55 protein-coding genes, 2 tRNA genes and 1 pseudogene (1 of these 58 cut by a window edge) are annotated in these 56035 nt (G+C 62.4%); 18 read left to right on the top strand and 40 right to left on the bottom strand.

The features are described from left to right. Positions 1 to 810, bottom strand: the 5' portion of a protein-coding gene (locus tag HGI47_RS17635) for a magnesium and cobalt transport protein CorA (RefSeq protein WP_168854085.1). It extends 165 nt beyond the left edge of the window; the window shows 810 of its 975 coding nt (coding positions 1-810); its start codon is at positions 808 to 810; its stop codon lies beyond the left edge, outside the window. Positions 811 to 897: 87 nt separating this feature from the next. Between HGI47_RS17635 and HGI47_RS17630 the strand changes: the two genes are divergently transcribed. The 4 genes from HGI47_RS17630 to HGI47_RS17615 all read left to right on the top strand — a co-directional run bounded on the left by HGI47_RS17630 (position 898) and on the right by HGI47_RS17615 (position 4476). After that, on the top strand, positions 898 to 2436 hold the full coding sequence (locus tag HGI47_RS17630) for a flavin-containing monooxygenase (protein WP_370521783.1): 1539 nt from the start codon (positions 898 to 900) through the stop codon (positions 2434 to 2436). A 40-nt stretch (positions 2437 to 2476) separates the two neighbouring features. Then, positions 2477 to 3238, top strand: coding sequence for a molybdopterin-binding protein (locus tag HGI47_RS17625; RefSeq protein WP_168854084.1), 762 nt, complete (start codon positions 2477 to 2479; stop codon positions 3236 to 3238). 4 nt (positions 3239 to 3242) lie between these two features. Further along, complete coding sequence (locus HGI47_RS17620; RefSeq protein WP_168854083.1) at positions 3243 to 3941, top strand: peptidylprolyl isomerase; 699 nt, start codon at positions 3243 to 3245, stop codon at positions 3939 to 3941. Positions 3942 to 4008: 67 nt separating this feature from the next. Then, on the top strand, positions 4009 to 4476 hold the full coding sequence (locus tag HGI47_RS17615; RefSeq protein WP_168854043.1) for a hypothetical protein: 468 nt from the start codon (positions 4009 to 4011) through the stop codon (positions 4474 to 4476). On the opposite strand, the gene HGI47_RS17610 is transcribed toward HGI47_RS17615, so the two are convergent. The 5 genes from HGI47_RS17610 to secE all read right to left on the bottom strand — a co-directional run bounded on the left by HGI47_RS17610 (position 4460) and on the right by secE (position 6791). Beyond that, the gene (locus HGI47_RS17610; protein WP_168854082.1) at positions 4460 to 4639 is read right to left on the bottom strand and encodes a hypothetical protein; all 180 of its coding nucleotides are present in this window, start codon (positions 4637 to 4639) and stop codon (positions 4460 to 4462) included. The two genes, HGI47_RS17615 and HGI47_RS17610, sit on opposite strands and share 17 nt — an antisense overlap. A 90-nt stretch (positions 4640 to 4729) precedes the next feature. Then, positions 4730 to 5431 (bottom strand): 50S ribosomal protein L1, encoded by a 702-nt coding sequence (gene rplA / locus HGI47_RS17605; RefSeq protein WP_168854081.1) that lies wholly within the window; start codon positions 5429 to 5431, stop codon positions 4730 to 4732. A gap of 4 nt (positions 5432 to 5435) precedes the next feature. Further along, positions 5436 to 5867 (bottom strand): 50S ribosomal protein L11, encoded by a 432-nt coding sequence (gene rplK, locus HGI47_RS17600; RefSeq protein WP_168854080.1) that lies wholly within the window; start codon positions 5865 to 5867, stop codon positions 5436 to 5438. A gap of 157 nt (positions 5868 to 6024) precedes the next feature. After that, entirely contained in the window at positions 6025 to 6564 is a 540-nt protein-coding gene (nusG, locus tag HGI47_RS17595) for a transcription termination/antitermination protein NusG (RefSeq protein ID WP_168854079.1), read from the bottom strand. 32 nt (positions 6565 to 6596) lie between these two features. Then, positions 6597 to 6791, bottom strand: a complete 195-nt coding sequence (secE, locus tag HGI47_RS17590) for a preprotein translocase subunit SecE (RefSeq protein ID WP_168854078.1) — start codon at positions 6789 to 6791, stop codon at positions 6597 to 6599. 284 nt (positions 6792 to 7075) lie between these two features. On the opposite strand from secE, the gene HGI47_RS17585 reads away from it, so the two are divergent. Then, positions 7076 to 7630 carry a hypothetical protein gene (locus HGI47_RS17585; RefSeq protein WP_168854077.1) on the top strand — a complete coding sequence of 185 codons (555 nt, stop codon included), beginning with the start codon at positions 7076 to 7078 and terminating at the stop codon, positions 7628 to 7630. 180 nt (positions 7631 to 7810) lie between these two features. On the opposite strand, the gene HGI47_RS17580 is transcribed toward HGI47_RS17585, so the two are convergent. Both HGI47_RS17580 and HGI47_RS17575 read right to left on the bottom strand, forming a co-directional pair. Continuing rightward, on the bottom strand, positions 7811 to 8416 hold the full coding sequence (locus tag HGI47_RS17580) for a response regulator transcription factor (protein ID WP_168854076.1): 606 nt from the start codon (positions 8414 to 8416) through the stop codon (positions 7811 to 7813). 209 nt (positions 8417 to 8625) lie between these two features. Next, positions 8626 to 8701 (bottom strand) — tRNA-Trp (locus HGI47_RS17575). Between the two features lie 67 nt (positions 8702 to 8768). Between HGI47_RS17575 and aat the strand changes: the two genes are divergently transcribed. Beyond that, positions 8769 to 9545 carry a leucyl/phenylalanyl-tRNA--protein transferase gene (aat, locus tag HGI47_RS17570; protein WP_168854075.1) on the top strand — a complete coding sequence of 259 codons (777 nt, stop codon included), beginning with the start codon at positions 8769 to 8771 and terminating at the stop codon, positions 9543 to 9545. Between the two features lie 35 nt (positions 9546 to 9580). Here the strand turns inward: aat and HGI47_RS22720 are convergent. The 4 genes and pseudogenes from HGI47_RS22720 to HGI47_RS17550 form a co-directional block, all read right to left on the bottom strand. Next, a pseudogene (locus HGI47_RS22720) lies at positions 9581 to 9883 on the bottom strand (DUF2155 domain-containing protein); the annotation flags it as partial. 113 nt (positions 9884 to 9996) lie between these two features. Continuing rightward, entirely contained in the window at positions 9997 to 10410 is a 414-nt protein-coding gene (locus tag HGI47_RS17560; protein WP_168854074.1) for an NADH:ubiquinone oxidoreductase subunit NDUFA12, read from the bottom strand. 78 nt (positions 10411 to 10488) lie between these two features. Continuing rightward, complete coding sequence (locus HGI47_RS17555) at positions 10489 to 10989, bottom strand: DUF192 domain-containing protein (RefSeq protein WP_168854073.1); 501 nt, start codon at positions 10987 to 10989, stop codon at positions 10489 to 10491. Continuing rightward, entirely contained in the window at positions 10973 to 11542 is a 570-nt protein-coding gene (locus tag HGI47_RS17550) for a regulatory protein RecX (RefSeq protein WP_240950262.1), read from the bottom strand. Before HGI47_RS17550 ends, HGI47_RS17555 begins: the two co-directional genes overlap by 17 nt. 196 nt (positions 11543 to 11738) lie before the next feature. Between HGI47_RS17550 and HGI47_RS17545 the strand changes: the two genes are divergently transcribed. The 3 genes from HGI47_RS17545 to HGI47_RS17535 all read left to right on the top strand — a co-directional run bounded on the left by HGI47_RS17545 (position 11739) and on the right by HGI47_RS17535 (position 15879). After that, on the top strand, positions 11739 to 13496 hold the full coding sequence (locus HGI47_RS17545; protein WP_168854072.1) for a fatty acyl-AMP ligase: 1758 nt from the start codon (positions 11739 to 11741) through the stop codon (positions 13494 to 13496). A gap of 91 nt (positions 13497 to 13587) precedes the next feature. After that, positions 13588 to 13857, top strand: coding sequence for a hypothetical protein (locus HGI47_RS17540; RefSeq protein WP_168854071.1), 270 nt, complete (start codon positions 13588 to 13590; stop codon positions 13855 to 13857). Positions 13858 to 13941: 84 nt separating this feature from the next. Further along, a complete protein-coding gene (locus HGI47_RS17535; RefSeq protein WP_168854070.1) occupies positions 13942 to 15879 on the top strand; it encodes an alkyl/aryl-sulfatase in 1938 nt (645 codons plus the stop codon). On the opposite strand, the gene HGI47_RS17530 is transcribed toward HGI47_RS17535, so the two are convergent. The 6 genes from HGI47_RS17530 to HGI47_RS17505 form a co-directional block, all read right to left on the bottom strand. After that, complete coding sequence (locus HGI47_RS17530) at positions 15876 to 16259, bottom strand: cytochrome c family protein (protein WP_168854069.1); 384 nt, start codon at positions 16257 to 16259, stop codon at positions 15876 to 15878. The two genes, HGI47_RS17535 and HGI47_RS17530, sit on opposite strands and share 4 nt — an antisense overlap. 242 nt (positions 16260 to 16501) lie before the next feature. Continuing rightward, positions 16502 to 18523 (bottom strand): acetyl/propionyl/methylcrotonyl-CoA carboxylase subunit alpha, encoded by a 2022-nt coding sequence (locus HGI47_RS17525; RefSeq protein ID WP_168854068.1) that lies wholly within the window; start codon positions 18521 to 18523, stop codon positions 16502 to 16504. A gap of 20 nt (positions 18524 to 18543) precedes the next feature. Further along, the gene (gene scpA / locus HGI47_RS17520) at positions 18544 to 20670 is read right to left on the bottom strand and encodes a methylmalonyl-CoA mutase (RefSeq protein ID WP_168854067.1); all 2127 of its coding nucleotides are present in this window, start codon (positions 20668 to 20670) and stop codon (positions 18544 to 18546) included. A gap of 114 nt (positions 20671 to 20784) precedes the next feature. Further along, positions 20785 to 21225: a methylmalonyl-CoA epimerase gene (gene mce / locus HGI47_RS17515; RefSeq protein WP_168854066.1), complete on the bottom strand. Its 441-nt coding sequence runs from the start codon at positions 21223 to 21225 to the stop codon at positions 20785 to 20787. Positions 21226 to 21227: 2 nt separating this feature from the next. Then, positions 21228 to 22406, bottom strand: coding sequence for an acetyl-CoA C-acyltransferase family protein (locus HGI47_RS17510; RefSeq protein ID WP_168854065.1), 1179 nt, complete (start codon positions 22404 to 22406; stop codon positions 21228 to 21230). Positions 22407 to 22433: 27 nt separating this feature from the next. Continuing rightward, on the bottom strand, positions 22434 to 23960 hold the full coding sequence (locus tag HGI47_RS17505; RefSeq protein ID WP_168854064.1) for an acyl-CoA carboxylase subunit beta: 1527 nt from the start codon (positions 23958 to 23960) through the stop codon (positions 22434 to 22436). Positions 23961 to 24175: 215 nt separating this feature from the next. Between HGI47_RS17505 and HGI47_RS17500 the strand changes: the two genes are divergently transcribed. Further along, positions 24176 to 25585: a short-chain fatty acyl-CoA regulator family protein gene (locus HGI47_RS17500; RefSeq protein WP_168854063.1), complete on the top strand. Its 1410-nt coding sequence runs from the start codon at positions 24176 to 24178 to the stop codon at positions 25583 to 25585. Positions 25586 to 25590: 5 nt separating this feature from the next. Here HGI47_RS17500 and HGI47_RS17495 read toward each other — a convergent pair whose 3' ends face one another. From HGI47_RS17495 to HGI47_RS17475, 5 genes are all read right to left on the bottom strand, one after another. Then, complete coding sequence (locus tag HGI47_RS17495; protein WP_168854062.1) at positions 25591 to 25881, bottom strand: hypothetical protein; 291 nt, start codon at positions 25879 to 25881, stop codon at positions 25591 to 25593. Between the two features lie 168 nt (positions 25882 to 26049). Continuing rightward, positions 26050 to 26430 carry a VOC family protein gene (locus HGI47_RS17490; protein WP_168854061.1) on the bottom strand — a complete coding sequence of 127 codons (381 nt, stop codon included), beginning with the start codon at positions 26428 to 26430 and terminating at the stop codon, positions 26050 to 26052. A 77-nt stretch (positions 26431 to 26507) separates the two neighbouring features. Next, positions 26508 to 27656, bottom strand: coding sequence for a dipeptidase (locus HGI47_RS17485; protein WP_240950261.1), 1149 nt, complete (start codon positions 27654 to 27656; stop codon positions 26508 to 26510). A gap of 141 nt (positions 27657 to 27797) precedes the next feature. Further along, on the bottom strand, positions 27798 to 29135 hold the full coding sequence (locus HGI47_RS17480; RefSeq protein ID WP_206066266.1) for an MFS transporter: 1338 nt from the start codon (positions 29133 to 29135) through the stop codon (positions 27798 to 27800). Between the two features lie 63 nt (positions 29136 to 29198). Next, positions 29199 to 29672, bottom strand: coding sequence for a MarR family winged helix-turn-helix transcriptional regulator (locus HGI47_RS17475; RefSeq protein ID WP_168854059.1), 474 nt, complete (start codon positions 29670 to 29672; stop codon positions 29199 to 29201). 68 nt (positions 29673 to 29740) lie between these two features. Between HGI47_RS17475 and HGI47_RS17470 the strand changes: the two genes are divergently transcribed. From HGI47_RS17470 to HGI47_RS17460, 3 genes are read left to right on the top strand one after another with little or no spacing between them, the layout of a single operon-like run. Next, on the top strand, positions 29741 to 31225 hold the full coding sequence (locus HGI47_RS17470; RefSeq protein ID WP_168854058.1) for a carotenoid oxygenase family protein: 1485 nt from the start codon (positions 29741 to 29743) through the stop codon (positions 31223 to 31225). Beyond that, a complete protein-coding gene (locus tag HGI47_RS17465) occupies positions 31222 to 32337 on the top strand; it encodes an NAD(P)-dependent alcohol dehydrogenase (RefSeq protein WP_168854057.1) in 1116 nt (371 codons plus the stop codon). Before HGI47_RS17470 ends, HGI47_RS17465 begins: the two co-directional genes overlap by 4 nt. Beyond that, positions 32334 to 32795, top strand: a complete 462-nt coding sequence (locus tag HGI47_RS17460; RefSeq protein ID WP_168854056.1) for a DUF3237 domain-containing protein — start codon at positions 32334 to 32336, stop codon at positions 32793 to 32795. The genes HGI47_RS17465 and HGI47_RS17460 overlap by 4 nt, the downstream gene beginning before the upstream one ends. A 119-nt stretch (positions 32796 to 32914) precedes the next feature. Here the strand turns inward: HGI47_RS17460 and HGI47_RS17455 are convergent, their stop codons facing one another. The 6 genes from HGI47_RS17455 to HGI47_RS17430 all read right to left on the bottom strand — a co-directional run bounded on the left by HGI47_RS17455 (position 32915) and on the right by HGI47_RS17430 (position 40087). Further along, positions 32915 to 34510, bottom strand: a complete 1596-nt coding sequence (locus HGI47_RS17455; protein WP_168854055.1) for an MFS transporter — start codon at positions 34508 to 34510, stop codon at positions 32915 to 32917. Positions 34511 to 34532: 22 nt separating this feature from the next. Next, positions 34533 to 35588, bottom strand: coding sequence for an amidohydrolase family protein (locus HGI47_RS17450; protein ID WP_168854054.1), 1056 nt, complete (start codon positions 35586 to 35588; stop codon positions 34533 to 34535). 37 nt (positions 35589 to 35625) lie between these two features. Next, entirely contained in the window at positions 35626 to 36300 is a 675-nt protein-coding gene (locus HGI47_RS17445; protein ID WP_168854053.1) for a DUF2490 domain-containing protein, read from the bottom strand. Positions 36301 to 36401: 101 nt separating this feature from the next. Next, complete coding sequence (locus HGI47_RS17440; RefSeq protein WP_168854052.1) at positions 36402 to 37832, bottom strand: NAD-dependent succinate-semialdehyde dehydrogenase; 1431 nt, start codon at positions 37830 to 37832, stop codon at positions 36402 to 36404. A gap of 62 nt (positions 37833 to 37894) precedes the next feature. After that, positions 37895 to 38635 (bottom strand): nuclear transport factor 2 family protein, encoded by a 741-nt coding sequence (locus HGI47_RS17435; protein ID WP_168854051.1) that lies wholly within the window; start codon positions 38633 to 38635, stop codon positions 37895 to 37897. 60 nt (positions 38636 to 38695) lie between these two features. Beyond that, the gene (locus tag HGI47_RS17430) at positions 38696 to 40087 is read right to left on the bottom strand and encodes an MFS transporter (RefSeq protein ID WP_168854050.1); all 1392 of its coding nucleotides are present in this window, start codon (positions 40085 to 40087) and stop codon (positions 38696 to 38698) included. 163 nt (positions 40088 to 40250) lie between these two features. Here HGI47_RS17430 and HGI47_RS17425 point away from each other — a divergent pair, with 163 nt between their 5' ends. Beyond that, positions 40251 to 41171 (top strand): SDR family NAD(P)-dependent oxidoreductase, encoded by a 921-nt coding sequence (locus HGI47_RS17425; protein WP_168854049.1) that lies wholly within the window; start codon positions 40251 to 40253, stop codon positions 41169 to 41171. Next, positions 41168 to 42088 (top strand): SDR family NAD(P)-dependent oxidoreductase, encoded by a 921-nt coding sequence (locus HGI47_RS17420; protein ID WP_168854048.1) that lies wholly within the window; start codon positions 41168 to 41170, stop codon positions 42086 to 42088. Before HGI47_RS17425 ends, HGI47_RS17420 begins: the two co-directional genes overlap by 4 nt. Positions 42089 to 42148: 60 nt before the next feature. Here the strand turns inward: HGI47_RS17420 and HGI47_RS17415 are convergent, their stop codons facing one another. Both HGI47_RS17415 and HGI47_RS17410 read right to left on the bottom strand, forming a co-directional pair. After that, positions 42149 to 43318 (bottom strand): amino acid aminotransferase, encoded by a 1170-nt coding sequence (locus HGI47_RS17415; RefSeq protein ID WP_168854047.1) that lies wholly within the window; start codon positions 43316 to 43318, stop codon positions 42149 to 42151. 129 nt (positions 43319 to 43447) lie between these two features. Then, positions 43448 to 44245: a DUF1134 domain-containing protein gene (locus HGI47_RS17410; RefSeq protein ID WP_168854046.1), complete on the bottom strand. Its 798-nt coding sequence runs from the start codon at positions 44243 to 44245 to the stop codon at positions 43448 to 43450. A gap of 241 nt (positions 44246 to 44486) precedes the next feature. Between HGI47_RS17410 and HGI47_RS17405 the strand changes: the two genes are divergently transcribed. Then, positions 44487 to 44579: transfer RNA gene (locus tag HGI47_RS17405), tRNA-Ser, on the top strand. Positions 44580 to 44737: 158 nt separating this feature from the next. Further along, positions 44738 to 46024 carry an integrase arm-type DNA-binding domain-containing protein gene (locus HGI47_RS17400; protein ID WP_125956706.1) on the top strand — a complete coding sequence of 429 codons (1287 nt, stop codon included), beginning with the start codon at positions 44738 to 44740 and terminating at the stop codon, positions 46022 to 46024. A gap of 13 nt (positions 46025 to 46037) precedes the next feature. Here the strand turns inward: HGI47_RS17400 and mobF are convergent, their stop codons facing one another. From mobF to HGI47_RS17355, 9 genes are all read right to left on the bottom strand, one after another. Continuing rightward, a complete protein-coding gene (mobF, locus tag HGI47_RS17395) occupies positions 46038 to 48959 on the bottom strand; it encodes a MobF family relaxase (RefSeq protein ID WP_168854045.1) in 2922 nt (973 codons plus the stop codon). A 3-nt stretch (positions 48960 to 48962) separates the two neighbouring features. Further along, the gene (locus HGI47_RS17390) at positions 48963 to 49268 is read right to left on the bottom strand and encodes a hypothetical protein (RefSeq protein WP_125956710.1); all 306 of its coding nucleotides are present in this window, start codon (positions 49266 to 49268) and stop codon (positions 48963 to 48965) included. 573 nt (positions 49269 to 49841) lie between these two features. Then, positions 49842 to 50210, bottom strand: coding sequence for a single-stranded DNA-binding protein (locus HGI47_RS17385; RefSeq protein ID WP_125956713.1), 369 nt, complete (start codon positions 50208 to 50210; stop codon positions 49842 to 49844). Positions 50211 to 50645: 435 nt separating this feature from the next. Then, the gene (locus HGI47_RS17380; protein WP_125956715.1) at positions 50646 to 51203 is read right to left on the bottom strand and encodes a phosphohydrolase; all 558 of its coding nucleotides are present in this window, start codon (positions 51201 to 51203) and stop codon (positions 50646 to 50648) included. Between the two features lie 61 nt (positions 51204 to 51264). After that, on the bottom strand, positions 51265 to 52416 hold the full coding sequence (locus tag HGI47_RS17375; RefSeq protein ID WP_168854044.1) for an L-dopachrome tautomerase-related protein: 1152 nt from the start codon (positions 52414 to 52416) through the stop codon (positions 51265 to 51267). Next, complete coding sequence (locus HGI47_RS17370; protein WP_199558168.1) at positions 52413 to 53519, bottom strand: NADH:flavin oxidoreductase/NADH oxidase; 1107 nt, start codon at positions 53517 to 53519, stop codon at positions 52413 to 52415. The genes HGI47_RS17375 and HGI47_RS17370 overlap by 4 nt, the downstream gene beginning before the upstream one ends. Then, on the bottom strand, positions 53519 to 53974 hold the full coding sequence (locus HGI47_RS17365) for a VOC family protein (RefSeq protein WP_206066265.1): 456 nt from the start codon (positions 53972 to 53974) through the stop codon (positions 53519 to 53521). The genes HGI47_RS17370 and HGI47_RS17365 overlap by 1 nt, the downstream gene beginning before the upstream one ends. A 2-nt stretch (positions 53975 to 53976) precedes the next feature. Beyond that, positions 53977 to 54672, bottom strand: coding sequence for a type 1 glutamine amidotransferase domain-containing protein (locus tag HGI47_RS17360; protein WP_125956725.1), 696 nt, complete (start codon positions 54670 to 54672; stop codon positions 53977 to 53979). 2 nt (positions 54673 to 54674) lie between these two features. After that, on the bottom strand, positions 54675 to 54785 hold the full coding sequence (locus tag HGI47_RS17355) for a twin-arginine translocation signal domain-containing protein (RefSeq protein WP_125956727.1): 111 nt from the start codon (positions 54783 to 54785) through the stop codon (positions 54675 to 54677). 96 nt (positions 54786 to 54881) lie between these two features. On the opposite strand from HGI47_RS17355, the gene HGI47_RS17350 reads away from it, so the two are divergent. Beyond that, positions 54882 to 55760, top strand: coding sequence for a LysR family transcriptional regulator (locus HGI47_RS17350; protein ID WP_125956729.1), 879 nt, complete (start codon positions 54882 to 54884; stop codon positions 55758 to 55760). Positions 55761 to 56035: the final 275 nt, after the last annotated feature.

Here is a 56035-nt window from a genome sequence, read left to right as displayed (position 1 = left end):
CCAAGCGGCCAGTGCGCGGGTCATCTCGCCTTGCCGGTGCTGTTCGAGCAGGCTGGCGGTTTCGACAATGGCAGCCAGCGTTTCCTTCAGGCTTTGCATTCGCGCCATTGTCCGGCGGACGTGATCGAGCACATCGCGAAACCAAATGCGCGCTTCGGGATCGATGCAGGGCAAATCGGCCTCGACCAGCCGTTCGCACATTTCCTCCATCGGGCCGATCACCCGTTCGAACCGACGAAGCTGGCGACGCAGGCGAAAGATGCGGCGGATCACGGCCTGTTCGGGGAACACGTCAATTGCGGCTTCTTCCATCTGCTGCGCCACATCGTCGAGTTGATCGAGCAAGGGCAGATAACCATCGACGATGAAATCAAGCACGGCATGGAGAATGTAGTCCTGTCCTTCGGCAAGACGGTCCTTCTGCATTTCGATCTGTGTGCGCAGGTCGAAATGGGCGCGCGTGCTGCCAAAGCGGACGGTGATCAGATAGCCGGGGCCGACGAAGAACGCGGTCTGGCCATAGGCGATTTCCTCTTCGCCGGCGAGCTCTGCCGTGCGGGCGACGATGAACAGCGTTTGCCCATAGACTTCAACTTTGGGCATTTGCCGAGGATTGAGCGCGTCCTCCACCGCCAGCGGGTGCAAGGCATATTGCTGCTGAACCAGCGCCATCTCCGCTGCGGCGGGTTCGCACAGGCCGATCCAGTCGAATGCCCCTGCGGGCAAGACAGGTGGCGGATTGCCATCGACCACAAGGTTCGGTTCGGCAACGGCACCATTGCAATAGCGGCGGGCAGCGATCACGGTCATGCGGCAATCAGTGGCAAATGCGGGCGGGACTCGCAATTACGGAAGAACGTGCTAACATTGCTGTAAATATAACGTGGAGAGATCGCCGTGGGAGCATACCAGCCCTCCATCGCCGCTGATGCGAAACCCGATGTTGATGTTCTGATCGTCGGCGCGGGCATTTCCGGCATCGGCATGGCCGCGCATATGCAGATGCTCTGCCCTGATCGCAGCTATGCCATCGTGGAACGACGCGGGCAGATTGGCGGCACTTGGGACTTGTTCCGTTATCCAGGCGTCAGATCGGATTCCGACATGCACACACTGGGCTTCGTGTTCGAGCCTTGGCGGCATGAAAAATCCATCGCGGATGGCCCTTCGATCCTTGAATATCTGAACCGCATCGCGGACGAACGCGATATCCGCCGCCATATCCGCTTTGACAGCAAAGTTCTGAGCGCGGACTTCGACAGCGCGACTGCGCAGTGGGTGGTTCTGCTGGAAGGCAAGGATGGCGAACATCGCCGGATGACCGCGCGCTGGCTCTATCTGGGTTCGGGCTATTACGATTACGACAAGCCTTATGAAGCGACGTTCGCGGGGCGCGAGGACTTCAACGGAGAGATCGTGCATCCGCAGTTCTGGCCGGAAAACTTCGATTACACCGGCAAGCGCGTGGTGGTGATCGGATCGGGCGCGACGGCAGTGACCATCGTGCCTTCGATGGCAGACAAGGCCGCACACGTGACGATGCTACAACGCACGCCGACGTGGTATGGCATTCGCCCCGCAAAAGACGGTATCGCCAATTTTCTGCGCAAGTTCCTGCCAGCAGAACTCGCCTATCGCATCACGCGGTTCAAGAATGTGCGGTTGCAGAACCTCGTGTTCAAAAAGGCGCGAACCCAGCCCGAAAAGGTCAAGGCGTTCCTGACCAAGCGGATCAAGGCCGCGCTGGGCGACAAGTACGACGAGAAGGCATTCACCCCGCCCTATAACCCGTGGGAGCAGCGGCTATGCCTGGTGCCTGATGCCGACCTGTTCGAAGCGATCCGTGCGGGCAAGGCCAGCGTGGTGACAGACAATATCGACCGATTCGACGCTACTGGTATCCGGCTCAAATCGGGCAAGCATCTGGAAGCCGACGTGATTGTGACGGCGACTGGCCTGAAAATGGTCATGGCCGGGAAGATCGCGCTGAGTGTCGACGGGGTGCCTGTCGATTTTGCCGACCGCTATTATTACAAGGGCGCGATGTTCTCGAACGTGCCGAACATGGCGGCGGTGTTTGGCTATCTCAACGCTTCGTGGACGCTTCGGGCCGATATCAACGCGCGCTATGTGTGCGATGTGCTGAACGCGATGAAGACGCAAGGGATGGAAATTGCGGTGCCCAAGCTCGCACCCAATCACCATCTCGATGAAGACAATATCTACGATTTCTCATCAGGCTATATCGAGCGGGCACGGCATCTGCTGCCCAAATCGGCCAGCGATATGCGCTGGAGGCTGAATCAGGATTACGTGCGCGACCGGGCATGGATGCGCGACGACCCGATTGAGGACGGCGTGTTGCAGTTCGGCCATGCTCGCCCGGCGGCCCATGCGGGGACGCCGCACGAAGGGGAGATGGAAGCGGCCGAATAGCGCTTTTGCGGCGGCGGGCCATGCGGTATCCCTGCCGGATATGAGCACCGAATCCCGCATCTGGACCGCCGCGCTGGTGGTGGTTGGCGACGAAATCCTTTCCGGCCGCACGCAGGACAAGAACATTGCGCAAGTGGCAACGTGGCTTGGCGTGCAGGGCATCCGCTTACGCGAAGTGCGCGTGGTGCCCGATGACGTGGACGCCATCATCGAAGCCGTGAACACGCTGCGGGCGCGCAACGACTATCTGTTCACAACCGGTGGTATCGGGCCGACGCATGATGACATCACGGTCGATGCCGTGGCGGCGGCCTTGGGCGTGGGCGTGGTGATCCACCCCAAGGCACGCGCTATCCTCGAAAGCTATTATGCCACTCGCGGCGGGCTGAACGATGCGCGGCTGCGCATGGCGCGGGTGCCCGATGGCGCAGATCTGATCGAGAACCGCGTTTCGGGCGCGCCGGGGATCCGGGCGGGCAACGTGTTCCTGATGGCGGGCGTGCCGGGAATCACCGCGCAGATGCTCGACAGTTTGACCGGTCAGTTGGAAGGCGGGCTGCCGCTGCTGTCCACCACCATCGGCTGCTGGGTGGCCGAAAGCGAGATCGCAGACTTGCTGCGCGAAACCGAAAAGGCATTCGAAGGCGTTCAGATTGGCAGCTATCCGTTCTTCCGCGAGGGGCGCACCGGCGCGAACTTCGTGATCCGTTCGGTAAGCAATGAGCAGCTTGGCGCTTGCGCGGCGGAACTGGAGCGCGGCCTTGACGCACTGGGCCGTGCGCCGGTGGCAGGAGGGATCTGAGCCGATGTTTTCAAGACGCCTCGCTCTGCTTGCCCCATTGGCCGTGCTGCTGGTGGCCGCTGCGCCGGTGAAGAAACGGGTTGTGCCAGCGCGCCCGGCAGCGCCTGCCTATCCGGCGCCGTCGAAGGCCCCCCTCCCCGACAAGGTGCGCGTGGCGCTGGAGACTGAGGCCGGACGGATCGTGGTGGAGTTGGACGTGAAGCGCGCGCCTGCCAGTGCCACCAATTTCGTCCGTTATGCCGAAACGAAGCGGTTCGATGGCACGGTGTTCTACCGCGCGATGCACCTGAAATGGGGTGAGCAGCCCAATGGCCTGATTCAAGCGGGCACACGCGGCGATCCGAAGCGCAACCTTTCGCCCATCGCGCACGAGCCGACCGACCAGACCGGCGTGCTGCACAAGGCAGGGACGCTTTCGATGGCCCGCTATGCCCCCGGCACGGCCACGGGAGATTTCTCGATCATGGTGTCGGATCAGCCAGGGCTGGACGCGCAGCCGGAGTCCGCCGATCCCGAAGCGAAGGCTGGATATGCCGCGTTCGGGCAGGTGATCGAAGGCATGGATGTGGTGAAGGCGATTTTCGCGGCTCCAATTTCGGAAACCGAGGGCGAAGGGATCATGCGCGGGCAGATTCTGGCCAAGCCGGTGAAAATCGTGACCGCGCGCCGCTTGCCGGAGCCGGTCGCTGCGCCTGCGCCCTGAGCCGCTACTGCTGCTGGCCCTGCTCGGTGCGTGTACCACGTCCGCGCTGCCTGACTTCGAGCAAGCGTTGGCCGCGAACGACAGTGCCACCGTGACGCTGGGGCATTGGTGTGACGCGCGCCGGATAGCCGATCCGCCCGCAATCCGCGCACTGGCGGACCGGACCGCGCAATCCGATGCGTCCCCCGCGATCCGCGCCACTCTTGGGGTTAGCGAAAGCGATGCAGTGGGTTACCGGCATGTCCGGCTGGCCTGTGGCAACACCGTGCTGTCCATCGCGCACAACTGGTATGTGCCAGCGCGGCTGACGCCGGAGATGAACCGCGCGCTGGAAAGCAGCGAAACGCCCTTCGGCAAAGTCGTCGCGCCGCTGGGATTCTCGCGGGAGCGATTGGCCTCGCAGCGCGGGCCGATGGCGGAATGTCCCGTCGGAACGATCCTATCGCATAGAGCCGTGCTGAAACTGGCCGACGGGCGTGCGATCAGCCTTGTTGTGGAATGCTACACCCGTGCCAACATCAGGGGCGCGGATTGACGGTCCAGTCTCCCACCGCGCCTTCCATTGCCGCATCGGCATAGGCTTCGAGTTCGCGCCAGTGCCGATCCCAGCCGGGACCGCGCTTTTCAGGCGGGATCAGCGCCTCCACCTGCAGGCGCGCAATGGTTACAGGATTTTGCGAAGTCTCTGCGTCGGGCATCCCCCGCTCCTATACGCCTTCGTCAGACAGAAAAAGGGCCGGAGAGGTTTCCCTCCCCGGCCTTCTTTTTCTTGCGTCATTCAGACGGACTTAGCCGCCATGAACCTGGGCAACGTCGATCTTCAGGCCGGGGCCCATCGACGAGGACAGACCGACCTTGCGGACGTACTTGCCCTTGGCACCAGCCGGCTTCGCCTTGACGATCGCATCAACGAAAGCGTCAAAGTTGGCGCGCAGCGCTTCGTCCGAGAACGAGAGCTTGCCGATACCGCCGTGGATGATGCCGGCCTTTTCGACGCGGAATTCGATCTGGCCGCTCTTGGCAGCCTTGACCGCATCAGCGACGTTCGGGGTGACAGTGCCAAGCTTCGGGTTCGGCATCAGGCCCTTCGGACCCAGCACCTTGCCGAGGCGGCCGACGATGCCCATCATGTCGGGCGTCGCGATCACGCGGCCATAGTCGAGGTTGCCGTTCTGCATGTCTTCGAGCAGATCTTCGGCACCGACTTTGTCAGCGCCAGCGGCGAGAGCAGCTTCGGCCTTGTCGCCACGGGCGAACACGGCGACCTTCACGTCCTTGCCGGTGCCCGAAGGCAGCGAAACCATGCCACGGACCATCTGGTCGGCGTGGCGCGGATCGACGCCGAGGTTCAGCGAAACTTCAAGGCTTTCGTCGAACTTGGCGCTCTTGAGATCCTTGAGAAGCTTGATCGCTTCGTCAACGCCATAGAGCTTCTGGTTGTCGCCCAGCTTTTCGGTCAGCGACTTCTGCTTCTTGGTCAGGTTGGCCACAGTCTCAGCCCTCCACCACGGTGAGGCCCATCGCGCGAGCGGAGCCTTCGATGATCTTCGTTGCGGCGTCGATGTCGTTCGCGTTCAGGTCCTTCATCTTGGCCTGTGCGATGTCAGCGAGCTGCGCGCGGGTGATCGTGCCGGCCGAAGCCTTGCCCGGAGTCTTGGAACCCGACTTGATGCCAACGGCCTTCTTGATGAAGAAGGTTGCGGGCGGGGTCTTGGTCACGAAGGTGAACGAACGGTCGGCATAGACCGTGATCACGGTGGGGAGCGGCGTGCCCTTTTCCACTTCCTGCGTGGCAGCGTTGAACTGCTTGCAGAATTCCATGATGTTGACGCCGCGCTGACCCAGCGCCGGGCCGATCGGCGGAGCAGGCTTTGCTTCACCGGCTGCAACCTGCAGCTTGATGTAACCTTCAATTTTCTTGGCCACGATGGCCTCCTTTCTTCCTGTCGAGGGCCAAGGCCCCCTCAGAGTGAGCGGTCAAACGCCCCGGCAAACCGGGACTCCCGCACGGAATCACCGCCATTTCAGGCAGTGAAGCGCGGGCCGATAAGGCTATCGGCCCGCAAATGCAAGTGTTGCAGGATCAACCGCGAACAAGTTCGACTTCCTCGAAGCCCAGTTCCACCGGCGTTGCGCGCCCGAAGATCGACACCGAAACCTTCACGCGGCTCTTGTCGAAGTCCAGTTCTTCGACCACGCCGTTGAACGAGGCGAAGGGGCCTGCGTTGACCTTGACCGAATCGCCAATTTCGTAATCGACGGCGACGTTCTTGCGCGGTTCGGCAGCCGCCTGTTCGCGCGCGCCGAAATAGCGGGCGGCTTCCTTGTCCGAAATCGGCTGCGGCTTGTTGTTTGTGCCGAGGAAGCCGGTAACCTTCGGCGTGTTCTTTACGAGGTGATAGATATCGTCGTTCATCGCCAGCTTGGCGAGAACGTAACCGGGCATAAACTTGCGTTCGACCTGAACCTTCTTGCCGCGCTTCACTTCCGTTACGGTTTCGGTCGGAACTTCGACTGCTTCGACGAGCTGCGACAGACCGATGCGCTCGGCTTCGGAAATGATCGCTTCCTTCACCTTGTTCTCGAAACCGGAATAGGCGTGAATGATGTACCAGCGGGCCATATCTTACTCTCTCAGGTCCTGTAGGTTTTTGTTCAGGCGAGCGACAGCAGGAACTTGACCGCCATGCCGAACAGCGAGTCAATTCCGAGGAAAAACACGGCGAGCAGCAGCATCATGATGCCGACGAAGATCGCGGTGGTAGTGGTTTCCTGACGGGTCGGCCAGACGACCTTGCGCGCTTCCGCCTTTACCTGGTTGAAGAATTCGCCGGGGCTGGTCTTGGCCATTGCTCGAACGCCTTGCTTGCTGCGACTTGTGCCGCGTTGAAACTCGTTTCTTCCGCCTAGGGGACATCGCCGCCCCGGACGTGTCCGGGAGGGGCTGGCGATTTTCCGATGTCGGAAGTTCCTTTCATCTAGTCGCGATACCGCGAAATGGCAAGGGCGCGACAAACGATGGGCTGCCCCGCGGTTCGGGCAGGGCGAAGCACACCACCGGAACCACCCGCGTCCTTGGCCAGTTGTGAGCCTGAAGGAAAATTCGGGTTGAAACCCGCTGAAAGGAAGCGAAAATGAAACATATCATTCTCCCCCTCGTCGCGCTCGCTACGGCGGGAACAGCTCATGCACAAAGCGGTCAGGTTTCTGCCGGTGGATCGGCGCAGACTGGCGCGCAGGCATCTGTTGGTAATGGCACTGCCACCAGCACAACCGGGGCAGGCGTCAGCGGCAGCGGCCAGGCACAGAACGGCAATGGCGTTGCTGGCAACGTAGCCGGGGCAGCCCAGGTCGACAATACCACGCAGGCTGATACCCAGTCTGTCGAACGCAAGGTGGATGCGACTGCTGACCGCGCAAAGCGCACCACCGAGGCCACAGCAGACCGCGCTAAGCGCAAGGCTGACGCTACTGCGCAGCGTGCCGCACGCACCACGGATCGCGTAGCACGCGGTGCAGATCGCAAGCTGGATAGCGTAGCCAACTCCGGCGCACTCGATTCGGCCGTTTCAGGTCAGGGCGCGATTGGCGGACAGATCAGCGGTGGCAGCATGGGCGCAGCAGGATCGCTGGGCGGCGGTTTAACCACCGGCGTGACTGGTCGCGCAGGCGGGTTACTTGGCAACTGATGCGATCATGCGCGACAAAGCGTGCGATTTGCATAGCACTGCGTGATATCGTTCTGGCTTTGCCAGATTATCAGACATAGATTGATTGAGTTCTCAAGCGAACCAGACGCATGAGACGAGACTCGGGGCGGATGCGAAAGCAGCCGCCCCGTTTTTTCATGCTTCTACGGCGTCGGTCACTTAATTGATCGAATTGGCGTCGAGTCTCAGGCGAATGGCATGAGCAGAGGATTTGGCACCCAATTTGGCCATCATTTTCATGCGGTGAATTTCGACCGTGCGGGGACTGATTTCAAGGTGCCGGGCAATTTCCTTGTTCGACAGCCCTTCCACCAGCAATTCGAGCACTTCTCGTTCGCGCTGCGAAAGCGCGCCTACCAATGCACGCGCGCTGGCATGGCGCGTGCGGGCGCCAAGCATTGTAGCGCCTTCGTTATAGCACTTGTGAACCTTCGTGATGAGCGCGGCCGGGGCAACCGGTCCGACCATGTAGTCCATGACACCAGCTTTCACACTGCGAACGATTCGATCAGCATTGATGTTTTCGGCATAAGCCAGAACGGGAAGCCACACACCTCGCCGACCGAGCATTTCGGTAACAGCAACTGCAGAACAACCGCCATCTTCCAGCACGAGAACTACACCGTCCTGCGGAATGTGGCGCCCCAGTTCAGCGACATCGCTGTAAACCTCGGCATGGTGTCCGCACCCGAAAATCATGCGAGAAACGATCTCAACGGATACCGTATCCGCGCCCATCGTTTCACGATCTTGCAAGCGAACCATGTGAACCCCCTAAGCAAAACCCCCTTTCGAGGATCGACATAGGGAATGTGTCATGAAGCCGTTAACCATAACCGGCACTTCAATGTAGGCGATTGCACTAAGGAACTGTACCTAAAGTGCAGATGATCGTCGCGCATCGAGCTCCACGATGCAGCGGGATGTGTGGACACACTCCCTTGGAAAGGGAATATCACCCTTGAAAAGGGATTTGGCAGGAGTGGAGGGACTCGAACCCACGGCCCTCGGTTTTGGAGACCGATGCTCTACCAACTGAGCTACACTCCTGTGCTCGACGCGCCCTTAGAGGGTTGACGCGGGGGATGCAACCGACCGAAACACATTCTTGCACATTATGGCCAGAAACGACCCCTACGCTATCCCGCCAGAGCTTCTGCTCAAGGCTTATCGTGCCGGGATTTTCCCGATGGCTGATAGCCGCGACGATCCCGAAGTTTTCTGGGTGGAGCCGAGAATGCGGGCGATTCTGCCGCTGGCCGGCTTCCATCTCTCGCATTCTCTAGCGCGCACGCTGCGGCGGGGACGTTTTACGGTAACCTGCAACGCGGCTTTCGAAGCGGTGATCGATGCCTGCGCTGCCCCGCGCGCCGGGGCCGAAGAAAGCTGGATCAGCGCGCGAATCCGCGACAGCTATATTGGCCTGTACGAACATGGCCATGCGCATTCCATCGAATGCTGGCGCGACGGACGGCTGGTTGGCGGGCTTTATGGCGTGGGATTCGCCCGTGTATTCTGCGGCGAATCGATGTTCAGTCGGGAGACCGATGCGTCCAAGGTAGCGCTGGCGTGGCTCGTTGCTTCCATGCGCAGAATAGGTGCGGAGCTACTGGATTGCCAGTTCACCACGGCACACCTTGCCTCACTGGGTGCCGTGGAAATTCCGCAAAGCCAGTATCTGCAACTGCTGTCTGCAGCGCAGCGGCCTTATTCGACAGCAGAGTTGGATTCGGCGCGGGCGCTTGCAGAGGATGCGGGTGCCGGGCTTGCTGTTGGCACTGGCGAAGCTGCCGTGCTGGGCCTGCCAGCGGGATTTTCGGCCTTGCGCTCCGATTCGCTCGGCTCTTCCTCGCCGGGGAAGCTCATCGCGCAGTCTTTGACCCATACGTCATAGACCGGATGCTCGACCACGTTGAGCGAAGGCGAATTGCGGAACAGCCAGCCCGAAAAGACCTTGCGCCATGCCAAGGGTTGATCGGTGGTCGCCCGCTCTTCCACGAACAACTGAACAAAAGCGCCTGTTTCGGGCGGATCTTCCCACGGCGCAGTCTTTTCGCACGTGGCGAGTTTGACAATGGCATTGCCGATCCGGCGTGATTCGCCGCTCTTCAGCACCACGTCCTGCGTGATATTGTTGCGCTTGTTCAGGAAGCCCAGCGTTGCCACGCGATCCTTGATCGGGGTGCCAAACTCGCTTTCCACCGCGGGGCCGGACGACGCCACGGTCGGCATACCTGTTTCCACAGCCTCGGGCGGCGGCGGAGCCGACTTTTCACCGCATCCGGCAAGCGCCAGCACGCTCGCAATTGCGAGAGCGCGCCATGCCATCGATGCAGCAGAAAGCATCAGGCTTCCGGTGCCCACGCTTCGTAATCACCCGTAGCCGCGGCACGATGGCCCCCGCGTTCGAGCGCGCCCTGAGGGCGGTAGGCCGTGACGGTGCCGGTAGCATTGGGCGTATATTCGGCTTCCCAGATGCGCGGCGGCGGCAGATTGCTTTCGGGCACGCCATCGAAAGAGCCGTGCAGCCAGCCATGCCATTCAGAAGGCACGCGACTGGCATCGTTCGAACCATTGTAGATCACCCAGCGGCGTTCGCGCCCGGCAAAGGGATGCCCTTTGGGATAGGGCTTCTTTGCGCGGTAATAGGCATTGCCCTGCGCGTCAGTGCCGACCTGCTCGCCCTTGAGCGCGCTGTCGAGCATGGTGCCGAAGGTGGCGCCGTCCCACCAGGTGAAGATCTTGCCGAGGATGCTCATGATACCTGCCTTGGATATTGGGCGCGCTTAGCCGCTGATAGGGGGTGTCGGCAAGCGCGTAGATGTGCGGGCCAGCATTTACCAGTCCACCTTGTCGCCCGGCTGGATGCCCAGCTTTGCCGCCAGACCGCCGTTTATTTCGAACACGGCCAGAGTAGGCCCGCCCGATATCAGCGGTGTTTCGTCATAAGGGACCGCATTGGCGGCAATATTGATGATCCTCCGGTCCAGCCCGACGAAGATCAGGTCCAGCGGGATAACCGTGTTGCGCATCCAGAAAGAGGCGCGATCCGGCGGGTTGCGCAGGAAGATCATGCCTTCATCGTCGGCCAACCGGGTGCGGAACATAAGCCCTTTGGCCTGCTCTGCCGATGTGCGCGCATATTCTGCCTTGAATACGCGGGCCTTGCCGCCCGTGGTGATCGTGACGGGACCGACCTTCAGTCCCGAAATCGGATGAACCGAAGGCGTGACTGCGGTGGCAGCCGGGGCTTTTGTGCCAGCATCGGCCGCGCCGGGGGAACAACCAGCCATCAGGGCCAGTGCGGCCAGTGCGAGAGTTCTAATCGCCTGCTTCATCGATCCATTCTTCCAAGGCTTGCTGCGACACGGCATTCACCACCTCGCGCACGAGTGCAAGGGGGTGACCGGCGCGCAGCATGGCCGCGACCTGCTTTTCGCGCACCGCCGGGTCAAGCCTTGCGCCTTCTTCCCTCACCCCGAACGGGCCGAAGCGGCGCTTGCGCGCCATGATAAGCGCTGCGTGCCTGCGCTCCCTCTCGGTCCCGCGCGCTTCTTCGCGCAAGGGTTCGGCAATGCCCGCCGCGCCCAACGCCTGATCGATCCGCCGCGCGCCATATCCACGCCGTAACAGGCCTTGTGCCTTGCCGCGCGCAAACACCGCGTCATCGATATAGCCAAGGTCTGTGAACCGAGTGACAATAGCGTCGATGTCAGGTTCACCCTCCCCTTCCCATCCGCGTTCGCGCAGCTTGCGCCGCAGGTAATCCGAAAGTTTGCCCGCGCTCGTTGCAAAGCGCGCGACATAGGACAGGGCCAATTCGTCAAGCTTTTGCCGGGTTAGCGGCCTTGGCGCGCGCTTCTCACGCGGGTGGCGGTCCTTTCGGCCCATCCTGCCAGTGGGCATATCGGGGGAATTGTGATCCATCCGCCACATTCGTGCCACAGTCGCCGCTAAATGAGAACGTCCGTACCGTGACTGTACCGGATTGGTCGTTGTTTTCCTGTCACGGAGCAGTCATGGGCCATTCACCTGCGGTCGCAGAATGGGCTTGCAGGACGATAGAAGAGAACAATCGGGGTATCGCATGACCGTTTCGAGCGCCGTTGCTGACAAGGCGACTCTCGTTTCCACACCCAATGTCGACGTGCAGCCACGTCGCTATGCGGACTTCGACACCTTTTGCGACGCGCTCGATTACGCGGCAAAGGGCGTGCTCGGCTTCAATTTCCATGACCCGCGCGGCAATCTGGCGCGGGCCTATCCCTATTCCGAACTGCGCGAAGATGCGCTGGTTGCCGCCCGCAAGCTGGTGGCACTGGGCGTTGCGCCGGGTGATCGCGTGGCGCTTGTGGCCGAAACCGGCCCGGATTTTGCCGCGATTTTCTGCGGCGCAATGTACGCGGGCGCATGGCCGGTGCCGCTGCCGCTGCCCACCAGCTTTGGCGGCAAGGAAAGCTATATCGACCAACTGGCCGTGCAGCTTTCCAGCTCCGATCCCAAGATGCTGATCTATCCCGGCGAAATCAGTGAGATGGCCAGTGCCGCCGCCGCAAGGCAGGGTTGCGCGGGGCTTTCGTGGGACGAATTCCACGCTGGCGCAGAAAGCGCCGATGCCCTGCCCGCGCCTGATCCCGATGCGATCAGCTACCTCCAGTATTCCAGCGGCTCAACCCGCTTCCCGCATGGCGTGGCTGTCACCCATCGCGCCCTTCTGGCGAACCTTGCCGGGCATTCGCACGGCATGAAGATCGACAACCCGGACCGCGCGGTGTCGTGGCTGCCGTGGTATCACGACATGGGTCTGGTCGGCTGCTTCCTTTCGCCCATCGCCAACAGCGTCTCGGTCGATTTCCTCAAGACCGAGGATTTCGCCCGCCGTCCGCTTGCATGGCTCGATCTGATCAGCCGCAATCAGGGCACCACGCTCTCCTACTCGCCCACGTTCGGCTATGACATCTGCGCCCGTCGCATTTCGAGCCAGAGCCACGTTTCCGACCGGTTCGACCTGTCGCGCTGGCGCGTGGCGGGCAACGGGGCCGATATGATCCGGCCCGATGTGATGCAGAACTTCGTCAACGCCTTTGCCGATGCCGGCTTCAAGGCAGATGCCTTCCTGCCAAGCTATGGCCTTGCCGAAGCGACACTGGCGGTAACAGTCATGCCGCCGGGTGAAGGCATCCGCGTGGAACTGGTTGAGGAAGAGCGCCTTTCGGGCACACCCCGTGACCTGTCTCGCCCGGCCCGCTACCGCGCAATGGTGAACTGTGGCGTGCCTGTGCGCGGCATGGAAGTGGCTATCCGTGGCGAAAGCGGCAATCATCTGTCGCACCACCACATCGGCAAGGTGTGGTGCCGTGGATCGTCGGTGATGCACTCCTATTTCCGCGATCCTGACGCGACCGACGCCTGCATGATCGACGGCTGGCTGGACACTGGCGACATGGGTTATGTCGATGAGAAGGGCTACCTGTTCATCGTCGGCCGCGCAAAGGATATGATCATCATCAACGGCAAGAACCACTGGCCACAGGACATCGAATGGGCCGTGGAACAGCTTCCGGGATTCCATCAAGGCGATATCGCGGCATTTTCGGTGGAAACCGAGAATGGCGAGGAAGCCCCCGCCGTGCTGGTCCATTGCCGTGTGTCCGATCCGGTTGAACGCGTGAAACTGCGCGACCAGATCCGTGACAAGGTGCGGTCGATCACGGGCATGAACTGCGTCGTAGAACTCGTGCCGCCGCGCACGCTGCCCCGTACCAGTTCCGGCAAACTCAGCCGCGCCAAGGCCAAGAAGCTCTACTTGGCCGGTGAAATTGCACCTTACCAGCTCGCTGCCTGATCTTTCGAGACCGGTTGAAAACATCCGATTTGGCTTGACGCCCCTCCGTTCTTGCGATTCCTTGGAATCCGGGAACTGGGAGAGGACAAAAATGGCCACGGCAGAATCGCCCGGCAAAGGCGTGCCGCAGGAATTGTCGGGCGTGGTGATCGGGTGGAAGCATCAGGACATTTCGCGCAACATCCAGTTGACGGTGCAATCGACGGTGGCAGCACGACCGACGCCGGATTCTGTCGACACGCATCACCTGCTGATGACACGCAATCAGGCCATGCTGCTCGCGCAGTATCTGATCCGGCTGACGGGTCAGCAACCGCCCGTGCCAATCAAACGCGGGTGGCTGAAACGCCTGTTCGGCTGACGGCTGCTTTCCCACTTCCCTAATCAATCGATTAAGGCCAATCTGCTCGCGGAGCTGCCGCCAGAACGACAGCCGGGAGAGACCATGCCAACGATGAACCTGCGGCACCGCCTGCTCGGTAGCGCCTTGCTCCTTCTGACGCCGCTTTCCGCCGCTGCGGAACCAGCGAGCGAAGCCACGCGCAAGACCAATACTGCCGCACTTGCAGACCTGCCGATGACAGACCGGCGCGATTTCGATTTCGCGGCGCGTGGCTTCGTCGCCACGCTGGAAGACCCGATCATCCGCGATGCCGCAGGCAAACCTGTGTGGAATATCCAAGGCCTCGCATTCGCCACGGGCGATGCGCCGTCCAGCGTACACCCCAGCTTGTGGCGTCACGCGCAAGTCTTGGGCAAGGCCGGTCTGTTCAAGGTGACAGACCGCATCTGGCAGGTGCGCGGGTTCGACGTGGCCAACATCACCTTCGTGCGGGGCGGCAAGGGCTGGATCGTGATCGATCCGCTAACCGCAACCGAAACCGCCGCCGCCGCTTATGCGCTGATATCGGAAAAGGTCACGAAGCTGCCGATCACCGGCATGATCTACACCCACAGCCATGTCGATCATTTCGGCGGGGCGGCCGCATTCAGTGCGATGATGCTAAAGGATGCGCCGATCCTCGCGCCGCAGGGCTTTACGCGCGCTGCAGTGAGCGAAAACGTGATCGCAGGGCCTGCAATGGGCCGTCGTGCAGGATACCAGTTCGGCCTCGGCATGCCTAAAGGACCTGAAGGATCGATGGGATCGGGCATCGGCATAGGCGTGGCCGCAGGTTCGCGCAGCCTTGTTCCGCCAACGCAGGAGATTTCGGAGACGGGCACGGAACTGACCATCGACGGCGTGCGAATCCGCTTTCAGGTCACCCCAGGGACCGAAGCGCCTGCAGAAATGAATCTGGGCTTCCCCGATTGGGCCGTAGTCGACCTTGCCGAGAATGCTAACGTTACGCAGCACAACATCCTAACCCCGCGCGGCGCGGTGATCCGCGATGCGAAGGCATGGGCGCAAGGCCTGACCGAGGCGATCGACTTCTTCTCCGGGGCGGAAGTGCTGATCGCCAGCCACGGCTGGCCGCGCTTTGGCACCAGCGAAATCACTGACTATTTGGGCAAGCACCGTGATGCCTACGCCTATCTGCACGATCAGACGGTGCGGCTGATGAACAAAGGACTGACCGGCCCGGAAATTGCCGCAACGCTCACGCTGCCGCCCGCGCTGGCTAAACAGTGGTACGACCGGCCCTATTACGGCTCCTACAGCTTCAATTCGCGCGCGGTCTATCAGTTCTACATGGGTTGGTACGATGGCAACCCGGTCCACCTTGCCCCGCTGCCGCCCGAAACCGGCGGCAAACGCTATGTCGAAGCGATGGGCGGTGCGGCACGGGTCAAGGCTTTGGCGCAAGAGGCTTTTGCCAAAGGTGACTACGCATGGGCCGCCGAATTGCTCGACAAGGTGATCTTCGCTGATGCGTCTGACAGCGCCGCCAAAGCCCTTCTGACGCGCACCTACCGGCAGCTAGCCTACCAGAGCGAGAACGCACTGTGGCGCAACATGTACCTGACCGGGGCGAGCGAACTGGAAAATGGTGTTGCCGCTGCCGACCCGACCGGCGGAGCCGCACTTGTCAGCCAATTGCCGCCGTCAGACCTGTTCGATGTGCTGGCCGTGCGAATCGATCCAGCAAAGGCCGGAGACGGCTTCACCGCGCTGGGCTTCACCTTTCCTGACAAACAGGCGCAACACACCGTGACGGTGGCCAATGGCGTGCTGGTTCATCGCCCCGGCCTGCGCGATGGGCGGCAGGCGACATTGACCGTACGCTATGCCGATTTGCTCGCCGCGCTGTTCACTGGACAGCCGCTGGCCGCAAAGATCGCCTCAGGCGAAGCGAAAATAGAAGGGGATCCGGCTGCGTTCGCCCGCCTGATCGGCTGGCTCGACAAACCGGATCCTGCCTTCAATATCGTTACGCCTTAGGGAACAGGCTTCTTGAGATAGGCAATCACGTTCGCGCGATCAGCCGGGTTGGGCAGACCGGCAAATGCCATCGACGTGCCCGGCACCACTGCCGAAGGCTTCGCCAGCCACTTGTCCATCGTGGCATCGTTCCAAGTCAGCTTTGCTTTCTGCATCGCTGCGGAGTACTTGAACCCAGCCGCCGAGCCGGACTTGCGACCCACAACACCAGCAAGATTCGGCCCCATCTTGGCCGGAGCACCCGCCTTAACCGCGTGACAGGCTACGCAGCGCATGAACACCTTCTTGCCCGCAGCAGCATCCTGCGCATAGGCCGTACCGCCCGCCAGCGCCGAAACCGCGAGACCTGCAATCAACACTGCACCCGTCAACTTGCTCATCTGGACACCTGCCCTGTTCTAAACCGGTCCCCGCTCCACCGCGAAGCCTGAAGACCTCTCATCAGCTTTGCGCGCTTTATCCTGCCTGAACGGTTTTGCGCCATAGCCAAAAGGGAGCAGGCATCGAAAAAGGCGGATCTGCCCGACAGGTGGTTTCGCAAGGTGGCACAAAAAAGCCCCCTCCTGTTCGCAAGGAGGGGGTTTGGGGGTGGTGAAGGCGCGGCACATGACCGCGCTACTACTCACTCCATTTCAAGAATGATCGCATCCACGGCAAGGCTGTCGCCCGGCTTGGCGTTGACGGTCTTGACCGTGCCCGCCTTTTCAGCGCGCAGGATGTTTTCCATCTTCATCGCTTCGACCACGGCCAGCGGCTGCCCGGCTTCCACCGTATCGCCTTCGCCCACATTGAGCGAGACGAGCAGACCCGGCATCGGGCAGATCAGGAATTTCGAAAGATCGGGCGGGATCTTTTCGATCATGTGCTTCGTCAAATGCGCCATGTGCGCTGGCAGAACCTGCACATTGTGAATGGTCCCGCGCGTGGTCAGCTTGAAGCCTGCGCGCGTGGTTTCGACCTTCACCGACAGCGGCTTGTCGTTTACCTCACAATGCACCATCCGGTCACCCGGCGTGTATTCCAGCGCAATGTCGATGGCCTTGCCGTCAACGCTGATCTCATCCTCGGTCAGTTCCACGCTGAAGCTGTCGCCACCGATGGTCACCACCCACTCGGACGGCGGATCAAGCTCGTAACCGAGCTGCCCATCCACCTGCCGTGCCCGGTCCGACCGTGCCGTGGCAAGGAACCCAGCGAGCGCCGCCAACGTCTGCTTCAATTCACCCGACGTTGCCGCGCCGTGGAAGCCTTCGGGATACTCCTCGGCGATAAAACCCGTGGTCAGTTCGCCCGAACGGAAGCGCGGGTGCTGCATGATCGCGTTGACGAAATCGATGTTGTGGCCCAGCCCTTCGATCTCGAACGCATCCAGCGCCTCGATCTGCTTGTCCGCCGCCTCGTCGCGCGTCTTGCCCCAGGTCACCAGCTTGGCGATCATCGGGTCATAGAACATCGACACTTCGCCGCCTTCATAGACGCCATCGTCGACGCGCACGCCATCCACGCCACGGCGGCCATTTTCCGCGCCATCGTCCGTCCAGCCATCGACCGGCGGATTATAGCGGATCAAGCGGCCCGTCGAAGGTAGGAACCCACGATATGGGTCTTCGGCATAGACGCGGTTCTCGATCGCCCATCCGTCGATCTTGATGTCATCCTGAGTCATGGCCAACTTCTCGCCATAGGCGACGCGGATCATCTGCTCGACGAGGTCGATGCCAGTGATCGCCTCGGTGACGGGGTGCTCCACCTGCAGGCGGGTGTTCATTTCGAGGAAGTAGAAGCTTTCACCGCTCGGGTCCGCGCCCGAAACGATCAGTTCCACCGTGCCCGCAGAGTAATAACCAACCGCGCGCGACAGGGCGACGCACTGCTCGCCCATCGCCTTGCGCATCTTGGGCGTGACGAAGGGCGATGGCGCTTCTTCCACCACCTTCTGGTGGCGGCGCTGGATCGAGCATTCGCGCTCGTTCAGGTAAAGGATGTTGCCGTGCTTGTCGCCGAGGATCTGGATCTCGATGTGGCGCGGATTGAGAATGAACTTCTCGATGAACACGCGGTCATCGCCGAACGAGTTCAGGCCCTCGCGCTTCACCGCCTCGAAGCCCTCGCGCACGTCCTTCTCTGAATAGGCAAGGCGCATGCCCTTGCCGCCGCCGCCGGCCGAGGCCTTCATCATCACGGGATAGCCGATCTCGTCCGAGATGCGCACGGCATGTTCGGTATCCTCGATCTCGCCGACGAAGCCGGGGACGACGTTGACCCCCGCTTCCTTGGCGAGTTTCTTGGATTCGATCTTGTCACCCATCGCCGCAATCGCGCCAACAGGTGGGCCGATGAATTCGATGCCCTCTGCGGCCAGCGCCTCGGCAAACGACGTTCGTTCGGACAGGAAGCCATAGCCCGGATGCACCGCTTCAGCCCCGGTCTGCTTGCACGCCGCAATGATCTTGTCCGCAATCAGGTATGACTGCGCGGCAGGCGCAGGCCCGATATGCACGGCTTCATCGGCCATCTGCACAAACGGCGCGCGGGCGTCGGCGTCGGAATAGACGGCCACCGTCTGGATACCCATGCGGCGCGCTGTCTTGATAACGCGGCAGGCAATTTCGCCACGGTTGGCGATGAGGATTTTCTTGAACATTCTATCTACCCTTCAATCGCTTAAGCATCCACCGGCGGCATATTGTGCCCCAGCAGGCGCAGCATGTCCGCCGCGCATTCCACCACGTTCGAGCCCGGACCGTAGATGCCTTGCACGCCTGCTTCGCGCAGGAAGTCATAGTCTTGCGGCGGGATCACGCCGCCAGCCACGACCTTGATATCAGAGCGGCCAGCCGCGCGCAGGTGGCCGATCAGTTCGGGGATCAGCGTCTTGTGCCCGGCGGCGAGCGAGGATGCACCAACTGCATCCACCTCCTTTTCGATTGCCAGCTTGGCGGCTTCTTCGGGCGTCTGGAACAGCGGGCCGCTGGTCACGTCAAAGCCCATGTCGCTGAACGCAGAGGCTATCACGTTCGCGCCGCGATCGTGGCCGTCCTGCCCCATCTTGGCCACCAGCATACGCGGGGTGCGGCCAAGGCGGCGCGTCACGGCTTCGACGCCATCGACAACCTGCTGGTAACGCGAGTCACCGGCATAGGCCGAACCATAGACGCCCTTCACCGGTGTCGGGAACGTGCCGTGGCGGCCAAACACAACTTCCATTGCGTCTGAAATCTCGCCCAGCGTGGCGCGATGGCGCGCGGCTTCAACCGCTAATTCCAGCAGGTTCCCGCCGGTCTTCGCGCCTTCGGTCAGCGCGTTCAGTGCCGCGCGGCACTTTGTTTCGTCACGGTTTTCGCGCACCCATTTCAGCCGCGCGATCTGGCCCTGACGAACCTTGTCGTTATCCACTTCCAACGTTTCGAGCAGGTCTTCGCTGGTGAGGCGATACTTGTTCACGCCCACGATAACGTCTTCAGCGCGGTCAACGCGCGCCTGCCGTCCGGCAGCGGCTTCCTCGATCATCGCCTTCGGCCAACCAGCGGCCACAGCCTTGGCCATGCCGCCTTCGCTCTCGACGCGCTCGATGATCTCCCACGCCTTGTCGACCAGTTCCTGCGTCAGGCTCTCGATGTAGTACGACCCGCCGAGCGGATCGACCACCTTGGTCATCCCGGTCTCTTCCTGGATCACGATCTGCGTGTTGCGCGCGATGCGGGCAGAAAAGTCGGTCGGCAGCGCGATGGCTTCATCAAGCGCGTTGGTGTGGAGCGACTGGGTGCCGCCCAGCATCGCGGCCATCGCCTCGATCGTGGTGCGGATGACGTTGTTGTAGGGGTCTTGCTCCTGCAACGAAACGCCCGAGGTCTGGCAGTGGGTGCGCAGCATCTTGCTGCGTTCATCCTGCGCGCCCAGCTTGGTCATCACCCGGTGCCACAGCACGCGCGCGGCGCGCAGTTTGGCCACTTCCATGAAGAAGTTCATGCCGATGGCGAAGAAGAACGACAGGCGCCCGGCAAACTTGTCGATATCGAGGCCCGACGCCACGCCGTACTTCACGTACTCCATGCCGTCGGCGATGGTGAAGGCCAGTTCCTGAACCTGCGTCGCGCCGGCTTCCTGCATGTGATAGCCGGAAATCGAGATTGAGTTGAACTTCGGCATCTCACGGCTGGTATAGCCAAATATGTCCGAGATGATCCGCATGCTGGGTTCGGGCGGGTAGATGTAGGTGTTGCGGACCATGAACTCCTTCAGAATGTCGTTCTGAATGGTCCCGTCGAGCAACTTGCGCTCAACGCCCTGCTCCTCACCGGCGACGATGAAGAAGGCGAGGATCGGAATAACCGCGCCGTTCATGGTCATCGAAACCGACATCTGATCGAGCGGGATGCCGTCGAACAGTATCTTCATGTCCTCGACGGAGTCGATGGCGACGCCCGCCTTGCCGACGTCGCCCGTCACGCGCGGGTGGTCGGAGTCATAGCCGCGATGCGTGGCAAGGTCGAAGGCGACCGAGAGGCCCTTCTGCCCGGCGGCAAGGTTGCGGCGATAGAAGGCGTTGGATTCCTCGGCGGTGGAGAAACCGGCATACTGGCGGATCGTCCACGGACGACCCGCATACATGCTGGCGCGCACCCCGCGGGTGAACGGCGCAAAGCCCGGCAGGCCGGGGTCCACGGTCACGTCCTCGGCGGTGTAGAGCGGCTTGACGGCAATGCCTTCCGGCGTTTGCCAGGTCAGATCCTTGCCCTTCACTTCCTTGGCGGCGGCAGCCTGCCAGTCTGTCAGCGTCTTGTCGCTCATCTCGCAATCCTTAGATCGTCACCCCGGACTTGATCCGGGGTCCCGCTTTTCTTCGACCGCACCGCCGTCCGAAGGCAGCGGGACCCCGGGTCAAGCCCGGGGCGACGGTTAAACTCAGTGGTGATCGCCCTTCGGCGTCTCCATGATCTCGGTCAGTTGTCCGCCCATGTCCTTGGGGTGAACGAAGAAAATCAGCGTCCCATGCGCACCGATGCGGGGTTCACCCAGCACGCGCTTACCGTTGGCTTCAAACCACGCTTTCGCGGTGTGAATGTCCGGCACTTCGTAGCAAAGGTGGTGCTGACCGCCCAAGGGATTGGCAGCAAGCCACTTGCCCACCGCGCTGTCCGGGCTGGTCGGCTGGATCAGTTCAATCTGCGTGCCCGCCGTGCCGCCCTCACCCGGCGTATTGACGAAGCACACTCGCACCTGCTGGCTTTCCAGCACGAACGGTTCAGTAATGTCAGAAGCGCCCATCACATCGCGATAGAACGCAATCGAAGCGTCGATATCTGGCGTGGCGACGCCAACATGATTCAACCGGCCCAGCTTCATCGTCAGACCCTTTCGATGACCATGGCGATGCCCTGACCGCCGCCGATGCACATGGTAATCAGGCCATAGCGCCCGCCGGTGCGGTGCAGTTCGTACATCGCCTTGATCGTCAGGATCGCGCCGGTTGCGCCGATGGGGTGACCCAGCGAAATGCCCGAACCGTTGGGATTGGTCTTGGCCGCATCAAAGCCCAGTTCCTTGGCGACGCCACAGGCCTGCGCGGCAAAGGCTTCGTTCGCCTCGATCACGTCGATCTGGTCCAGCGTCAGGCCTGCGCGGGCCAGCGCCACCGGCACCGCCTTCACCGGGCCAAGGCCCATCACGCGCGGTTCAACCCCGGCATGGCCCCATGCAAGAATCTTCGCCATCGGCTTCAGCCCGTGTTCTTCCACGGCCTTGCCGCTGGCCAGAACAACCGCCGCAGCGCCATCGTTGATCCCGCTGGCGTTGCCTGCGGTAACCGTGCCGTCCTTTTTGAACACCGGCTTCAGCGTGGCCATCGCTTCCACGCTGGCATCGGCGCGGAAATGCTCGTCGGTGTCGAACACGACTGTGCCCTTGCGCGTCTTGATCTCCACCGGAACGATCTGTTCCTTGAAGTATCCCGCTGCCACAGCCGCCGCCGCGCGCTTGTGGCTTTCCACCGCAACCGCGTCCTGTTCTTCCCGGCTGATGCCGCACTGCTCCGCCACGTTTTCCGCCGTGACGCCCATGTGGAAGTTTTCGAACGGATCGTGCAGCGCGCCCAACATGGCGTCTAGCAGCACCTGATCGCCCATCTTCTGGCCGTTGCGTGCAGTTAGGATCATGTGCGGCGCGTTCGACATGCTTTCCGCGCCGCCGCCGATGGCAATGTCCTGTTCGCCCAGCGCAATGCCCTGCGCCGCCGAAACAATCGCCTGAAGGCCCGAACCGCACAGGCGGTTGACGTTCATGGCGGGTGCCTCAATCGGCACACCCGCATTCACGGCGGCCACGCGGCTGACATAGGCGTCTTTCGGCTGCGTAGGCACCACGGTGCCGATCACCACATTCTGCACTTTGTCCGCGCTGATCCCGGCGCGCGCGATGGCTTCCTTGATGACAATCGCGCCGGTTTCCGCCGGGCGCAGCGAAGCAAGGCTGCCGCCAAACGAACCGATGGCCGTGCGCGCGCCCGAAACGATGTAGATGTCGGTCATGTCAGTCTTTCCAATCAGTTCAGCACGTCAGAGCGGAATGTTGTCGTGCTTCTTCCAGGGGTTTTCCAAGCTCTTGTTCTTGAGCTTGCGCAGGCCCAGCGCCACGCGGCGGCGGGTGGAGTGCGGGTGGATCACTTCGTCCACAAAGCCCTTGCTGGCCGCCACGAACGGGTTGGCGAAGCGGTCTTCGTATTCCTTGGTCTTCACCGCCTGCTCTTCGGCAGAAAGGCCACGGAAGATGATTTCCACCGCGCCCTTGGCCCCCATCACCGCGATTTCGGCGGTCGGCCAGGCATAGTTCAGGTCACCGCGCAGGTGCTTGGACGCCATCACGTCATAGGCACCCCCATAGGCCTTGCGCGTGATCACGGTGATCTTCGGCACGGTCGCTTCGGCATAAGCGAACAGCAGCTTTGCGCCATGCTTGATGATGCCGTTATGCTCTTGCGCGGTGCCCGGCAGGAAGCCCGGCACATCGACAAAGGTCAGAATCGGAATGTTGAACGCATCGCAGAAGCGCACGAACCGCGCCGCCTTCTTCGATGAATTGATGTCCAGCACGCCCGCCAGCACCATCGGCTGATTGGCCACCACGCCCACGGTGCGCCCTTCGACACGCCCGAAACCGATGATGATATTGCCCGCGTGCTTGGGCTGCACTTCGAAGAAGTCGCCCTCGTCCAACGTCTTGCGGATGACTTCATGCATGTCATAGGGCTGCGTGGCCGATGCGGGCACAATGCTGTCAAGGCTCGGCTCAAGCCGGTCATACGGGTCGGACGTGGGCCGTTCAGGCACATCTTGAAGGTTCGACAGCGGCAGGAAATCAAAGAAATCGCGCGCCGCCAGCAGCGCTTCGATATCGTTTTCCAGCGCAAGGTCGGCCACCGAAGTCTTGGTCGTATGCGTTACCGCGCCGCCCAGCTCTTCCTGCGTGACGATCTCGTTCGTCACCGTCTTCACCACGTCGGGTCCGGTCACGAACATATAGCTGCTGTCCTTCACCATGAAGATGAAGTCGGTCATTGCAGGGCTGTAAACCGCGCCGCCCGCGCAAGGGCCCATGATGAGCGAAAGTTGCGGCACCACGCCCGATGCCAGCACATTGCGCTGGAACACTTCGGCATAGCCGCCCAGCGATGCCACGCCTTCCTGAATGCGCGCGCCGCCCGAATCGTTCAGTCCGATCACCGGCGCGCCCACTTTCAGCGCCATGTCCATGATCTTGCAGATCTTCTGCGCGTGCCGTTCAGACAGCGAACCGCCGAACACGGTGAAGTCCTGGCTGAACACATAGACCAGACGACCGTTGATCGTGCCCGATCCGGTCACCACGCCGTCACCCGGAATCACCGTGTCCGGCATCCCGAAATCGACGCAGTTGTGTTCGACATACATGTCGACTTCTTCAAAGCTGCCTTCATCAAGCAGCACGTCAAGCCGTTCGCGTGCGGTCAGTTTGCCCTTGGCGTGCTGCGCATCGATACGCTTCTGCCCGCCACCCAGCCGCGCGGCTTCCCGGCGCTTTTCCATCTCGGCAATATTGGCGGACATTCCGGCACCCTCTCTTGAACGGTGAAACTCAATCTGCTGCCCGGCTCCGACCCGTTCCTCCTCCCCGAGGCGCAGGCCGGAGCCGTGCCCGCATTTGGCCCGACAAGCGGGCCTGAATGCGGATCGGTCATCCAACTGCGCCAGCGCGCTTGCCAAGTCCAATGTTATTCTGCAAACTTGCGAAGGATCACTTTGCAAATTGAGGCAGGTAAATAATGGCACGCAGGCGCTTGTTTGCAGGTGAGCAGCTCAAGACCCTGCGCACCACGCGCAAGCTGCGGCAGGGTGAGATGGCATCGCTGTTGGGCATCAGCGCCTCGTACCTTTCGCAGATCGAGAATGACGAACGCCCATTGACCCCGGCGTTGACCGATCGCCTCCAACAAGCCTTCCCGGTAGATTGGCAGGATTTCGCCGCCGACCGGGTGGAACCAGTCCTTGCAGCCTTGCGCGATGCGACCGCCGCCCCTCAGCTTGGCCTGACGCTTCCCGGCGAACAGGTCGAGCGCGTGGCCGAACAATATCCCGCCTTCGCGCAGGCCTTCGCCCAATTGTGGGACCAGCACCGCCGCTCGGTCCAGCGGCTCGAAGCCATCGACGAGGCGCTCGGATCAGACAACGTTTCGGGCGGTCGTCTGCCTTGGGAGGAAGTGCGCGACTGGTTCCACCACGCCAACAACTATGTCGACAGCATCGACCGCGCCGCCGAACGCCTCGCCGTGCACCTTTCTGGCACCGGCATGTCGCCCACGATGGGTCAGATGGCAGTGTGGCTGGAAAGTCGGGGCATCGCGGTGGAGCAGGTCAGCGGTGGTGCGATGCGCCGGTTCGATCCTCAGGCCCGCCGCCTTACGCTCGACCCCAATCAGCCCATCGAAAGCGGTCGCTTCCAGATGGCATATCAACTGGCGGCAGAGGCACTGCGCGAGGAAATCACAGTCATCGTATCCGAAGCCACGTTACAATCTGCCGCAGCACGCCAATTGCTCACTGTCGGCCTCGGTAACTATGCAGCGGGTGCGCTGATCATGCCCTACGAATGGTTCCGCACCCGCGCCCGTGCGATGCGCCATGATATCGATCAGTTGCGCCAGCTTTTCGGGGCGAGTTTCGAACAGGTCTGCCATCGCCTGTCTACACTGCAACGCCCGCAGGCACGCGGCATTCCGATGTTTTTCTGCCGGGTGGACATGGCCGGCAACATCACCAAGCGCCATTCCGCCACACGCTTGCAATTCGCCCGTTTCGGCGGCGCCTGCCCGCTGTGGGTGGTGCATGAAGCCGTGGCCATCCCCGACCGCATTCACGTTCAGGCGGCAGAGATGCCCGATGGCGTGCGCTATGTTTCCATCGCGAAGGGACTGGTGAAGCCATCGGGCAGCTTCTACCGCCCGCCGCGCCGCTATGCCGTGGCGCTGGGCTGCGAAGCGGCGTTGGCCGATGAATTCATCTATGCCGACGGCATCAACCTCGCTCGGCCCGAAGCCGTCACTCGCATCGGTATCTCATGCCGCATTTGCCCGCGCGACAAGTGCGATCAACGCGCGTTTCCGCCCAGTGATCGCGCCATCATCGTCGATCCGCATTCGCGCGATCTGGTGCCTTATGGCATCACCGATTTATAGTCTGATCAATCAGACTCTTGCGTCGTCAATACCGCAAGAGCACCGGCAAACATCTCCTCAATCGATCCTGCGACAGCTGCCTTCATCATATCGGGATCAATGTGAAATGCCTGCGGGAATGCTGTATAATCAGTCGCAAGCATTGCCGTATCTTGCACTTCGGAAAGCCAATCACGCGGATTTGGTGCTATTTGGGCAATTTTCGGTAATACCGTTGCCCACATAACACGCATAACATTGATATGTATAGCCAATGCACCCAAGTTAATGTCTTGAGTACGGTCTTTGACAGCCATGAATGTGCGTCCCTGATATAATCTGTCAAATTTATTAGGTGACGCAAATCACACTCGAGAGCACCCGTCAACAGCCTTACCCATCCGTCAAAATGCGATCCGGCGCAGAATTGCGCCGGAAAACATAGACGCCATTCGTTAAGTAACGGAAATCGCAGAGTTCGTTGATTACACTCCGGGATTGGGCGCGAAAGCACAAATTTTATTGCCATCGGGATCACGGAGATAGGCGCCATACTGCTGGCCCGGCGAATTTTCACGCACGCCAGGCGCGCCTTCGCAGGTTCCGCCATTAGCAACGCCCGCTGCATGCCAAGCATCCACAACGCCTGCGTTGGCCGCCTTGAAGCCGAGCGTATAGCCGTTCGAAACGGTGTGCACCTCGCCATTGGCAGGCGTCGCCACGATCAGCGAACCGCTAGCCGACGGAAACGCGGTGCCGTGCGGCAGCGGCACGGCCGTTTCATGGCCCAGCGCAGCCATCACCGCAGCGTAAAAAGCGCGCGATTTCTCGACGTCGTTGGTGCCAAGGAAGGTGTGTGTGAACATCGGTTCTCTCCGTCGATAAATGTTATTTAACCGAACAATCTTTGCCCAATTCCACTCGGAACGTCGAGGGCAAATCGTCAGAACGTCGTCTCATTTTCCAGCGGCGTATCACCCTTGTGCGCCTGCGAAAAACGTTCCGCCGCACGCATCACGCGCATCATGTTGCGGCTCGCCAGTTTTTCGAGCTTGCCCTGCGGCCAGCCACGGCGGGCAAGCTCCGCAAACAAAGCTGGATAGCGCGAAACATCGTCCAGCCCGGCTATCGTCGCCTCAACCCCATCGAGATCGCCGCCCAGCCCCACATGATCTGCACCGATCAATCGCGCGATGTGATCAAGATGATTGGCCACATCGGCAATGCTACCACGCGGCATGGGATTGACCTTATCCCACGCGGCCAGTGCCGCTGCCTCGGCCTCAGGCGCGCCCCGGTGCAATGCCTTGAGCCGCGCGACCTCCCCGTCGCGCGCGGCAGACCATTGCCGCGCGGCTTCGAGCACATAGGGCGGATAGAAATTGACCATTACGATCCCGCCCCGCGCCCCGATCAGCCGCAGCGTGTCGTCCGAGACATTGCGCGCATGGTCATTGATGGCGCGCGCATTGGAATGGCTCACCATCGGCGGCGGGCCGCCCAGCGCCAGCACGTCGCGCATCGTCGCTTCGCTGACATGCGCAAGGTCTACCAGCATGCCAAGCCGGTGCATTTCGCGCACAACCTTTTCGCCAAATGGCGTCAGCCCGTCATGCGCTGGAGCGTCGGTCGCGCTATCGGCCCAGGCGGTGTTCCTGAAATGCGTAAGCGTCATATAACGCGCGCCAAGGGCGTACATCTGCCGCAGCACGGCAAGCGACCCACCGATCGAATGCCCGCCTTCCATCCCGATCAGCGAAGCCACGCGCCCCGCTTTCCACGATGCCTCCACGCATTGCGCGTCAGTGCAAAACTGCATGTCGGCAGGATAACGCGCGATCAGGCGCTTCATCACGTCGATCTGTTCGAGCGTGGCCTGCACCGCCTGCGGTTCTGGCAGCGTGGCCGAGACATAGACCGACCAGAACTGTGCACCGACGTTGCCGGCGCGCAATCTCGGCAGGTCGGTCATCATCCCCAACGGGCGGGTATCATTGAAATCAAAGCCATCGAGCACGTCCTGGCGACGTTCACGCAACTGTTCGGGGACATCGTTATGGCCGTCCCAGACCAGCGGAGAGGCAGTTTCCAACTCTCGCGAACTCTGGCGGGACTCTGCGGTAACTCCCCCACAACTCCCCCACCACAGGGCCGTGCAAAGAAGGGAAGAAACGACGCTTCTGGTCACACGCATTCCGTCCGCTCCGATCCGGTCAACGACTCTGAAGTGATCCTATGCGGCAGGCTGCTCCGCCATCACGTCGTCGCCATCGCGCTCGGGCAGCATCAGAAACAGCACGAGGCTGAAAACCGAGCCCATCGCCATGATGATCGACACCGTCAACAGCTGGTCGTCTCCCAACCAGCCAAACAGGGTGCCCGCCAACAACGGGCTTCCCGCAGCGCCCAGCCGCCCCACGCCCAGCGCGAAACCTGTGCCGGTGGCCCGCGCATAAGCCGGGAAGCCGCGCGCAAAGACGGCATAATAGCCGCTGATCGCCGCATTGGTGAAGAAACCGGCAATCATCGTCGCCATTTGCCACGCGTTCAGCGTATCGCGCCCGGTGCCGAACCAGGCCACCATCATCGCGCCGATCAGCAGCATCAGCGCGGTTGGCCACCTTACCCCCAGCCGTGCCATCACGAAGCCGAAAAGCGCGCTGCCCAAGAACCCGCCGATGTTGGCATATGTCAGGACCGTGGCCGCCTGCGCTGGAGGATAGCCCGGCGGATAATCGGACACGATCTGCACACCAAACTTGAGTATGTAATAGAACGTGATGCAATGGAATGTGTAGCCAAACGCCAGCAGCAGGGTGACCGGACGCAGTTTGGGGTTGGACAGGATATCAGTCACGCGCGGCTTGGCGGTACCGGGCACGATCACCGGCAGATCGCTGACAGCAGGCTTGCCGAACGCGGCGAGGGTACGGTTCACGCCCGCCAGATTGCGCTCCGTCACCAGATAGGCCGCTGTTTCGGGCACCAGCACCAGAATGACCGGGACCAAAACTGCGGTCACCACCGCGCCGAACACAAACACCGCGTGCCAGCTGTAGGTGGGCAGCAGCCATTCCGATGCCGCAATTCCGCCGACGATCGCGCCCAGCGGATAGCCCGCCACATAGACCGCAATGGCGACAGAGCGCCAACGGCTGTTGGTGCTTTCGGCAACTACCGCGTTGGTGGTGGTGAGCATACCGCCGATGCCGATACCGGTGAGGAACCGGTAGGCAACCATCGGCTGAACCGCCGTCGCGATGCTCGCCAGATACATGCCAATCGCCATCAGCACGAGACAGGCGATCATGGTATATTTGCGGCCATACCGGTCAGCCGCCCCGCCCAGCAACACAGAACCGAAGCCCATGCCGAGCAGTTCGGCCGAAAGCACCACGCCCAGCGCCGGACGGGCAATGCCCCAATCGGCGGTGATCCCCGGCGCGGCAAAAGCGCTCGACAGCACGTCAAACCCATCAAGTGCGTTCAACAGCACCATCAGGACCACCACGATCCATTGGCGAACGCCCATCGGCGTCTGCTCGATCACCTCGCGCGGGGTCTGTGTCATGTGCGGCCCTTATCCTCGTCCCGATATTCGCGGCCCATCCGGCCAATTGCTATTGCCTATAACTTATTCGTGGATTCGCGAAAGCAGTTCGATGAGCTGCTTCACTTCCTTGTCGGAAAAGCGGCTTTTCACCCAGGATTCATGTTCGCCAATCGCGCTCTTGGCGCGGGCCAACATGTCCAGTCCTTCGGGTTGCAGGAACAGCGCCTGCTTGCGCCCATCCTTGGGAGAGCGGTCCCGGCGCAGGAAATGCTTGGCCTGCAACCGGTTGATAATCGCCATCGTGGTGGCGCGGTCCATCCGCAGACGCTGCGCCAGATCGGTCTGCGCAATACCGGGATGATCATCGACCAGCCACAGCACCGAAACCTGCTTCTGGGTCAAGTCGAGATCGGTGAACGTCTCGGTAAAGTGCCGCAGGCACGCGCCATGCGCCAAGCGGATGTGGAAGCCGAGAATATCGTTGATCGCACCGATATCTTCCTCGCCGGTATGCCCAGCGGGCGCGATGGCGTCGGCGAATTTGTCCTTGATCAATGCCCTGCCCCCAACGAATGCGCTTGTCTAATTGTTAGCTTTACATACAATATCGCGAGGAGGATGCTATGGCACAATTTCCGAACACCCCCAGTTTCACGGGATTCAACACGCCGTCGCGGATCGAGGCGGACATTGCCGACCTTGCACACGAAGGCACGATTCCGGGAGGATTAAACGGCGCATTCTATCGCGTCCAGCCCGACCCGCAATTTCCGCCTCGCCTAGCAGACGATATCGCCTTCAATGGCGACGGCATGATCACCCGTTTTCATATCCACGATGGTCAGGTAGACTTCCGCCAGCGCTGGGCGAAGACCGACAAATGGAAGCTGGAAAACGAAGCAGGCAAAGCCCTATTCGGCGCTTATCGCAACCCGCTGACCGATGATGATGCCGTGAAGGGCAAAATCCGTTCAACGGCCAATACCAATGCGTTCGTGTTCGGTGGCAAACTCTGGGCGATGAAGGAAGACAGCCCGGCCCTCGTCATGGACCCGGCGACGATGGAAACCTTCGGGTTCGAAAAGTTCGGCGGCAAGATGACGGGGCAAACCTTCACTGCCCATCCCAAGATCGATCCGAAAACCGGCAACATGGTCGCCATTGGCTATGCCGCCAGCGGCCTTTGTACCGATGACGTGACCTACATGGAAATCAGCCCCACCGGCGAACTGATCCGCGAGGTGTGGTTCAAGGTGCCCTACTACTGCATGATGCACGATTTCGGCATTACCGAGGATTACCTCGTGCTGCACATCGTGCCTTCAATCGGTAGCTGGGAACGACTTGAACAGGGCAAGCCGCACTTCGGCTTCGATACCACAATGCCTGTCCACCTCGGCGTCATTCCCCGCCGCGATGGCGTGACCGATCAGGACATTCGCTGGTTCAAACGCGACAACTGCTTTGCATCCCACGTCCTGAACGCATGGCAGGACGGCACGAAAGTCCACTTCGTGACGTGCGAGGCGAAGAACAATATGTTCCCGTTCTTTCCCGACGTCCACGGCGCACCGTTCAACGGCATGGAAGCGATGAGCTATCCCACCGACTGGGTGGTGGACATGGCGAGCAATGGCGAGGACTTTGCCGAAATCGTCAGGCTGTCCGATACGGCATCGGAATTCCCCCGCATTGACGATCGCTTTGCAGGCACGAAAAGCCGCTATGGCTGGTTCCTCGAAATGGACATGAAGCGCCCGGTCGAGCTGCGCGGCGGCAGCGCCGGCGGGTTACTGATGAACTGCCTGTTCCTGAAAGACCTTGAAACCGGCAAGGAACAGCACTGGTGGTGCGGCCCCGTCTCTTCCCTGCAGGAACCCTGCTTCGTGCCCCGCGCCAAGGATGCCCCTGAAGGTGATGGCTGGATCGTGCAGGTCTGCAACCGGCTTGAAGATCAGCGCAGCGATCTGCTGATCTTTGATGCACTCGACATCGAGAAAGGCCCTGTGGCAACCGTCCACATCCCGATCCGCCTGCGCTTTGGCCTGCACGGCAACTGGGCCAATGCGGACGAGATCGGCCTTGCTGAAAAGGAACTTGCTGCATGACCCAGATTCGCGCCGCCGTTTGCCGCGAAGGCAGCACGCACTTCTCGATAGAGGACGCCCAGTTGGACGCTCCGCGCGCGGGCGAAGTGCTGGTGCGCATCGTCGGCGCAGGCGTTTGTCACACCGATATGGCGGTGCGGGATCGGCAATTGCCGGTTCCGCTCCCCGTCGTGCTCGGCCACGAAGGTTCGGGCGTGGTAGAGGCCGTGGGCGAAGGCGTCACCGGCGTCACGCCCGGCGATGCCGTGGTGCTGTCCTTCGCCAGTTGCGGCGCCTGCCCCAATTGCGATGATCACGCCCCGGCCTATTGCTACAACTTCGGCCCCTACAACTTTGCCAGCGCACGCGCGGATGGCAGCGTGGCTATCAGCACGGCGCAAGGCCCGGTGCATAGCCACTTCTTCGGCCAATCCTCGTTCGCCACCCATGCCATCGCAAGCGAACGCAACGTGGTGAAAGTGCCGACAAGCGCCGCCCATGTCCCGCTCGAAAGGCTCGGCCCGCTCGGCTGCGGGTTGCAGACCGGCGCGGGTGCAGTGCTCAATTCGATGGCGGTCAAAGCCGGGCGCTCGCTAGTCGTTTTCGGCGCAGGCGCTGTCGGCCTGTCCGCGATCATGGCCGGGCGCATTGCGGGCGCCGACCCGATCATCGCCATCGACCTGCACGAAAACCGTCTGGCGCTGGCCCGCGAACTTGGCGCAACGCACTCCATCAAGGGCGATGCCGATCTGGCCGCGGCCCTGCAAGACATTTGCCCGACCGGCATCAACTACGCCTTTGACACCACCGGTCTCGGCAAGCTGATAGAGCTGGCCTTCAACCAACTCGCGCCTCGCGGCATCCTTGGCCTTGTCGGCGCATCAGACGCCGACGCAATGCTCCACTTCAACGAAACGTCGCTGATGGGGGGCGGCAAGCGGGTGATGGGCATTCTTGAAGGGGACAGCGATCCGCAAGTGTTCATTCCCCAGTTGATCGAACACCACGTTGCCGGACGCTATCCATTTGATCGTCTCGTCGAAATGTTCGCCTTCGAAGATATCAACTCAGCGTTCGAAGCCAGCGAAAGCGGACGTGTGATCAAACCCGTGCTCAAGGTGTTGGCGGCATGATCCAACCGGGCCTTGAATTCGTCTACGAAGCAACGGGCGAACTGGAACCGCCGGTGGCAATTGGCGAAACGTTCGACGGAACACGGCGGATCATTCCGATCGTTGGTGGTGGGCGCGTGGAAGGGCCGCTCATCAGCGGCAAGCTGATCGGCAACGCCGCAGATTGGCAGGTAACGCGGCCCGATGGCGTAACCGTGGCCGATGCGATGTATGCGCTTGAAACCGACGACGGCGTGGTGATCCAGATCCGCAATCGCGGCCTGCGCCACGGTCCGCCCGATGTGATGCAGCGTCTTGCCAGTGGGCAGGACGTGGACCCTGCGGAGTACTATTTCCGCACGGTGCCAGAATTCATCGCGCCTGTCGGCAAATACGATTGGATGAACCGCTCGATCTTCGTCTGCTCCGGTGCGCGCTACCCGCTTGGGATCAAGCTGTGGGTGTGGCGGGTGACTTGATCTTAGCCCCCTCATCTTCAGAGGAGGGGGTTGGGGGTGGTGGGTTTCAGGATAGGGCGGCGTTGGAACAGCACCACCCCCCGGCCCCCTCCTCTGAAGATGAGGGGGAGAATTCCCCTTTATCCCGCAGCCCGCTCCAGCAATCCCGCCTCATCGCGCTCCGCCCGGCGCGCAATCAGCACCATCAGCACCGCGATGGGGATTGCCACGACATTGATCGAAAGCATCGCCGTGCGCAGACTGCCGGTCGCATCGGACAGCAGCCCCACCACGTATGGCCCGATGCCCATGCCGAGGATCGTCATCACCAGCAGGTAGAGGCTGGCTGTAAGCCCGCGCATCCGGGGCAAGACCTGATCGTACATGATCGCATAGAGCGGCGGCATCCAGCCGGTCAGGATGAAGCTGTAGATCAGGAACCGGGCATAGAAACTGCCCGGATCGGCGGCGAAATAGACCCAGAACGACAGGACCGGCGAAACCGCCATCGCGAACAGCGCCACCCATGCCCTGCCGCCGCCGGGAAACCGCTGGTTCAACCAGTCCGAAAGCGGCCCCCACACCAGCGGACCGGCGATGCCCATCGCTGCCGAAAGCAACCCGAATTGCAACGCAGTTTCCTGCATCGAAAGACCATAGCTGCGGATCAGGAAGCTAGGATTGAACGCCATCATCCCGTAGTTCAGCACCGATTGCAGTGTACCCACGGCAATGCACATCATCACCGTGGGCGAACGGGAAATAACCCGGAAGGCTTGCGCATCGCCCAGTTTCATGCCCTGCATCAGGTTGACGATTACAAAAACGCCAAGGCCGATCACGCTCCACTGCAATGCGTGCGGATTGATAACAACCCCGCCCAGCATCATCGGCGGCTTTGGGCTGATCGCATTACTGATCCGCGTCAGCGCGAAAGCAACGATAACGATGGCAACCAAGGCCATCAGGTTGCCGCGGACCATCGGACCGCTGGCACCCCGGCCCTTCATGCCGATCCAGTGGAAACCGGGGGTAACCGAACCGAGCAGCGCAAGGCTTGCCCGGAATGGGTGCGGATCGCGCGGTGTTTCGATCCCGTCCATCTGCCCGCGCACGGGTTCGCGCAAGGTCCACAGGAATGCGGCAAGAACAAAGCCCGGCGCAGCGGCGACGAGAAACGCAAACTGCCAGCCCTTCAGGCCCAACGGCGCAGTGTCAGCCGCATGGGCGCTATCCCACCATCCCGCCGCCACACCGCCCAGCACGAGCGATCCACCAAGGCCAAGCGCGATGGCCGAGGCCATTACCGACATCACGAAGCCGCGCCGATGTTTGGGCCAGAAATCATAGATCAGCGATGTCCCCGCAGGCTGCGTGGCCGCCTCGCCAATGCCCACGCCAAGGCGCGAAAGCGCGAGCATCGCGAAGCTGGACGCAAACCCTGCAAGGCCTGTTGCGGCGGACCAGAACAGTAAGCTGATGGTCAACAGCCGCGTGCGTATCCAGCCATCCGCAAGCCGCCCGACGGGCAGCGAAAACAGCGCATAGAACAGCGCGAAAACGGTGCCATAGAGCAGCCCCATCTCCGCATCGCCAATGTTCAAGTCCTTCTTGATCGCAGGCGCAAGGATGGCCAAAATCTGCCGATCAAGCAGGCTCATCGCATTGGTCAGCGCGACAAGGACGAGCGCATACCAGGCCCCCGGTGCGAGCGTGCGGCGCGGCCCGTCATTCATCGCTTTTCTCTCCCGGCGCGGCTCAAAGCTTGAACCACTTCTCCGCATTCGTCTGGAAGAACATCTTCTTGGTTTCCGCGCTCATGTCCATCGAATCCATATCGACCACTTCCTGCGCAACATACTGGTAGGGATAGTCCATCGCATACATTACGCGATCCTCGCCCATGACCTGCTGGCAGAACTTGATCGCCGGTTCCCACGCCATGCCGGAATTGGTGACCAACACGTTCGACTGCATGTATCCGGCGATAGACTTTTTCAGCGGTTTCATCCGCTCATAGCGCTGCGAACGCACGCCCGCCTGATGCATGTAATCGAGGCGATAGAGCCAGTACGGCAGCGCTTCGCCCATGTGGCCGACCATGATCTGCAGGCTTGGATACTTGTCGAAAATGCCGATGGTGATCAGGCGCAGCAGGTGCATCCCGGTTTCCACGCCAAAGCCGAAGATAGCCCCGTCCAGCCCGGCTTCGAGCATCGGCGCGATCATTGAATCCGGCGGCGTTGCCGGATGGATGTAAAGCGGCTGGTCCATATCGACGAGCGCGCGGAAGATCGGATCGTAGAACTCTTCGTCCAGATAGCGCCCTTGCGTGTGGCTATTGATCTGAATGCCCTTGAAGCCCAGTTCCATCGCCCCACGCCGGATTTCCTGCGCCGACCATTCGGGATCCTGCGGTGCGACCGCTCCCATGCCGATGAAGCGGTTCGGGTGCTTCTCGCACGCCTGTGCCAGCATGTCGTTGGCACGGGTTGCAATGCCCTTGGCCTCCTCAACGTCGAATAAGGGCTGAACACCGGGCGAGGTAAGCGCAAGAATGGCCTTGTCGATACCCGTAGCGTCCATATCGGCCAAGCGGCGATCACCCAGATCGAGCAGTCGCTCCATGATCTGCATCGCGCGTTCGGATGGCGATGTGGCGTAAAAGCCCCAGAGCGAGACCATGCCCTTGTCCGCGCTGCCATCGCGGATCATGCGCAAGTAGACGTCGATCAACTCCTGCGTGGCAAAAGCTTCTTCGGTGGCGATGCGCATATATCCGCGATCTCCGCCGGTTTTCAGATCATGTGTCATGCAGGCTTCCTTCCCCGGAAGGACAGCCTGCACCCGTTCACCTTCTGATGGTGAGCGCGAGGCTGCCGATGTGATTCATGCGGTCTGGCGCATTGAACCGGTTGACGTACTGGCCGGAATATCCAGCCTCCAAGGCAATCCCGCGCGCCAGCGGCACGCCCACGCCACCAAACACGCGCAACTGGTCGAACCCTGGGCGCTGGCCCCATGTCGTCGTATCGAGATTGACGAAAGGTTCGGCCCAGACAATCGCATTCACGCCCGCCCCGGTCGGCGCATCCAGCCGCACCATCTGCCGAACGCGCCAGCCCATGTCGGACCGCCCTTCCAGCCAGCGCTGCTCCAATCGGGTGCGGCCGGTGACCGTGGCCCTGCCCGGCTTTCCGGCGATCCGCACCAGCGCCTGCTGAAACATGCGATGTTCGTCGGTGGGTGTGCCGTTTAAAGGCTCTGTGCGCACATAGGTGTAGCCGAGGAACAGCGTGTCGCTGGACGTGATGCGATAGCCGACCGCCGGGCGCACCAACACCTGCCCCAGCCGATCCGCGCCATCCGTCAGCCGAAACTGCACATCCGAAAACAGCAGAACCTTGCTGCCCACTTCGATGGTCGAAAAGTTCGCCAGCCAGACCTGCTCGTCCTCCTGCGCGGCAAGGGCAGGAAGCGATAGCAGCAGGCTGGCGACCGCAAGCAGGAAACGCGACGGGCGCATGGGAAACTCCGGGCAAGGCTGGATTGCCCCGGCGGGCTATCGCCCCATCATTGCCCGATGATTTCCTGATCATGTCGAAGCCCGATAATCATGCGCAGCCATCAGCCTTCGTGGACCGCCTTGGCAACAAGGCAGGCCATCACGCCTTCCGGCCCGTCCTCAGCCCCGTGGCCCGACCATTTCACCCCGCCAAATGGGGAATCCGCACCGCCGATCATGGTGGTGTTCAGCCCCAGCATCCCGGTTTCCACCTCGCGCGCAAGGCGCTTCTGGCGTGCGGCGCTATCGGTCCAGGCATAGGCTGCAAGGCCATAGGGCAGACGGTTCGCTTCTGCGATCATCGCCTCTTCACCCGCATAGGGATTGATCATCACCACCGGGCCAAACGGCTCCTCGTTCATGATCGCGGCATCCAGCGGCACTTCAGAAAGTACGGACGGCGCATAGAAGAACCCGGCATTGCCGACGCGCTCACCCCCGGTGTGCAGTCTGGCCCCGCGGGCCTTGGCATCGCCGATCAGGCGGTCCATCGCTTCGGGACGGCGCGCATTGGCCATCGGCCCCATCTGCACGCCATCTTCCAGACCGTTGCCAACCTTTATGCGGGATGTCCGCTCGACAAAGCCATCGCGGAAGCGCTCGAACACGTCCTCTTCAACGATGAAGCGCGTGGGGCTGACGCAAACCTGCCCTGCGTTGCGAAACTTCGATGCCACCATCGTATCGAGCGCCTTGTCGATATCGGCATCGCCGAACACCATGACCGGGCCGTGGCCGCCCAGTTCCATCGTGGTGCGCAGCATGTTGTCCGCCGCTAGTCGCATCAGGTGCTTGCCCACCACGGTCGAACCGGTGAACGACAGCTTGCGGATGATGGGCGAGCCGAGCAGGTGGCGGCTGACTTCATCGGGCACGCCGAACACCGCCTGCGCCACTTCTTTGGGCAAACCTGCGTCCAAGAGGCACTGAAGAACACCTAAGGCCGATGCAGGTGTCTCTTCAGCAGCCTTCAGGATCACCGAGCACCCCGCCGCAATCGGCGCGCCCAGCTTGCGCCCCGGATTGCCGAGCGGGAAATTCCACGGTGCGAAAGCGGCGACCGGGCCGACCGGTTCATGCGTCACCGTGCTGCGCTGCCCCGCCGGGCGCACCAGCGTGCGGCCATAGAGGCGGAAGACTTCGCCCGCGTAGAAATTGAACAGGCCGACGTTCATCATCACTTCGATACGCGCTTCGGGCAGGGTCTTGCCCTCTTCCATAACCGCAATGCGCGCCAGATCCTCCTGCCGTTCCAGCATCAGCCGCGCCGCGCCCTGCAGCACCGCGGCGCGCTGCTGCGGCGTGGAGTTCCGCCAGATACGGAAGCCCTCTGCTGCCACTTCAAGCGCGCGATCGAGGTCGGCCGCTTCGGCCAGAGGCAATTCACCGATAGTCTCGCCGGTGGCGGGATTGACGACTGCGTGGGTGCGACGACTGCCGCCGCTCACCCGTTCGCCGTCGATGATCATGTAGAGCGCGGGATACTGTGTCATGTTTGTTCCATCAGGCTTGCGAGCAGGGCGCCGGGAGGGTGTGGCGCCCTGCCCGCAACTCTTTACTTCGCCGCGTTCTCGCGGTCGATGTCACCCTGCCAACGCTGGGGGATCATCTCTTTGCCGGTCACCGGATGCTTCATGTGGAAAGCGTTCACCTTGTGCGTCGGCCACAGCCAGTGCCCTTCAATTAGCTCGTCCGGGCCGGTGGGGTCTTCAGGATAGGTGACCTTGGGGAATGGTACATATTCCTTCGGCGTGTTGGCCCAGCCATTTTCGAAGTCGGCGTGCCAGATCGGCATGTAGTTCAGGATGTGCATCCGCCACACGCCATCCACCTTCTTGTAGGTATTCTCGTAGATGCCGCCTTCCCACCACTGGCGCGCTTTCAAATGCGGGGCATCGCCTTCATAGTCCTTGTGCCGTCCGGCCTGCATCATCGAACGCGCACGCCCCAGCGCGGTCACGCCATCGGGCTGGATGTTGATGATGTCCTGCAACTGCGGGTGATCCAGCAGGAAGCCATCAATCGGGCCATTGTTGCCATACGTGAAGCGCTTCTGGAAGCGTTCGACATAGAGGCGGCGGACGCCTTCCTTGCCCTTCCACACCCCACCGAAGAAGCGCACTTCACCATCGTCGGTCCAAAGATCGACCGTCTCGTTATACATGCACTTGTCAATCAGGTAGCCGTAGAGGTGCTGCAGCTTGCGGATGTCCAGCTCGTCCTCACGGACGGTCAGGCGCGTTTCAAGGTCGTTCAGTCGCGCTTCGAGCGTGGCAATCTGGTTATCGTCGGACACATCCGGCTCCCATTGATTTAGTTTGTGTTACTAACAATCTGACGCACCCGTTGCAGGCTGTCAACGGCCAAGCGCTTCCAGCCGCCCAACTTCTTCGCGATAGGGCTTGATCGCCCGGAACATCAGGAACGTGGCCAGCGGCATCAGCACGCTGGCGGTGAGCAGCAGCGCCTTCCACAGTTGCGCCGGATCGCCGATCACCACGTCCTGCACCTTGCCCACAACATAGCTGCCCATCGCGCCGAAGAAGGTGAACATGAACAGGTAGAAGGCCGTGACCTGCCCGCGCATGTCGTTGGGTGCGACGCGCTGCACTGCCGCATTCTGCGGCACTGCCCCTGCTATGCCGAACATGCCGGAAAGGCCGAACAGGATCAGCGAACCCCACGCCGTCGGCATCAGAATGGCTGCGATGGTGCAGACCGTCGTCCCGGCGGCGCAACAGGTGGCGGCGCGAACATTGGCATCCTTGTACCGCTTGGCCAGCCACTCTACGAAGATCCCGCCGAGCAGCAGCCCGGAAAGCGAGGCGACAAGGATCGTCGCTCCCAGCGCGGCACCGATCTGTCCTTCGTTCCAGCCGAAGGTGCGGATCATGAACGGCACGCGCCAGAACTGCAGACCGAACGTTTCCACCGCGCTCAGCGCCAAGGCGCCAAACAGCGGATAGTACACGCGCGGCTTGGCATTGATGGCGCGGAACGCATCAAGCCCCATGAACGTGGCCACGCTGCGCCAGAAGCCACCCCCGGTAGCAACCTGCGGCGCATCGGCCACTGGCGCCATCCGGGCTGGCTCCTTCACGGTCAAAAACATCAGCGCCACGAGCAGCGAGGGTAGGCCCATGATGATCAAAATCCATTGCCACCCAAAAATCGTCAGCGGTCCCAGCTGCGTCGCGCCCCAGCTTGCGGTCGCCATGACCAGCATCCCGCCGATCAGCGGCCCCAGCGTGGTTCCGCCGATGAAGCCGAACTGAAGCAAGGCAAATGCGCGCGTCAGCTTTCTGGGCGGAAAGGCGTCGGCCAGCAACGAATAGGACGATGGCGCATGAGCCGACCCGCCCGCCGCCAGAAACACACGGCTGCCGACGAACTGCCCGAAGCTTTGCGCCAGCCCGCCTAGCGAGATGATGACGCCCACCAGCGCCGTACCGCCCGCCAGCACATATTTGCGCGGATAGATGTCAGCCAGCCGCGCGAGAGGAATGCCAACGAAGAAATAGCAGATGATGCTGGCAGGTCCGGCAAGGAATCCAAGCTGCGAATCAGTCAGCCCAAAATCGCGCTTGATCCGCTCGGCCAGCATGCCGAACGTCACCGCATCGAAGAACGTCAGGAACGTGGCTAGGACAATCACGAAAAGCGCCCAATAGGCCGACCCGCTTGACGGCCATTGCCGTTCGACCGCTCCATTCGCATCGGGATGCGCCGCTACGACGACTCCTGCCATGACTTCTCCTCTCCTTCCGCAGAGCCCGCTTTGGCGGTGCATTTCGATGCGGCGATATTGTTAGTCTTGCATACAATTCCTTGCTGGTGAATACACAAGGTGAAAAATGATTCCCGACCGGTGCTCCAACCGCCGCCGGGCACAAACCTTGAGGAGAGGATGAATGCAAAATCTGCCAGGCAAGACTGCGTTCGTAACGGGCGGCGCCAGCGGCATCGGGCTTGGCATCGCCAAGGCTCTGCTGGGCGCGGGCATGAACGTGACCATTGCCGACATCCGTCAGGACCACCTCGATTCGGCGGTCGCGGAACTGGACGGAGGGGACCGCGTGCTGGCGGTAAAGCTGGACGTGACCAACCGCACGCAGTTTGCCGAAGTGGCCGATACGGTTGAGGCGAAGTTCGGCAAGATCCACATCCTCGTCAACAACGCTGGCGTTGCCGTTGTCGGACCGACCGAGCTTGCCACCTATGCTGACTGGGACTGGGTCATGGGCGTAAACGTGGGCGGCGCGATCAACGGCATCGTGACGATGCTCCCGCGCATTCTGGCGCACGGCGAAGGCGGCCATATCGTCTGCACCGCCTCCATGAGCGCGCTGGTGCCGGTCGGCATGACCACCATCTATTCATCTGGCAAAGCTGCCGTCACATCGATGATGGAATGCATGCGCCCCGAACTCGAATCGCGCGGCGTGATCTGCAGCGCGTTTTGCCCCGGTGCAGTGCAATCGAACATTGCAGATGCCGCCAAGACGCGTCCTGCGGACCTCGCCGACACCGGCTATGCCGAAGCGGACAAGCGCCGCGCCGCTGGTGGCAATTTCATGCATTTGTACCAGACCAAAGAGCAGGTCGGCGAGCGCGTGCTGGAAGGCATTCTCAACGACGAACTCTATATTCTAACCCACGCCGAATTCCTCGCCGGGGTCAGAGAGCGGGGTGAAGCAACAACTGCAGCGGTGCAGACCCACCTGCCCGAAAACCCCGAATACAAGCAGACCTTCGCCATGCTCTTCCGCAACCCGGCGATCACTGACGAAATCGCCCGTCAGGCAAAACTCAAGGAGGGGCGCGGCGCATGAAGGATTTCGCAGGCCGCACCGCCTTTGTGACAGGCGGTGCCAACGGCGTCGGCATTGGCCTTGTGCGGCAGCTCCTCAATGAAGGCTGCAAGGTCGCCATTGCGGATATCCGGCAGGATTCGATCAACAAGGCGCTTGCCGCGCTCGACAATCGGGAAGTTATGGGCGTCCAACTGGACGTGGCCAACCGCGATGGCTTCAAGGCGGCTGCGGATGAAGTCGAAGCCAAATTCGGCCCCGTATCGATCCTGTGCAACAACGCAGGCGTGAACCTGTTCCAGCCCATCGAGGAATCATCCTACGATGACTGGGACTGGCTAATGGGCGTCAACCTGCACGGCGTGATCAACGGGGTGATGACCTTCGTGCCGCGCATGGTCGAACGGGTGAAAGCGGGCGAGCAGAAGGGCGGTCACGTTGTGAACACCGCCTCGATGGCCGCATTCCTCGCCGCAGGTAGCCCCGGCATCTACAACACCACAAAGTTCGCGGTGCGCGGGCTTTCGGAATCGCTGCACTATTCGCTGCTGAAATATCAGATCGGCGTTTCGGTACTCTGCCCCGGCCTAGTCAAAAGCTATATCTATGCCAGTGACGATGTGCGCCCCGATGCCCTGAAGGGCGCAATGAAGCCGGTCGACCCTACCGCTGTCGAACGGCTGCAGGGCCTTCACGAGTTTGGCATGGAGCCAGACGTCATCGGCGCGCGCGTGATCGAAGCGATGAAGGCCAATCGCCTCCATATCTTCTCGCACTCTGACCATAAGGAAGAAGTGCGCGAGATCTTTGACGAGATCATCGCGGAATATCAGGATTATCCCAAAGACCCCGGCTTTGATCAGCGCGTGGCCTTCGAAAAGTTCCGCGCAGACAGCTTTGCCGAAACCAGGCGGCAATCACGCGCGGCAGATTTTTGATCACAAACGAAAGGGGCGGAGCCGCAAGGCCCCGCCCTTTCTCTCTCAGGTCTCGCTGTCTCAGGCAACGTCGCGCAGCGCCTCGACGAACTTGTCGATATTGCCCGTGGTCAGCCCGGCAATGTTGATGCGGCCCGAACCTGCCATGTAAACGCCGTGCTTTTCGCGGATCGCAAGGATCTGTTCGCCATTCAGCGGCAGCATCGAGAACAGGCCATTTTGAACGCCCAGTCGTGCCATGTCGATTGGCCCCACCTGTTTTGCCGCTGCAAGGCGATCACGCACCCAACGCATCCGGTCGCGCATCTCGTCCAGCTCGGCCAGCCACATCGCGGTCAGATCGGCATCCTCAAGGATCAGACGCACCGCAGCCGCACCATGATCGGGCGGCATCGACCACGATGCGCGCGCAATCGTCGCACCATTGGCCATTGCATTGGCCAGCGCGGTCGCATCCGATGTGACTGCGTAGAACGCACCGACGCGGTCACGGTAAAGACCAAAGTTCTTGTCGCACGAATAGGCAACAAGCGCTTCGGGCACGACCGACAGCACCTTGCGCAAGCCATAGGCATCGGCTTCCATGCCCGCACCAAGGCCCTGATAGGCAAGATCGAGCAACGGCAAAACCTGGCGTTCCACCAGCAACGGGGCAATCTCGTCCCACTGCGCTTGCGTGTAGTCCACGCCGGTCGGGTTGTGGCAGCAGCCATGTAGCAACACGGCATCGCCGGGTTCGGCCTGCGCCAGCGCGGCCTTCAGCGCATCGAGATCGGCAAGGCCATCGGCAGTCATGTGGCTGAACGTCTTCAGTTCAACACCCACCGCTGCGATGATCTGCGCGTGGTTGGGCCACGAAGGCGTGCCCATCCACACCCGCTTCACGCCAGAACGCTTGGCCACTTCCACAGCCAGACGCACGGCGCCAGTGCCGCCGGGAGCCTGCATCCCTTCAACCTTCGAACGATCAAAGTCCGCACCGAAAACATAGGGGATCAGCGCGTGGACAAAGCCCATGTCGCCTTCTGGGCCAAGGTAGGCCTTCGAATCCTGATCCGCCAGCAGCTTGGCCTCGGCGGCCTTGATCGCCTCGAACACCGGCGTATCGCCGTCCGACGTGCGGTAAACGCCCACGCCAAGGTCGATCTTGTCAGCGCGCGGATCGGCGTTGTGGAGCTTGATCAGCGCCAGCAACGCATCGGCGGGCTGGGCGGCAAGATTTTCGAGCATGGTTCGCAGGCCTCTTTCACGGGGAGCAAATTGCGGCGGCTCCATGCCGCCGGAAACCCGCCGGGGCAACCCCGCATTTCAATAATAAGGTATGCGCACCCAAATTCGTTCAGAAGTTGCCGCAAAGCCTCAGAACGGGAACCACTTCTGCTTCTTGGAAAACTTCATGTAGCCACCATTGATGCCCAGCCGCAGCCCAGCGCCCGAACGCACCGGAATCAGCACCTTGTCGCCCTTGCGCACATAGCTGACATGGAACCCGCCGATCAGATAGGCCTGCCCCTCACCCGCAGCGAAACGGGTATACAGCTCTTCGCTGTCATAAAGGTTGTAGACCAGCACGAAGGTGCTTGCCGCATTTGCCCCCGCATCGAAACCGATGGAAGGGCCGGTCCAATAGACCGGACGCTCGCCCTCCACCTTGTGGTGCAGCGTGCCCGAACCATAACGCAGGCCAACGACAAGCGCGCCGCCTGCCTCGCGCCCGACGATATAGGCATTGGGTTCGCCCTGCTTCTTCAGCAAGTCCTTGATCAGATCGGCCAGCCCCGCCGCGCCTTTGCCAAACACGCCTTCGGCGGCACCGATCAGGTCATCCTCCTTATACGAACCATTCGCACCCGCCGCCGCCGTGGCAGCCTGCGCCGGCGGTATCCCCTGCGATGGAGCGGGTGTGGATGAGGCTGGCGGAACATAGGCTTCCGTTGCAGACGGCGTTTCAGCCGGAAGCGCAGGCAGCATCCCGACCTCGGAACCCGCAGGCGTTGCAGCCGGTTGGGCTGGCGTTGTGCCTGGAGCAACCAGATCACCATCGATCACCGCATTGGGATCGACCGTTTCCACCTGCGCCGCCACCGGACTGCCAATCAAGGCCAGAATAGCGGCCACGGCGGGCGCGAGCACCCTGATCTTCAAGCGATTCGTCATTTTCGCGTCCATCCCGTCAGATCGCGCCCGTCATCCACTCCACCGGGAGAAACGGCACGGTCCCCTGCGTTTTCACCTGAATCCAAGGCTGGCCTCATCACAATGAACGGGCGATGAGCCGAGTCAGAAATGCGCCCAAGCGCCGGTTTCAGGGAATTTTGCCGCCTTGCGATTTTTTGCCAAACCAGCCCTTGCCGCCCCCAACAACCCTCGTTATAGCGCCCCCTCGCCGCTGCGATCCGGAGACGTGGGTGAGTGGCTGAAACCAACGGTTTGCTAAACCGTCGTACTGGTAAATCCGGTACCGAGGGTTCGAATCCCTCCGTCTCCGCCACCTTATGATCTGCAAGGCTCCCCTAAAGTCCTATTTTCCTTGCGTTTTGGGCGTTTTGCGGTCAGTATTGTTCCTGATTTGTTTCGATCAATCCCGATGCATCCGCACCCATCCGGGGGCGTTTGTGGGGGCACTGAATCGCACATCCGGGGGCATCCATGCTCACAGAACTCGCCATCAAGAATGCCAAGGCCAGGGACAAGGATTACAAGCTCGCCGATTCCGAGGGCCTCTACCTCTATGTGACCAAGTCCGGCCATCGCAGCTGGCGCTTGAAGTACCGGTTTGCCGGCAAGGAACGGCGGCTCGTTCTGGGCAGCTACCCCGATCTGCCCCTGAAGGCGGCGCGTGACCGGAAGATCGAAGCACGCAAGATGCTGGCCGAAGGCCGCGATCCCGGGCTTGAGGCGCAAAAGGCCAAGGTCGAGCGCGCGGTGGCGGCCGGCAACACCTTCGAGGCGCTGGCGCGGGGCTGGTATGATCTACAGGAGAGCCGCTGGACGCGGGTCCATGCGGGCGATGTCATTGGCAGCCTCGAGAAGGAGGTGTTCCCCTGGATCGGCAAGCTACCCATCCGCGAGATCGATGAGCCGCTGGTGCTGTCGGTCTTGCGCAAGATCGAGCAGCGCGGCGCGATCGAGACCGCGCACCGGGTGCGCCAGCGGATCTCGGCGGTGTTTGTCCATGCGATCGCCGAGGGCGCAGCAGCCCGCGATCCGGCGGGCGTGGTGACCAAGGCGCTGAGGCCCGTGCCGCGCGCCCGCAAGCGCCCGGCGCTGGTCTCGCTCGAGGCCCTGCATGATATGATCCGCAAGACCGAGGCCGAGCCGGCCTCACCGCTGACCAAGCTTGCCTCGCGCTTCCTGGCGCTGACCGCCCAGCGCCCCGGGATGATTCGCGCGCTGCCCTGGACCGAGATCGAGCACGTGGACTGGACCAGCGAGGCGCCCTGCTCCGATGCGCTATGGCGGGTGCCTGCCACCCGGATGAAGCTGATGCTTGAGCTCAAGCACGACGAAGGCTTCGAGCACCTGGTGCCGCTGTCGGCCGAGGCCGTGGCCGTACTCCGCGCGGTGCGTGCGCTGACCGGACGCGGGCCGCTCGTGTTCCCCAGCAACCGCAATGCGCGGGTGCCGATGAGCGAGAACACACTGAGCTACTTCTACAACCGCTGCGGCTATCAGGGCCGCCACGTGCCGCATGGCTGGCGGGCCTCGTTCTCGACCATCATGAACGAATGGGCCGAGCGCGGCGGTACGCCGGGGGATCGCCATGTCATCGACCTGATGCTGGCGCATATCCCGGAGGGCATCTCGGGCTCGGAAGGCGCCTACAACCGCGCTGCCTACCTCACGCGGCGCCGGGAGATCGCGGAAGCGTGGGGCGCGATGCTGCTGGGGATCTTTCCGGCGCCAGCGAAGATGCTCGGCTGGCCCAGCCGTTAGGACGGACCTTGCGTCACAGTCCGATCTCGAAAGGCTTCACGCGCTCGATCGTGCGTTCCAACTCGGTATGCCGCTCTGGCTCCGCCGCCTTGCCGGCAGCCTGGCCCTTGGCAGCCGCCGCACCCAGCCGCTGGGTTACCTCCAGCGCCGAGGTCTTGTCCCCGGGATTGCGACCGATGCCGACCTCGACCTGGTCGCGGTTGTCCACGATCAGGGTGAGCTCGTCACGCAGGCGGGTGATGGTCACGAGGAAGTTGCGGGCGGAGAGCAGCTTCCTGGCTCGGCTGTCCATCACCGCGATGCCTTTGTCGCTGGTCAGTCCCTGCGCCATGTGGGCATTGAGCGCATAGGCAAGGTCAATCCGTTGCAGCATCGGATCATCGGACTTGAGTGCATGCTCCAAGCCGCTCGATGTTCGCACGGTCACCCCCTCCTGCGTGATGGCCGCGATGGTCGCCCGGTCGGCATTGATCAGCCCGCGCTGGTGATCGTTGGCGGTCCAGCGGATGGTGTCGCCGGTGTAGAGCGTGAGGGGCTTGCGTTCGTGCAGCTGGATGGCCTGATTGTCTCCGGTGGTGCCAAGACGTGAGGGCGTGAAGGTATGGCTGCGGCCATGGGCGTCCCGCAGCGTTACCTGCCCCTTGCCCGCGTCCACCTGGACAATGTCATACCGCCCTTTGCCAAGGTGCTGGCGCGTCTGCCGGGTAGTCAGCTCCAGCACCATGCCCGGCTCGTAGGTTGCGGTTTGGCGCAGCTCCTCGCGCGTGCCATTGACCCGCGAGAGGACCGTGAGATTGCGGCTCTCCGGACCGATCTCGCCGTTGGTGGCAAGGCCGGTCTGCACCGCCCGGTTCACCTCATCGCGCAGCTGCCGGCCCGAGACGTAGATCCCGGTCCGCTCGCGCTCGGCCGGCGACAGCGAGAGCCAGCGCTCGGCGGCAACCACCGCGCCGTTCTCGCTGACCTCGACGATGTGGTCCTTGAGATGCTCTATGGCCTCGCCCGTGCGGCCCTGCTGCGCCGCCGCCTGGGCCCGCCGCAAGGTCTCCGAGCGCGCCCTGAGGTTGGTCTCCATCCGGGCGGTCTCGGTGCCGGCCGCGAGCGCCAGGGCAAAGGGCTTGCCCGCCTCGACCGCGCCCAGTTGCTTCGGGTCACCCATCAGCACCAGCCGATCGACCTCAAGCAGGTTGGCGAGCCGGACCAGCCGGTCAGAATCGCGAGTCGAGACCATCGAGGCCTCGTCGAGGACCAGCACGGTATCGCGATAGGCTGACCGCGCTGCCGCCAGCTCGGCCTTGCTCGCGGCCCCCTCAAGGAGCCCCCGATGCTGTCCCAGGAAGCGGTGCAAGGTCATCGAGGGAATGCCGGTCTCGCGTTCCAGCATGCGCACCAAGGTGTTCTGCACGCCGAGCCCCACGACCTGCTTGCCGTGCTCGCCGAGGATCTGCGCGACGGGGCGCAGCAGACTCGATTTGCCGGCGCCGGCCACGCCCTGCACGGCGACCACGCGGTTGGCCGAGGAGAGGATCATGCGCCCGGCGGCTTCCTGCCCGGGGTTGAGCGTCATGCCGAAGTTGAGGTTGGCCGACGCCTGCAATTGCGCCCCTGCCGCTTCACTCGACTGGATCGGGGGAACTGCGCCTTTGCCCCGCTCGATCTCGGCCAGCAGGCGGGCCTCCAGTGCTGCAGCTTCGGTCGTGGTGAGCCAGCCCTGCATAGCCCCACGCCCTTTGCTGAGCGCTCCCTGATCGGCCAGCTGCGCGATGCGTTTCTCGATCAGCGGCATGGTCGTGGGCAGGCCGAAGTCGAGCGCCGCTTTGGCGAGGTCAGTCGCCTTGAACGCGGCCTCCCGCTCCGACAGGTGCCGCACGGCGGAGGCCACGGCATGGGCCGCGGCGATCTCCTGCGCGGGCCGCAGATGGATGCGTGCAGGGACCAGGGGATCGCCCGCCTTGATCCCCAGACGCTCGGCCAGTTCGAGGACCATGACCCTGCCGCGCTGGGCGATCGTGGGGCGGTCCTGTTCCTGCCGCTGCGCGGCAATCGCCATGACGGCCGACCGCTCGCGGGCATCGCGCACCATGCCGACAAGATCCATGCCCATGCCCCAGCACTGCTCCTCCCAGCGGGACAGCAAGGCGCCGCGATCGACATCGTGCGGCTTGGCCGAGCGCGTCGCCAAGGTCGCGATCAGCCCCGCCTCGAGCCCGCTGCCGCGCCGCGCTTCGAGCACCTCCTGCCGCCGCGTCGAGAAGGCCATGACCGCCTCGCGGCTGATCCCGGCGGCTTCGAAGTTGCCATGCTTGCCGACCGCCCCAATGCGGTAGCCGAGCTTCTCCACCTCGACCCGGAAGCGCGCCATGGTCATGGCGTTGAGCAGGGTATTGAGCTGCCACAGCCGGTCATTGCGCAGCGCCTTCCAGGTCCCGTCAGGAGCCTGGGTCATGTTGGCGACCACGGCGTGGAAGTGGAGATTGGGCTCCTGGTTGCGGTTGGTGTCGTGCTGGAACAGGGCCACGGTCAGGTTGTCGGTTTGGACCTGGCGTTCCTTGCCGGCTCGCTCGACGCGCAAGAACGCCGCGTTCTTCTCTGCCCACTTCAGCGTCTCGATCACCGCTTCCCGGTACGCCGAGATGATGCGCTCGTCCTTGCCGACGAGAGCCAGCAGCGACCAGCTTTTGGGGAGCGAGAAGGTGAGATCGGTGCCCGCACGGTGGTCCGCTCCTTCGCGCCCGATCCGCCCGCCACCGGGCAGCTCACCGCGCAGGATCGCCTCGAAGGCCCGGGCTTCGACCGTCCCTGACAGGCCCAGCCGTTCGGCCCCCTTGCCAACCCATAACCCGGACCGATCGGCGTCGGCGCGGGCGTAGTAATTGTCCTTGGCAAAGTAGCTGGCGGCCCCGCCCGCCGAGCGCACATTGGCGAGCGACAGCATGGCTCATGCTCCCCGCTTGGGCTGAGCAATGCGCTCCCGGTACTCGCGCAGCCGCTTGCCGTGCGCGACATGGATCCGGGCGCGCAGGTCCTTGTCTGGCTGGGCGGTCAGCAGCCCGTCGAGCGCGGTTGACGTGAACAACAGGTGGGACATGATCCGGTCCCGGAACGCCGCCTCATCCTGCCCTTCGACCACCCCGTTCACGGCCAGCTTCAGCCATTGGCTGACGCTCATCTGAGCCGCATCGGCGGCGGCCTTCACCGCCCTGTAGAGCGGCTCATCGACATAGCATTGCAGCGCAAAACGCATGGGTTCCAACTCAGGTCGGCCGCCCCCATCGGCCAGAAACCCCTCCGGACGAGACATCAGGCTAAGGTCACGGCCGGTCTGTAGGAAAGTTCTTTTTATCGGCGCATTATCAAAGTGTTGGCGTAATCCAAGTCAGATCTGACTTACGCTAGCAAGCCTGACATCAAATGACATCACGCGGGCACATAGCGCCTTGCGCCACGGTAAGGGGCCGATTTGCGCCATTTCCCAGCACCGGGCTCCCGGGTACGGTGTGCCTGAATCTGTTCCCAACTTGGACACGTATTGTTCTAGAAATTGCTGCTCGTGTATTAGGGAAAAATGAGCCTCAATCCCGCAGGATACCTAGCCTATCTGGCGTCTGAGAGAAACCCCGGGCAGTTGCAATAGTTGAGCGATGTTCCGCACTATGGAAGCAAATAGCCATTTTGAACGCGCGAACTCCACCCTGCGGAGGTCGCTCATTTCCGCGCTTGTGAGCGGCGGATCCCTGGGCCGGTTAGCATGCAAAAGGCCCGGATCGGCAACCGCCGATCCGGGCCTTTTGAAGCAAGCTGTCCGGTGACTGCGGCGCTACTTCGAGCGCCGCTTCTTCGGTTCTTCGCTGCTGGATTCCTTGGCACTGGCGAGGAAGTCGACCTGTTCGGCGATGATCTCGCAGCCATAACGGGTCTGGCCTTCGCTGTCGGTCCAGCGCGAGTAGTGGATGCGGCCAGTGACCATGACCATCGCGCCCTTGGTGACGTGCTCGGCGACGCATTTGCCGACGCCGTTGAAGCAGGTGATCCGGTGCCATTCGGTCTCGGTCTGGCGGTTGCCTTCGCTATCCTTGAAGCTGCGTGTGGTGGCGAGTGAGAGGTTGGTTATGGCGGCGCCCGACTGGGCGGTGCGGACTTCCGGAGTGTTGCCGACGAAGCCGACGAGAGTGACGGTGTTCTTCATGATGCTGACCTTTCGAAGCTGCTCTTCCGTCCAAGGGACCAACCTTTGACTGAGCCCCGAAAAGGCCGGGCGCGGTCAGGTCTGCACCGAACGCAGAGAGGGAAGCGTCGCTCGAAGGAGTGGTGCGGGCAGGCATGCGCAGCATGACAACACGGTCCGCATGAGCGCACGTTGCAGTGCCTGGCCGGGTTCGGTCAGGGGCACGGATTAGTCATGAAAGGGGATGGAGCTTTGGGCGGGGATTGCTGCGATTGGTTGACCAGTGACGGAGCGCACTACGACTGGATCGCCAACATTGCTGTCATTCCCGGCGACAGATGTTGTCGTTGAAAGCTGCCGTTCGATTGCGGGCTAATATTTGGCGGAAAGTGTGCCGCCAGCGGACATTCGCCTTTTAATCAGCAACTGAGATATTCTGCCTTTACACCCTTACGGTCAAATCCTGTAGACACGAGAGAGCACACGCCAAAGACCCGCTACCCGGTTGCCATGGCGCAAATCCTTGGCGAGGCGCATCAGGACCTCCGGGAAGCCCAATACGGGGATTGCCTCCTCTATGGCGGCCACCTGTTTACGGGGAACGCCATGCCGGACCATACCCATGCTTGCGTCGATCCAGTCCGCCTTGCGCGCGGCGTTCACGATCTCGGCGTCTGGCCCTGCGAACGATAGCAGCTTGTGATGCCAGTGAATGATGTTGGCGACGAGCGTGGGATCGAGATGTGGCGCGTGCTGGGCTCGCACGCGCTCGGCCGCTGCTTCCGACGGCTCAAGATAAGCCAATTCGTGGTCGGTCCACATGCCCACGTCATGGAACACCAGTGCGAAGGCGATGTGTTTGCGTCCCCTCGGATCGTCGCCGAGGAAGTGTGCTGCGTAGCTCAACACCCGGTATATGTGGTTGCGGTATGCGGCAAAGTCTGCGCCGAGCGCCTCGGCGATGAACGGCAGAAACCGCTCAACCGTCGGGTCAGAGACAATGGGCTCAGCCATAGAAGGTCTCCATTGGGAACGCCGGGCAGGCGCGATGTCGAGCCTACCCGGCCTGATGGGATCATTGTGAGCGCAAGAGGATGGGCCCGGCGCCCACCCGGATGCGGAGCAGCTCGTAAGGCTTGCGGCGCAAATCCCGCCCGCCATGGAAGCCGGGCTGGCGGTGGAGCTGGTTGGCGGTGAAGTAGAGGTAGCCGTCCGTGCCGATCGACAGCGTGTCGGGCCAGCTGATGCGCGGGTCGCTGATCAGTGTCGACCAGCGGCCCTGGTCGAGCACGCGGATCGCGTTGTTCTCGTAATCGCCGGCGAACACGCGGCCCTTGTCGTCCTCGGCTATCCCGTCCGAGGCGCCTTTGCGCCCCAGGCTGCGGACCGCGCGGCCCAGTTCTTCCTCCGACACCGCGGGATCGCGCAGCAGGTCGGTGGGCACCGCATGCAGCGTGCGGCCCGACAGCGGCCCGTAGTAGAGCAGGCTGCCGTCGGGGCTGAGCGCAATCGCGTCGCTGGCGATCGCGACTGGCGTCGCGGGGCCGACGGCCGGGCGGTTCATCAGCGCCGCGCCGTCGACGACCGGGCTGAAGCCGGGCTCGGGGTTGGTCGTCGCATGGTTCGACAGGCGCCGGATCGCACGCCCGCTGGCGATATCGACGACGATGATGCCGCCGACACCGGCATTGCTGCTGTCGGTGATGTAGGCGACGCCTTCGGCGCCCTGACGCAGATCGAAGCGCACGTCATTGAGGTAGGTCGTGGGCAGCACCACGCTGGCCGGCAGGACGATCGTCTTCACCACGCGGTTGGTCGCGAGATCGATCGCCACCAGCTTTGCCCCGCCGGCCTGCGGCTGAGAGAATTTGGGGGCCGCCGTGTCGAGCACCCAGAGGCGGTTGGCGCCATCGGCCACCACGCTCTGCACCGAGATAAAGTGCCCCGCCGGGTCGGCCGGATCGCGCCGGTTGGTCGCGGCGTCGGGATAGGGCACCGCCTTGCCGTCGACCAGCTCGGCAACCGTGAACGGCGCGTTGTCGCCCCATTGCGGGAAGTTTACGAAGATACGCCCGTTGGGGGCGACGGTCACGCCAGTCGGCATCGCGCCATCGAAGGTCGCGACCTGTTCGATCTGGGGCGCGGATGCACCCTCGCGGGTCGCCGCGCAGGCGGCGAGCGAGAGGGCAGCGCCGGCGGCAAGAAGCAGTTTGGCGGAGGTCTTCATAGAGTCATTTCCTTGAGAACGCGGCCCGCCTCGTGGGGTTCGGACCGGAGATATTGCGGGGGCGCGTGGACCGAAGCGCCGAGCGCGGCGGCGGCGTGCCAGGGCCAGCGCGGATCCCACAACGCAGCGCGGGCTATCGCTATGGCGTCGGCATGGCCGTTTTCGAGGATGCGCTCCGCCTGATGCGGATCGGTAATCAGGCCGACCGCTACGACAGGCATCGCGACCGCTTCCTTGACCGTCCGGGCCAGCGGCACCTGATAGCCGGGGCCGACCGGGATCTGCTGGCGCGGGTCGAGGCCGCCGCTGGAGACGTGGATCGCCGAACAACAGCGCCGCTCCAGCTCCTGCGCAAAGCGCGCAGTTTCCTCCGCCGTCCAGCCGCCTTCGACCCAATCGGTCCCCGAAACGCGAACGGTAACCGGGCGGTCGGCGGGAAACGCCTCGCGCACGGCATCGAACACTTCGAGCGGGAACCGCATCCGGTTGTCGAGGCTGCCGCCGTATGCATCGCCGCGCCGGTTGGAGATCGGAGAAAGAAACTCGTGGAGCAGGTAGCCATGCGCCGCGTGGATCTGGACGGCATCGATGCCCAGCCTGCTGGCGCGGCGGGCGGCATCGGCGAAGGCTTCGCGGATGCGGGCAAGCCCTGCCGTGTCCAGTTCGACAGGGGGATGGTCGTCCGGCGCGAAGGGAACGGCGCTCGGTGACACGGTCTGCCAGCCGTTCTGCGCATCGGGGGCGATCTGCGCTCCGCCGTGCCACGGCTTGGCGCAGCTCGCCTTGCGGCCGGCATGAGCCAGCTGGATGACGAGCGGCATGTCCGACCACCGGCGCACACCTTCGAGAACGCTTCGCATCGCCGCTTCGGTTCGGTCATCGTACAGGCCGACGTCACCGTAGGTGATGCGCCCTTCCGGGCTGACCGCGGTCGCCTCGATCGTCAGCGCGCCCGCGCCCGACAGCGCCAACTGGCCGAGATGCATCCGGTGCCAGTCGGTCATCGCGCCATCCTCGGCCGAATACTGGCACATCGGCGCGATGACGATGCGGTTGGCGAGCCGCAGCCCGCCAACCTCGATCGGTTCAAACAATTTCGGCATCACCATTCGCCCGTGTTGGGCATGGAGGCCCAGGGTTCGGCCGGGGCCTTGTGTTCGCCCTTCTGGAGCAGTTCGATGGAGATCCCGTCCGGCGAGCGGACGAACGCCATGTGGCCGTCGCGCGGGGGGCGATTGATCGTCACGCCGCCCGCCTGCAACCGCGCGCAGGTTTCGTAAATGTCTTCGACCCGGTAGGCGAGATGGCCGAAGTTTCGGCCCCCGGTGTAAGTCTCGGCAGGGCTGCCGTCCTCGGGCGGCCAGTTATACGTCAGCTCGACCTCGGCATCGGCGCGCTGGCATTCACCGGCGAAATCCTCGTCGGCTGCAAGGAAGATCAGCGTGTAACGCCCGGCCTGGTTCTCCATGCGCCGGGTCTCCTTGAGACCCAGCAGCGTGAAGAACCGGACCGCCGCCTCGGGATCGGCGACGCGCAGCATGGTGTGGAGATAGCGCATGATCAGGCGACCTTGTCCTTGAGGGCTTCCATCACGAGCTCCGCGGTGCGGGTAGCGCTGGCGGGGTTCTGGCCGGTCACCAGATTGCCGTCCCGCAGGGCGAAGGGGGCAAAATCCGGTCCGCCCTCGTGCTTGCCGCCAAGTTCCTTGAGACGCGTTTCGAGCAGGAACGGCACGGCCTTGTCGAGACCGACCGCGCGTTCCTCGCTGTCCGTGAAGCCCGCGACACGGCGGCCGGCCACGAAGGGCGTGCCATCGGCCTTCTTCGCCGAAACGAGCCCGGCGGGCCCATGGCAGACGGCGGCGACGATCTTGCCTTCGCGGTCGAAGCGCTCGACCAGGCGCGCCAGCTCGTCGCTACCGGGGTAATCGAACATGGTGCCATGACCGCCCGGCAGGAACAACGCGTCGTAGCCGGCGGGATCGATACTGGTGAATACCGGGGTGCTGGCAACCTCGGCCTTCAGCGCCTCGTCCTTGAGATAGCGTTCTACCGAAGCGTCGTTTTCGCCGTCGGCGTTAACGCTGCGCTGGTCGACGGGGATGGCGCCGCCCTTGATCGAGGCCAGCGTAACCTCGGCGCCGGCATCGCGGAAGGCGTAATACGGGGTGGTAAGTTCCTCGAGCCAGACGCCCGTCGGTTCGGTGCCGGGAATCATGCGGTCGGCGGAGGTGGCTACCATGAGAATGCGGGTCATCGTCAATTGTCCTTTTCCATTGATGTTGGGAAACGAGCAAACGCACCCGACGCAGCCGCACCCGCCACAAAGACAGCGGTGAGGGCTTTCAGCAGTTGGCGGCGATTTTGCATTCGATCGTTCCTTTCGGCGGCTTAGATACGCAGGGAACGGCATCATGAAATCCAGCGGGAATGGCGGACGGCCATAAATCCGCTTATGGAACCGGAATGTCCCTTCTGCAGTTGCGCACCTTCGTCGAAGTCTACCGCCGCCGTTCATTGAGCGAGGCGGCCAGGGCAATCGGCATCACCCAGCCGGCGGCCTCGCAGCACATCGCCTCGCTCGAAGCGCAATTGGGCCGTCCCTTGTTCGATCGCCATTCGCGCGGCGTTCGACCAACAGCCATTGCCGACGATCTCGCTGCTTCGATCGGAAGCAGCCTCGACACGGCGGAATCGGCACTGGCCAGCGCGCGGGCCCGTTCGTCTCGCATTTCGGGCACGGTCCACATCGCCGCGCCGTCGGACCTGCTGGGAGAGATGATCACGCCCCGACTGGCGCCGCTGCTGGATGCGGGGCTGGACCTGCGCCTGCATATCGGCGGACGCGAGGCGCTCTATGCCATGCTGCTCGAAGACAAGGTGCACCTGGCCGTCACCGCCTCGCAACCCGAAGATTCGCGGCTGGCCTTTCATGCGCTGGGCGAAGAGCACCTGCGCGCCGTCGCCTCGCCCGCCGTGGCGGGGCGGATTGCCGAATTGCCGCTTGCCGACGGGCTCAACCGGACGGCGCACCTCGCCTACGATCTCGACCGGCCGCTGCTGCGGTCCTGGCTCGAGGCAAACCAGATCGAGCTTACGAACCAGCCCGCCCTGACCGCGCCCGATTTGAGAGTGTTGCGATCGGGATTGTGCGCGGGTCTCGGCTGGACGGTGCTGCCCGGCTATCTCACCCGCAGCGAACGCGCTACCTGCACGCTGATCGAGATACCCGCCCCGGTCACGGTGCCGCGCAACGCTTTCTACCTCGTCTGGGCACGCTCATCGCTGCGCCACCCGCGCGTGGCCATGGCTCGGGACGCCCTGATCGCTGCACTCCGAATATGATTGTGGCGACGCCTATTAAGCCGGGAGCGCAATGTCGGGTCTGAACCAGTTGAGCGCTAGCTGAACGAATGGCGGCTTTCGGGATCGTCGGCGACAAGGCCGAACGGCCGGATGTGGGGCGCGAAGCAGACGTACCGATTCATCGTCCGGAATGACCGCTATCCGCGAATCACGCCCTAGGCTCAGGACCCATTGATTGGCTGAGGGGGATGTGATTCAGGCTCCGCGAGGAGACTGAGCATGAGCGACCTGTACTGGCTGACGGACGAGCAGAT

Origin of the sequence: Novosphingobium sp. ERN07, assembly GCF_012641335.1 — a bacterium.
Taxonomy (GTDB): Bacteria; Pseudomonadota; Alphaproteobacteria; order Sphingomonadales; family Sphingomonadaceae; genus Novosphingobium.
The sequence above is the reverse complement of the archived record's forward strand: the minus strand, read 5'-3'. Positions and strand labels throughout refer to the sequence as shown.

Bases quoted from the DNA above. Each gene is read 5' to 3' on its own strand.
- HGI47_RS17625 (WP_168854084.1), top strand. From the start codon at position 2,477: ATGAGCACCGAATCCCGCATCTGGACCGCCGCGCTGGTGGTGGTTGGC.
- HGI47_RS17620 (WP_168854083.1), top strand. From the start codon at position 3,243: ATGTTTTCAAGACGCCTCGCTCTGCTTGCCCCATTGGCCGTGCTGCTG.
- HGI47_RS17610 (WP_168854082.1), bottom strand. From the start codon at position 4,639: ATGCCCGACGCAGAGACTTCGCAAAATCCTGTAACCATTGCGCGCCTG.
- nusG (WP_168854079.1), bottom strand. From the start codon at position 6,564: ATGGCCCGCTGGTACATCATTCACGCCTATTCCGGTTTCGAGAACAAG.
- secE (WP_168854078.1), bottom strand. From the start codon at position 6,791: ATGGCCAAGACCAGCCCCGGCGAATTCTTCAACCAGGTAAAGGCGGAA.
- HGI47_RS17585 (WP_168854077.1), top strand. From the start codon at position 7,076: ATGAAACATATCATTCTCCCCCTCGTCGCGCTCGCTACGGCGGGAACA.
- HGI47_RS17580 (WP_168854076.1), bottom strand. From the start codon at position 8,416: ATGGTTCGCTTGCAAGATCGTGAAACGATGGGCGCGGATACGGTATCC.
- aat (WP_168854075.1), top strand. From the start codon at position 8,769: ATGGCCAGAAACGACCCCTACGCTATCCCGCCAGAGCTTCTGCTCAAG.
- HGI47_RS17560 (WP_168854074.1), bottom strand. From the start codon at position 10,410: ATGAGCATCCTCGGCAAGATCTTCACCTGGTGGGACGGCGCCACCTTC.
- HGI47_RS17555 (WP_168854073.1), bottom strand. From the start codon at position 10,989: ATGAAGCAGGCGATTAGAACTCTCGCACTGGCCGCACTGGCCCTGATG.
- HGI47_RS17550 (WP_240950262.1), bottom strand. From the start codon at position 11,542: ATGGGCCGAAAGGACCGCCACCCGCGTGAGAAGCGCGCGCCAAGGCCG.
- HGI47_RS17545 (WP_168854072.1), top strand. From the start codon at position 11,739: ATGACCGTTTCGAGCGCCGTTGCTGACAAGGCGACTCTCGTTTCCACA.
- HGI47_RS17540 (WP_168854071.1), top strand. From the start codon at position 13,588: ATGGCCACGGCAGAATCGCCCGGCAAAGGCGTGCCGCAGGAATTGTCG.
- HGI47_RS17535 (WP_168854070.1), top strand. From the start codon at position 13,942: ATGCCAACGATGAACCTGCGGCACCGCCTGCTCGGTAGCGCCTTGCTC.
- HGI47_RS17530 (WP_168854069.1), bottom strand. From the start codon at position 16,259: ATGAGCAAGTTGACGGGTGCAGTGTTGATTGCAGGTCTCGCGGTTTCG.
- HGI47_RS17525 (WP_168854068.1), bottom strand. From the start codon at position 18,523: ATGTTCAAGAAAATCCTCATCGCCAACCGTGGCGAAATTGCCTGCCGC.
- scpA (WP_168854067.1), bottom strand. From the start codon at position 20,670: ATGAGCGACAAGACGCTGACAGACTGGCAGGCTGCCGCCGCCAAGGAA.
- mce (WP_168854066.1), bottom strand. From the start codon at position 21,225: ATGAAGCTGGGCCGGTTGAATCATGTTGGCGTCGCCACGCCAGATATC.
- HGI47_RS17510 (WP_168854065.1), bottom strand. From the start codon at position 22,406: ATGACCGACATCTACATCGTTTCGGGCGCGCGCACGGCCATCGGTTCG.
- HGI47_RS17505 (WP_168854064.1), bottom strand. From the start codon at position 23,960: ATGTCCGCCAATATTGCCGAGATGGAAAAGCGCCGGGAAGCCGCGCGG.
- HGI47_RS17500 (WP_168854063.1), top strand. From the start codon at position 24,176: ATGGCACGCAGGCGCTTGTTTGCAGGTGAGCAGCTCAAGACCCTGCGC.
- HGI47_RS17495 (WP_168854062.1), bottom strand. From the start codon at position 25,881: ATGGCTGTCAAAGACCGTACTCAAGACATTAACTTGGGTGCATTGGCT.
- HGI47_RS17490 (WP_168854061.1), bottom strand. From the start codon at position 26,430: ATGTTCACACACACCTTCCTTGGCACCAACGACGTCGAGAAATCGCGC.
- HGI47_RS17480 (WP_206066266.1), bottom strand. From the start codon at position 29,135: ATGACACAGACCCCGCGCGAGGTGATCGAGCAGACGCCGATGGGCGTT.
- HGI47_RS17470 (WP_168854058.1), top strand. From the start codon at position 29,741: ATGGCACAATTTCCGAACACCCCCAGTTTCACGGGATTCAACACGCCG.
- HGI47_RS17465 (WP_168854057.1), top strand. From the start codon at position 31,222: ATGACCCAGATTCGCGCCGCCGTTTGCCGCGAAGGCAGCACGCACTTC.
- HGI47_RS17460 (WP_168854056.1), top strand. From the start codon at position 32,334: ATGATCCAACCGGGCCTTGAATTCGTCTACGAAGCAACGGGCGAACTG.
- HGI47_RS17455 (WP_168854055.1), bottom strand. From the start codon at position 34,510: ATGAATGACGGGCCGCGCCGCACGCTCGCACCGGGGGCCTGGTATGCG.
- HGI47_RS17450 (WP_168854054.1), bottom strand. From the start codon at position 35,588: ATGACACATGATCTGAAAACCGGCGGAGATCGCGGATATATGCGCATC.
- HGI47_RS17445 (WP_168854053.1), bottom strand. From the start codon at position 36,300: ATGCGCCCGTCGCGTTTCCTGCTTGCGGTCGCCAGCCTGCTGCTATCG.
- HGI47_RS17440 (WP_168854052.1), bottom strand. From the start codon at position 37,832: ATGACACAGTATCCCGCGCTCTACATGATCATCGACGGCGAACGGGTG.
- HGI47_RS17430 (WP_168854050.1), bottom strand. From the start codon at position 40,087: ATGGCAGGAGTCGTCGTAGCGGCGCATCCCGATGCGAATGGAGCGGTC.
- HGI47_RS17425 (WP_168854049.1), top strand. From the start codon at position 40,251: ATGCAAAATCTGCCAGGCAAGACTGCGTTCGTAACGGGCGGCGCCAGC.
- HGI47_RS17420 (WP_168854048.1), top strand. From the start codon at position 41,168: ATGAAGGATTTCGCAGGCCGCACCGCCTTTGTGACAGGCGGTGCCAAC.
- HGI47_RS17415 (WP_168854047.1), bottom strand. From the start codon at position 43,318: ATGCTCGAAAATCTTGCCGCCCAGCCCGCCGATGCGTTGCTGGCGCTG.
- HGI47_RS17410 (WP_168854046.1), bottom strand. From the start codon at position 44,245: ATGACGAATCGCTTGAAGATCAGGGTGCTCGCGCCCGCCGTGGCCGCT.
- HGI47_RS17400 (WP_125956706.1), top strand. From the start codon at position 44,738: ATGCTCACAGAACTCGCCATCAAGAATGCCAAGGCCAGGGACAAGGAT.
- mobF (WP_168854045.1), bottom strand. From the start codon at position 48,959: ATGCTGTCGCTCGCCAATGTGCGCTCGGCGGGCGGGGCCGCCAGCTAC.
- HGI47_RS17390 (WP_125956710.1), bottom strand. From the start codon at position 49,268: ATGCGTTTTGCGCTGCAATGCTATGTCGATGAGCCGCTCTACAGGGCG.
- HGI47_RS17385 (WP_125956713.1), bottom strand. From the start codon at position 50,210: ATGAAGAACACCGTCACTCTCGTCGGCTTCGTCGGCAACACTCCGGAA.
- HGI47_RS17380 (WP_125956715.1), bottom strand. From the start codon at position 51,203: ATGGCTGAGCCCATTGTCTCTGACCCGACGGTTGAGCGGTTTCTGCCG.
- HGI47_RS17375 (WP_168854044.1), bottom strand. From the start codon at position 52,416: ATGAAGACCTCCGCCAAACTGCTTCTTGCCGCCGGCGCTGCCCTCTCG.
- HGI47_RS17370 (WP_199558168.1), bottom strand. From the start codon at position 53,519: ATGCCGAAATTGTTTGAACCGATCGAGGTTGGCGGGCTGCGGCTCGCC.
- HGI47_RS17365 (WP_206066265.1), bottom strand. From the start codon at position 53,974: ATGCGCTATCTCCACACCATGCTGCGCGTCGCCGATCCCGAGGCGGCG.
- HGI47_RS17360 (WP_125956725.1), bottom strand. From the start codon at position 54,672: ATGACCCGCATTCTCATGGTAGCCACCTCCGCCGACCGCATGATTCCC.
- HGI47_RS17355 (WP_125956727.1), bottom strand. From the start codon at position 54,785: ATGCAAAATCGCCGCCAACTGCTGAAAGCCCTCACCGCTGTCTTTGTG.
- HGI47_RS17350 (WP_125956729.1), top strand. From the start codon at position 54,882: ATGTCCCTTCTGCAGTTGCGCACCTTCGTCGAAGTCTACCGCCGCCGT.